This is a genomic window from Streptomyces sp. NPDC005648 (assembly GCF_040605395.1).
Taxonomy (GTDB): domain Bacteria; phylum Actinomycetota; class Actinomycetes; order Streptomycetales; family Streptomycetaceae; genus Streptomyces.
The window spans coordinates 1-57001 of sequence record NZ_JBEXCS010000038.1 but is presented as its reverse complement, the minus strand read 5'-3'; the positions used below and the strand labels follow the sequence as shown (position 1 = coordinate 57001).

Sequence of the window (57001 nt, the reverse complement as noted above, 5' to 3'; positions counted from 1 at the left end):
GCTGTGCCTGAAGCGCGGGAAGACTCCCGCGGCGACATCCAGCACGCCGACCAGGTAGCAGGCCCTGGCGACGAGGACAGGGACGACCTCGGGGCGCGGACCTCGCAGTACGCGCCGAGCGTTGCTTGCTCGGGACGGAACCCCGCCCGACATTTCCTCATCTGTCCTGACAGACATCGCATCCCGTTGTTCCGCGAGAGACCTGGACCCGGTGCCGATTCGGGCATCCGGCGACATTGCGCCCTCTAGGACGGTGTCTCGAGGAGGAAGGTTCCAGAGCCTCTTCAAAGCCGGTTCAAAGGCCGAGGAAAGTCCCGGACAAGCCCTCGCGAAAGCGCGGGGGAGCCGGGTGGAAACCGCAGGCAGGAAGCAGGATATGGGTCTTACGAGCAACAAAGTGCTGATGGTGGCAGTCGCGTTCGCCGTGCTGCTGTTCGTCGGCACGGTGTGGCTGTGGCCGCGTCTGGCGCGACGGAACTGGCGTGCCGTCAGTGGTCGCGTGGGTCTGCTGCTCGGCACCCAGCTGGCCCTGTTCGCGTCCGTGGGCCTCGCCGCCAACCAGGCCTTCGGGTTCTACGCCAGCTGGGCGGATCTCTTCGGCCAGGAGAAGGACCAGGGCGTGGTCGTGAACCACACGGCGCTCGGCGGCAGCGGGGGGCCGCTGGAGGTCATAGAGACGGCACGCGTGCGTGGCGCGGGCGGCGCCCCACCGCGGACCGGCGGTGAGGTCCAGAAGGTCGACATCGTCGGCCGTACGACCCACATCGCCACACCCGCGTACGTGTATCTGCCGCCGGAGTACTTCCAGCCGCAGTACCGCACGCGTACGTTCCCCGCCGCCGTCGTCCTGACCGGATATCCGGGCACCGCCCAGGCGCTCGTCGACAAGCTGCACTATCCGAGCACCGCGCAGACCCTCGCAAAGGACGGCCGTATGCAGCCGATGATCCTGGTGATGCTGCGGCCCACGGTGGCGCCGCCGCGGGACACGGAGTGCGTGGACATCCCGGGCGGCCCGCAGACGGAGACGTTTTTCGCCAAGGATCTGCCGAACGCCGTACTCGCGCACTACAGGGTGGGCAAAAGGCCGGGCAGCTGGGGCATCGTCGGTGACTCCACCGGCGGCTACTGCGCGCTGAAACTCGCGATGCACCATCCCGGTTCGTACGCGGCCGGCGTGGGCCTGTCGCCGTACTACAAGGCGCCTACCGACCCCACCACCGGCGATCTTTTCCACGGCGACCAGGCGCTGCGCGACCGGGCCGACCTCTGGTGGTGCCTCAGGCACCTGCCCGCGCCGAACACTTCGCTCCTCGTCACCAGCAGCCGTATCGGGGAAACCAACTACAAGGACACCCTGAAGTTCATCGAGCGTGTACAGGCCACCGGGCTGACCAGGATCTCGTCGATCATCCTCGACAGCGGCGGCCACAACTTCAACACCTGGCGCCGTGAGATTCCGGCGACGCTGCAGTGGCTCAGCGGACGGTTGAGCGATCGTTAATGATCTTGAGCTGAGTGAGGGAATTCGGCGGCCCGCATTTCCTGATGCGCTGTGAACGTTTCGTTATGGCTGTGTTTTTACGGGCCGGGGCGCCAACGGTCGCCTACGCGCGGTAAGTTTCTGGCCATGCCACGTGGACGTCACCGCCATTCCCCACCTCTGCACAGGCTGCTGCCGCCGTCGGCGATAGCCGGCGTCTCCCTCGTCTGCGCCTTCGGTCCCTGGGTCTTCTCCTCCCCGGCCGTGCTCCGTGTCGTCGCCGCTTTCGCCGCAGCGACGGCGGTCGTCGGCGCGGCCGTGATGCGCCGCTGGGACGCGCAGGCCGGCAAGCAGGTGGCCGACCTCACGCGCGCGCGTGCGAGCGACGAGTGGCGGCACGAGGAGCGGGTCGCCGAGCTGGAGACCGACCTCGAGGAGTCCCGCGAGCTGCGCGCCAAGCTGGAGCAGCGGCTGCGGGCCAAGCGCGCGGAACTGGCGGGTCTGCGCAACGAGCACGCGGCACTGCTGCGCCGGTACGCGACCGCGGAGACCGAGCGCGCGAGCGCCCTGGAAGGCCGCCGTCTGCTGGAGATAGAGGCCGGATCGCCCGATACGCGCGCGTTGGTGCCGGTTTCGGCGGACGCGCAGGAGCCCGAGGAGCCGCAGGAGTCGGCCGCCGGGGCCGGCACCGGGGCTGTGGCTGCCTCGGTGGAGGCCGCGCGGGCGGATGCCGAGGGCGCCGACGAGGACGAGAAGGTGGAGCTGCCCGGGATCTTCTCTCCCGAGGGCTCGAAGCTGTTCCTGCGGGCCAAGGCGGCGCTGAAGAAGTTCGACGGGGACGGTGACGGTCCCTCGGCGGACGACGGAGGCGACGACGGGGACGACGACGCGGATGTGGCGAGCGACGCGGGAGTCACGGACACCGATGACACGGACACCGCTGACACCGAGGTGACCGCCGACGCCGAGGGCGACGCGGACGGCACCGACCCCGAGGACGACGGCTCCCCCCAGGGCGACGGCCCCTCGAAGGGCGAATCCCCGAAGGGTGACGGCCCCTCCAAGGGCGAGTCGGTGCGGGTGAAGGCCGGTTCCGACGCCGTCGCGGCCGAGCCGGTCGCGACCGGTGCCGTCGCCACGGAGCCCGCCGCGGGAGCGGCCCAGGTCGGCACCCTCGCCGAGGCCGCCTCCGCCGACACGGAGGCCGCGACGCAGGAGGACGAGGCGGAGGGGCAGCCCGAGGCGGTCGACGGGCATGAGCGCGCGGCCGCCACGACCTCTGCCCACCTGCCGGTCCTGTCCGGGCAGTCCGCCCAGCCGGTCCGGCAGCCGTCCGGGCACTTCGTGGAGCCGACCGCGGTGGCCGTCGTACCGGCCGCGCCCGTGCGGCGCCCGGCGGTCGAGGGCGGGTTCGACTTCTTCGGCACGAAGAAGGACCCGTCGCCCGCCGACCTGGAGGCCGTGCAGAACGAGGACCTCGCCGACGTCGTCGGCCAGGAGGCCCTCGCCCTCCACAAGGCCGAGACCGAGGCGGAGTTCAAGCCCGCCGACGAGGAGTCCCGCGGCGTGGGCCAGGTGATCGACCTGACGGCCCACGACGAGACGGAACAGATCAACCTGCAGAGGCTGCGGAGCGCGGTTTCCTAGCGCGTTCCGCCGGCCGGTCTACGCCATCCACCGGTCCGGCAGTGCGTCGCGCCGTCCCGTCCGGGACCGTTCCGCCTGCGCCCGCAGCAGCTCCGCCGCCTCCTGAGCGTCCCTCAGGCGGGCCGTGACGGTCTTGTTGGCCCCCGTGTCCACGTGCACGTCCGCAACCCGCCACAGCCGCTCCCACGGCCCCTGAACCAGCCGTACGCTCTGCACCTTCGCGTGCGGCACGAGCGACAGGCGGCGCCGCAGCAGGCCGTGCCGGGCGGCGAACACCGTGTCGGTGACGGCGAGTCCGTATCCGCGCCACCACACCGGCACGCACCGTCCGGCCCGTCGGGGCGGACGCGCCAGGTCGGCGGCCGACGGCACCGTCACCCCGGGAAGCACGCGCGCGATGACGGCCTCCGCGACCTCGCGGGGAGCGACCGGTACGAGTACCGAGTTGGACGATCCGGCCACGTCCAGCTCCACCCGCACCCATCCGCGCCGCCGCCACAGCAGCGGCTCCACGATCCGCACGGTCTGCACCCGCCCGGGCGGCACGGTCTCGTGGGTACGGTCCAGCAGCCCGTGGTCGATGCGCAGCCCGTCCGGCGACTCGCCGACCGTCCAGTCGTACTCGCCGACGAACCGCCCCACACTGCTCGCTCCCGCCGCGCCCAGCAGGGGCACGCCGGTCGCCAGGACGGTCCACACGCTGTGGGTGGCGAACCACAGCACGGGCGGTACGACGAGGGCGGCGGCGAGGGCGCCCCAGGTGGCGCCCGTCAGCACGAGGGAGATCGCGAGGTGGAGTGGGGGCGTTCGGAGTAGTTCGCGCGCCGGTGCTTCGCCGACTTCGTGCGCCGTCTCGGGCGCGAACCCGGCGGCGCGCGCGAGTAGTTCCGCGCGCAGCGCACGCGCCTCCCGCTCCCCGAGGAAGGCCAGCTCGTCCTTCTTGTCGGTGCCTATGACATCGAGTTTGAGCTTGGCCACGCCCGCCACGCGCGCGAGGAGCGGCTGGGTGACGTCGACCGCCTGGAGGCGCTCCAGGCGGATGTGCGCGGTGCGGCGGAACAACAGGCCGGTACGTATGCGCAGTTCGGTGTCCGTCACCGCGAAGTGCGTGTACCACCAGCTGAGGAAGCCGTACAGGGCGGCGACCGGCACGAGCACGGCGAGCGCTATCAGGAGGGTGGTCGCCGTCAGCCGGGCCAGCTGGCGCTGCGCCTGATCCGGGTCGTGCACGGCCCACCCGATGAGCACCGCGACCGGCGCCCAGGCCCGCCTGAGGGGAGTGACGGGGTGCAGCCGCCGCTCGGTGACGGGGTCCTTCCCGAGCACGGCGTCCTCGACGCCCGGCGTGGTCACAGGCCCGCCGATCGGGCCTCGCCGAGCTCGGTGAGCCGGTCGCGCAGGCGTTCCGCCTCGGCCGGGTCGAGGCCCGGGATGGTCGCGTCGGTCGCGGCGGCGGCCGTGTGCAGCTGCACGCTGGCCAGCCCGAAGTACCGCTCGACGGGCCCCGAGGTCACCTCGACCAGCTGCATGCGCCCGTACGGCACCACGGTCTCCTCGCGCCACAGCACGCCCCGGCTGATCAGGAGGTCGTCGGCGCGCTCGGCGTACCGCCACGAGCGCCAGTTGCGGTCCAGCAGCACCCAGCCCCAAGCCATGAGCGCGAGCGGCAGCAGGGCGAACGCGGCCCACACCGGGCCGGCGAGCAGGCCGAGCAGCAGCCCCAGAGCCAGGGCGATCACCCCAAGCCACACCACCAGCAACAGGCGTCGCATCCGCAACAGTCCGGGCGGCAGTCCGCGCCACACCGGCTCCGTGGTCTCGTCCCCCGTCGTCCCCGCGTTCGGCGGGCTCCCCGTTTCCATACGGCCAGCGTACGTAGGACAGACTGTGTCCATGACTCCTACGACGGAGACCATGGTCGGTATCGGCGGCGCCGCGGAGAGCACCGACATGGTGCTCAACATCGGGCCGCAGCATCCGTCCACGCACGGCGTACTCAGGCTGCGCCTGGTCCTGGACGGTGAGCGCATCACGCGCGCGGAGCCGGTGATCGGCTATATGCACCGCGGCGCGGAGAAGCTCTTCGAGGCACGCGACTACCGCCAGATCATCATGCTCGCCAACCGCCACGACTGGCTGTCGGCGTTCTCGAACGAGCTGGGCGTCGTCCTCGCCGTGGAGCGCATGCTCGGCATGGAGGTGCCCCTGCGCGCGGTGTGGACGCGCACGCTGCTCGCGGAGCTGAACCGGGTGCTCAACCACCTGATGTTCCTGGGCTCCTATCCGCTGGAGCTCGGCGGGATCACGCCGGTCTTCTACGCGTTCCGGGAGCGCGAGGTCCTCCAGAACGTCATGGAGGAGGTCTCCGGCGGCCGTATGCACTACATGTTCAACCGCGTCGGCGGCCTCAAGGAGGACCTGCCGGCGGGCTGGACGGCACGCGCGCGTGCCGCGGTCGCCGCCGTGCGCTCGCGCATGGACCGGTTCGACGACCTGGTCCTCGGCAACGAGATCTTCCGTGGGCGCACGCGGGGCGTGGGGGCGCTCACGCCGGAGGCCGTGCACGCCTACGGCGTGAGCGGGCCCATCGCGCGCGCCTCGGGCGTCGACTTCGACCTGCGCCGCGACGAGCCGTACCTGGCCTACGGCGAGCTGCGGGACACCCTGAAGGTCGTCACCCGGCAGGAGGGCGACTGCCTCGCCCGCTTCGAGGTCCTCCTGGAGCAGACCCACAACGCCCTCGACCTCGCCGACGCCTGCCTCGACCGCCTCGCCGAGCTCCCGCCCGGGCCGATCAACCAGCGGCTCCCCAAGGTCCTGAAGGCACCCGAGGGCCACACCTACGCCTGGACCGAGAACCCCCTCGGCATCAACGGCTACTACCTGGTCAGCAAGGGCGAGAAGACCCCGTACCGGCTGAAGCTGCGCTCGGCCTCCTACAACAACATCCAGGCCCTGACGGAGCTGCTGCCGGGGACGCTGGTCGCGGACATGGTGGCGATCCTCGGGTCGCTGTTCTTCGTGGTGGGCGACATCGACAAGTAGGGAGGAGGGCGCGTTGCCAGGGGGCGCGCGCCCGGGTCTGTCCGGCGTGGTCGGGTCAGTCGATGAGCGCGTCCGCGATTCCGACCGGCTGCAGCAGCCAGCCGAAGTCGCCGAGGCCGCCTGGAGCGGTGAGTTCGGCGGCCTCGCCGGCGCTCGCTAGGGCGCGTACGTAGGCCGCGGGTTGTGAGGAGGCCAGTGAGAGCGGGGGGCGTGCGCCGCTGATGCCCAGGGCGCGCAGGGCGTCGCGCTGCCGCAACAGACGCGCGCGGGGGACACCCCGCGCCGCCGAACACGCCGCGCACACCCCATGATCGACTTCCGCCCACGCCCCGCACGTCCCCACCTCCGCGCCTCCACCCACCGTGCGCGGTCCTGCCCCAACGCCCTCGCGCGCCGCCTGTTCCCCGCCTCCGCTTGCCGTGCGCGCCGTCTGTTCCCCGCCTCCGTGGGCTCCTGGCGCAGCGCGTCGATCCACCAGGGGCGCCCCCGGCTCCTCGTCCCCGCGCGCCGCGTGTGCCTCCACCTCCGCGCCTTCGCGGCGCGCTGTGCGCGGCCCTGGATCAGCGCCGGCGCGCGCCGTGTGCGCCGCTGACTCGACGTCCTCGCAACCCTCGTGCGCCCCAGGACTGGCATCTCCGCGCGCCGTGCGCGGCCCTCGCTCCGCCCCTTCGTGTGACCCGCACGCCCCCGGATTGGGGCATTCGCGCGCCGCTTCCCCCCACGCCTCGCGCGCCGCCTCACCGCCCGTCGCTTCCCCCCGCGCCGCGAGTGCCGCCTCACCGTGTGCGGCGCATGCGTCCAGGGCGACGTGCGCTGTGATGTCGCATGATCCGTCCGGGACGGGGCTCGTCTCGTGACCCGCGCGGAAGCCGGTGAGCGTTCCGAACGGGGGGCGGGAGTCCAGGGTGTGGGCGTAGTCGACGGCGACGGCGAGGCCCCGGTCGAGCGACGAGACGGCGTCGGCCCATGCCTCGTCCCTGGGCAGCCCGATCTCGGCCCGCGATCCCTCGGCATGACTTCCACCGCCCAGCCCCTCGGGCCCGCCCCATGGCCACCACCGGGCGAGCCACTGCGCCTCCGCGCCCCCGATCTCCTCGCCGAGCCGCTCCGTGCCGTCCCGTCGCACGAGCACCCGGCGGGCCATGCCCCGCGAGTCCACCTCGGTGATGTCCAGGGGCACGTTGTCCAGCCACTCGTTGGCGAACAGCAGTCCGGTGATGCCGCGCGGCGGCTCCGGCAGCCACTGGATGCGGGCGTCGAGCCCGGCGGGTCGGTCGGCGCGTTCGACGGCGTACGCACGCACGCGTGCGGACACCTCGGCCGGGAGCGCGGCCAGGACGCCGGTGACCAGTTCCCCCCGCCCCGCCGCCATGTCCACGAAGTCGAGTCGGGCGGGGTGGGAAAGGGCTTCGTCGACCCGGCACAGGAGGCGGGCGACGGCGTCGGCGAACAGCGGGGAGGCGTGCACGGACGTACGGAAGTGGGCGGCCGGGCCCTCGGGGCTGCGGTAGAAGCCGTGCGGGCCGTACAGGGCGGCCTCCGTCGCCGCTCGCCAGCCCTGCCAGTCGTCGCCCGTCGTCTCTCCCGTCACCGGCCCAGGCTAAGCGCACGGGAGAACGCACTCTCCACCTTGCGGAGTACGCGCGCCCGGTCCGGATCGATCCTCCGGTTGACCCCTGCACGCATCTCGCTTCCCTACGCTGGGTTACGTGCAGCGCCTCTATGACTTCCTCCGCAGACACCCGACAGGGGTCGACACCTTCTGGGCCGTCTTCCTGTTCGGGATCTCGCTGCTGAGCGGAACCGCCAGTTCGGCGGTCCGGGGTACCGATTCACCGGCGCTGATCGTTCCGGTCGCGTTCCTGCTCTGCCTGGTGATCGCGCTGCGCCGGCGCATGCCGGAGAAGATGCTGGTGCTGGCGGCCGGACTGGGTGTGGCGCAGTTGGTGCTGAACGTCCAGACGATGGCCGCCGACTTCGCCATGCTGGTGATCGTCTACACGGTGGCCGCGACGGGCGCCCGATGGGCCTCCCGGCTCGCGCTGGCCATGGGGCTGTGCGCGGCGCCGCTGGCGCAGGCGCGCTGGCCCCTGGACGGCAGCGCGCTGGGCAACGCCGCGAAGGCGGTCTTCCTGACCGTGCCGTTCGCGCTGGCCTGGGTGCTCGGCGACTCGATCCGCACCCGGCGCGCGTACTTCGCGCAGCTGGAGGAGCGCGCCGCCCGCCTGGAGAAGGAGCGCGAGGCGCAGGCCAAGGTCGCGGTCGCCGCCGAACGCGCGCGGATCGCCCGCGAGTTGCACGACGTCGTGGCGCACAACGTGTCCGTGATGGTGGTGCAGGCCGACGGCGCCGCCTACGTCCTCGACACCGCTCCCGACCAGGCGAAGAAGGCCCTGGAGACCATCTCGTCCACCGGCCGTCAGGCCCTCGCCGAGATGCGCCGCCTGCTGGGCGTGCTGCGTACCGGCGAGCACAAGGAGGCCGGCGAGTACGTTCCGCAGCCCGACGTCGAGCAGATCGACGAGCTGGTCGAGCAGTGCCGTACCTCCGGTCTGCCCGTCGACTTCAAGGTCGAGGGCACCCCGCGCCCGCTGCCCAGCGGTGTCGAGCTGACGGCGTACCGCATCGTGCAGGAGGCGCTGACGAACACCCGCAAGCACGGTGGGCCCAACACGGGCGCGAGCGTGCGGCTGGTGTACTTCGACGACGGGCTCGGGCTGCTCGTCGAGGACGACGGCAAGGGCGCCCCGCACGAGCTGTACGAGGAGGGCGGCGCCGACGGCCAGGGGCACGGCCTGATCGGGATGCGCGAGCGGGTCGGTATGGTCGGCGGGACCCTGGACGCGGGCCCGCGCCCGGGCGGCGGATTCCGCATCAGCGCCCTGCTGCCGCTGAAACCCGCACACTGAACCGACGCATGTCCCCTGGTGACACCTGTAACGGTCCTTGTGACGAACCCGGCCGACGTAGAACCAACCTGCCGACCGGCCGACGTAGAACGAACGCCGACGCAAACGGAAGAGACGGAAGAGGCTCCGATGACGATCCGCGTGATGCTCGTCGACGACCAGGTGCTGCTGCGCACCGGGTTCCGGATGGTGCTCGCCGCGCAGCCGGACATGGACGTCGTGGCGGAGGCCGGGGACGGGGTGGAGGCCCTTCAGGTGCTGCGTGCGACCGAGGTCGACGTCGTCCTGATGGACGTTCGTATGCCGAAGCTGGACGGGGTGGAGACGACCCGCCGCATCTGCCAGGAGCCCAATCCGCCCAAGGTACTGATCCTGACCACCTTCGACCTCGACGAGTACGCCTTCTCGGGGCTGAAGGCGGGTGCGTCCGGTTTCATGCTCAAGGACGTGCCGCCGGGTGAACTCCTGCACGCCATCCGCGCCGTGCACAGTGGCGACGCGGTGGTCGCGCCGTCGACCACGCGCCGGCTCCTGGACCGGTTCGCGCCGATGCTGCCGAGCGCCGGGAAGGAGCCCCAGCACAAGGAGCTGGAGCGGCTCACCGACCGGGAGCGCGAAGTCATGGTGCTGGTCGCGCAGGGCCTGTCGAACGGCGAGATCGCGGCCCGGCTCGTGCTGTCCGAGGCGACCGTGAAGACCCACGTCGGCCGCATCCTCACCAAGCTCGGGCTGCGCGACCGGGTGCAGGTGGTGGTCCTGGCGTACGAGACCGGGCTGGTCCGCGCGGGTGGGCACGGGTGATCCACACGCGCGTGACCCCCGCGTAATCGCCGCCCACTAGGGTCTGCGCATGCTCCTGTGGATCAACGGCCCCTTCGGGGGCGGCAAGACACAGACCGCGTACGAGATACAGCGGCGTCTGCGGGGCAGCGTCGTCTGCGACCCCGAGCACGCCGGTTTCGGTCTGCGCCGGATGCTGCCGCCCGACCTGCGCGGGGACTTCCAGGACCTGACCTCGTGGCGGCAAGGAGTCGTCGAGGTCCTCGACCTCGCCCTCACCAAGCACGACGGGGTCGTGATCGTGCCCATGACGGTCACCAACTCGGGCTACTTCGAGGAGACCGTGGGCCGGCTGCGTGAACTCGGTCACGACGTACGCCACTTCACTCTCCTCGCCCAGCGCGAGACCGTCCTCAAGCGGCTGCGTGAGCGCGGCTTCGGACACCTCCTTCAGTACGTCGGCGGGAAGAACGCCGGCCTGGGACGCGAGACATGGGCCGTGCGGCAGCTCGACCACTGTCTGGAGCGGCTGGTGGAGCCCGAGTTCGCCGAGCACCTGTGGACCGACCACTCGACGGTCCCGAAGACGGCCGACCGCATCGCCGTGCTCGCCGGGCTGACACTGCGCCCCAACAACGAGGGTGCGCTGCGGACGCGGCTGCGGCAGGCGCGGGTGGGCATCCGGCACATCCGGTTCGACTGATCCGGCGGGCGCCCGCTCAGCGCAGGATGCCCTCCAGGAAGTCGCTGCCCAGCCGGGCCACGACGGATATGTCCAGCTGGTGCCGGACATACCGGCCGCGGCGGCGCGTGGTGATCAGGCCGGCCTTCTTCAGGACGCCCAGGTGCCGGGATATCTCCGGGGCGGTCATCCCGTGCGCCTGCGCCAGCTCGCCGGTGGTGTAGGCGCTGCGGGCCAGATCACGGCAGATCCGCATCCGGACCGGGTGGGACAGCGCGGTCATCCGCAGCGCGAGCTGCTCGACGGAAGGCGGCGCGGCGAGCTCCGGGGAGCCGACCGGATAGTGGACCACCGGCCGCCAGCCGGGCCGGTACAGGACGGCGAGATGGGGCCAGCCGAGACTGGTCGGCACGAGGAGGAGACCGCCGTCTCCCGTGGCCGTACGGCCGACGTTCAGCTTGTCGACCGTGATCTCGGCGGCGGCCTCGTCGAGGGTGACCGCCGGGGAGGCGGCGGCCAGCGCCTCGGCCAGGCCCTTGCGGCGCAGCAGGTCGGTCTTGTGGCGGGCGTCCGCCGTGAGCCGGTGGCGCAGCCGGGACCAGACCTCGGCGAAGAACGCCTCGTCGCAGTCCTGGAGGAACCGACGCAGCCAGGCCCGGATCTTCGGCGGATCGGTCAGCAGCAGCTCGGTGAACCGCACCTGGCGCGGTCCGCGTGCGGCGGCCAGCTCCAGGGCGCGCCGGCCCTGCCGGGCGTCGACGAGCCGGCCGGGCCCCACGCCGTACGACATCGCGCAGCTGAACTCCAGTGCCGCGTCGACGAACTGTTCGTCCGTCAGCTTGTCCAGCAGGTCCAGCTCCTCGGCGAGCGTGGCCCCGGGGAGGGCGGTGGCGCCCGGGATGCCCGCGTACGGCAGGAACAGGTCCGAGAACGTCGTCGTCCACAGGAAGTCCGCGTCGCACATCCGGTCGGCCAGATGCGGGTCCAGGCCGGCGGTCACCCCTGTGACCCAGCCCCGCAGGCCCGGGTGGTGCCCCGGCTCGGACAGCGCGTGCAGTGCCATGCCGAGTTCGGCCAGGGGCGAGGGCACGACGGCGACCCTCTCCGGCCGCAGCCCCGCGATGTCGATGCGCACGCTCATGACCTCATGGTGCACCCCGCCACTGACAACGCCGCCGGGCGGTTCGGCCGGGCTCGGTCTACTTGGCGGCCTCCTCCTTCAGCCGTACGACGAACTCCGCGACCGCCGCCTTGACGTCGTCGGCGGTCCACTCCAGGCCCGCGGCGCGGACGTACACCTCGGTCATGGCGAGTCCCGGGCCCCTGGCGTCCCAGGCATCCGCGAACAGGGAGGTGCCCGTCTCCTCGGCCGCCCGGATCGCCGCCTCGGCGACCACGTCGGGGTCGTACGGCAGCCAGACCTGGAACTCGTTGGTGTGCGGCACCTCCGGGTGGACGCGCATCCATGGCACCCCGGCCGCGGTGAAGCCCTCGCGCAGCGCGGCGGCGACCACGCGCGCGTGGTGTACGTATGCGGGCAGCCGGGGCAGTTCGCGCTCCAGGCCGGCGAGGGCCGAGAGGACGGTCGGGAACTGCTGGAAGATCTGGCCGCCGTACCGGTGCCGCCAGGTCCTCGCCTCGTCGATCAGTGTCTTCGGACCGGCCAGCGCGGCGCCGCCGTAGCCGTCGAGGGACTTGTAGAACGACACGTAGACGCTGTCCGCCAGGCCCGCGATCTCGTGCAGGGGGCGGTCGAAGTGGACGGTGGACTCCCACAGGCGCGCGCCGTCGAAGTGCACCACCGCGTCGCGCTCGCGCGCCGCCTCCACCACCTCGGTGAGCTCCTCCCAGGAGGGCAGCACGAAACCGGCGTCCCTGAGGGGCAGTTCGAGCATCAGCGCCCCGAAGGGCTCGTCGAAGTGGCGCACCTCGTCGGCGGTGGGCAGCCGGGGCTCGCTCGTCACCCGGACCGGGCGCAGGCCGCTGACCTGGCTGAAGGCGTGCCGTTCGTGCACCTCGGGGTGGGCGAGCGCGTGCAGGGCGACGGCCGGGTCGCCGGTTCGTCCCGCCCAGCAGCGCAGCGCCACCTGCTGGGCCATCGTGCCCGAGGGGAAGAACGCGGCGGCCTCCTTGCCGAGCAGCCCGGCAACCTTCCCCTCCAGGGCCTCGACGATGCCGTTGCCGTAGATGTCCGCGGGCTCGTCCAGGTCGTACAGGTCCTGCGCGTCCTCCAGCAGCGCCAGGCGCTCCCGGAGCGTGCCCAGGAACCCGGGGCGCGCGAGGGCGCGCTTCGCGCTCCGGTACGCGCTGATGCGCCGCACACGGCGGCGCTTGAGCCGTTCTTCCTCGGAGATCCCCTCGCCCGACCGGCCGACCTGGTCCGTCGCTTCGTCCCTCGTATCGCTCATGGGCCGGATCATGCCTGGCCGCCGACCGTGCGGGCACCCGGATTTCCGCGGGGCCCGCCCGTGTGCGGACGGTGTGCGAAAGCCCACAGCCTGTGGACGACCGATCGCCCCTCGGACCGATAGCGTTAACATGACGAGAAATCGTCCGGTACCCGGAGCGGACTGGAACGGGAAGGCCGCCGTCGCGTGAGTACAAGCCAACTGCCAGACCCCAAGGACCGTCCCGCGCGGCTCACCGTCGGTGTCGTCGGCGCCGGCCGCGTGGGCCCCGCACTCGCCGCGTCGCTCCAGCTCGCCGGGCACCGTCCGGTGGCCGTCTCCGGCGTCTCCGACGCCTCCCGCAGGCGCGCCGCCCAGCTGCTGCCCGATGTGCCGCTCGTCCCGCCCGCCGAGGTGCTGGAGCGCGCCGACCTGGTCCTGCTGACCGTGCCGGACGACACCCTGCCCGGGCTGGTGGAGGGCCTCGCGGAGACCGGGGCCGTCCGGCCCGGCCAGCTGCTCGTGCACACCTCCGGGCGCTATGGCGCGAAGGTCCTGGACCCCGCCCTGCGCGCGGGCGCGCTGCCGCTGGCGCTGCACCCCGCGATGACCTTCACGGGCACGCCCGTGGACGTCCAGCGCCTGGCCGGCTGCTCGTTCGGGGTCACCGCTCCCGTGGAGCTGCGCCTGGCCGCCGAGGCCCTCGTGATCGAGATGGGCGGCGAGCCGGAATGGGTCGCCGAGGAGATGCGCCCGCTGTACCACGCGGCGCTCGCGCTGGGCGCGAACCACCTGGTCACGCTGGTCGCGCAGTCCATGGAGCTGCTGCGCGCGGCCGGTGTCGAGGCGCCCGACCGGATGCTCGGCCCGCTGCTCGGAGCCGCCCTGGACAACGCCCTGCGCTCCGGGGACGCGGCCCTGACCGGCCCGGTCGCGCGCGGGGACGCGGGCACGGTCGCCGCGCACGTCGCCGAGCTGCGCCGGCACGCCCCGCAGACCGTCGCCGGCTATCTCGCGATGGCCCGCGCGACCGCCGACCGGGCGCTCGCGCACGGTCTGCTCAAGCCCGAACTCGCCGAGGACCTCCTGGGGGTGCTCGCCGACGGGCGCGAGGGCACCAGGGGCGCCGAGGGAGAGGCCCGATGACCACCGTCCTGTTGCACACCGCCGACGAACTCCACGCACGCGCGCGGGCCGGCCGACGTGCCGTGGTGATGACCATGGGCGCCCTGCACGAGGGCCACGCCACGCTGATCCGCAGCGCGCGGGAGACCGCGGGCCCGCAGGGCGAGGTCGTCGTCACGGTCTTCGTCAACCCCCTCCAGTTCGGCGAGGGCGAGGACCTCGACCGCTATCCGCGCACCCTGGACGCCGACGTCAAGCTCGCCGGACTCTCCGGCGCGGACATCGTGTTCGCGCCCTCCGTGGACGAGGTCTACCCGGGCGGAGAGCCCCAGGTCCGTATCAGCGCGGGCCCCATGGGGGAGCGCCTGGAGGGCGCCTCGCGCCCCGGTCACTTCGACGGCATGCTCACCGTCGTCGCCAAGCTGCTGCACCTCACCCGCCCCGACGTGGCCCTGTACGGCCAGAAGGACGCCCAGCAGCTCGCCCTGATCCGGCGCATGGTGCGCGATCTGAACTTCGGCATGGAGATCGTCGGCGTGCCCACCGTGCGCGAGGAGGACGGGCTGGCGCTCTCCAGCCGCAACCGCTACCTCTCGCCGGCACAGAGGCGGACGGCGCTCTCCCTCTCCGCCGCGCTGTTCGCCGGCCGCGACCGGCACGCGGCCCAGGAGGCGCTGCGCGCGCGGGCGCGCGAAGTGCCCGCCACGCACGCGCGTGCCGAAGCCCTCAGCGCCATAGGGGAGTCCCGCGCGGCCGCCGACGCGCACGCCGTCGCGAAGGCGATCCCGGGCGCCCCCTCCGCCGTCCGCGCCGCGGCCCGCCTGGTCCTCGACGACGCCACCCGGCTCTCGCCGCCGCTGGTCGTCGACTACCTGGCCCTCGTCGACCCGTCCGACTTCACGGAGATCGAGGACGACTTCACCGGCGAGGCCGTCCTCGCCGTCGCCGCCCGGGTCGGGACGACCCGGTTGATCGACAACATCCCACTCACTTTCGGAACCTTCGGAGCCGCCTCGTGAGCAGCACAGGCATACGACTGCACGCGCCAGCGCCCGGCTGGGCCATCGCCGCTGACGTGGTGGTCGTCGGCTCCGGAGTGGCCGGCCTCACCGCCGCGCTGCGCTGCGAGGCCGCCGGCCTGAAGACGGTCGTCGTCACCAAGGCACGCCTCGACGACGGCTCCACCCGCTGGGCGCAGGGCGGCATCGCCGCGGCCCTCGGCGAGGGCGACACCCCCGAACAGCACCTGGACGACACCCTGGTGGCCGGCGCCGGTCTGTGTGACGAGGAGGCGGTACGGATCCTCGTCACCGAGGGCCCGGACGCCGTACGGCGGCTCATCGCGACCGGCGCGCACTTCGACGAGTCCGAGGAGGGCGCGCTCGAGCTCACCCGCGAGGGCGGCCATCACCGCCGCCGTATCGCGCACGCGGGCGGCGACGCCACCGGCGCGGAGATCTCCCGGGCGCTCGTCGAGGCGGTACGCGCGCGTGGGCTGCGCACGATCGAGAACGCGCTCGTGCTGGACCTGCTGACGGACGCGGACGGCCGTACGGCGGGCGTGAGCCTGCATGTGATGGGCGAGGGCCAGCACGACGGCGTGGGCGCCGTGCACGCCCCCGCGGTGGTCCTCGCGACCGGCGGCATGGGCCAGGTGTTCTCCGCGACCACCAACCCGTCCGTGTCGACCGGCGACGGCGTCGCGCTCGCCCTGCGCGCGGGCGCCGAGGTGAGCGACCTGGAGTTCGTGCAGTTCCACCCGACCGTGCTGTTCCTCGGCCCGGACGCGGAAGGCCAGCAGCCGCTCGTCTCCGAGGCCGTGCGCGGTGAAGGCGCCCACCTGGTCGATGCCGACGGCGTGCGCTTCATGGTCGGGCAGCACGAGCTCGCCGAGCTCGCGCCCCGGGACATCGTCGCCAAGGGCATCATGCGGCGGATGCAGGAGCAGGACGCCGAGCACATGTTCCTCGACGCCCGGCACTTCGGCGCCGACATGTGGGAGCACCGCTTCCCGACGATCCTCGCCGCCTGCCGGGCGAACGGCATCGACCCGGTCACCGAGCCCATCCCGATAGCGCCGGCCGCCCACTACGCCTCCGGCGGCGTCCGCACCGACTCCCGCGGCCGTACGACCGTCCCGGGCCTGTACGCGTGCGGCGAGGTCGCCTGCACCGGCGTGCACGGCGCGAACCGGCTCGCCTCCAACTCGCTCCTCGAAGGCCTCGTCTACGCCGAGCGCATCGCCGCCGACATCACGGCGGCCCACGCGGAGAACGGCCTCCACGCGCGCGTGCCCGAACCGTTCGAGCGTCCCGAGACGCCGGCCCACCCGCTTCTCGCCCCCGAGGACCGCTTCGCGATCCAGCGGATCATGACCGACGGCGCGGGCGTCCTGCGCTCCGCGCACTCCCTGGAGAGGGCCGCCGACCAGCTCCAGCGGCTGCACACGGAGGCCCGCGACGCCCTCGCGGAGAACGGCAAGACGGCCGAACCCGGCGTCGACACCTGGGAGGCCACCAACCTCCTGTGCGTGGCCCGCGTCCTGGTCACCGCCGCCCGGCTGCGGGAGGAGACCCGGGGCTGCCACTGGCGCGAGGACCACGCCGAGCGCGACGACGCGACATGGCGCCGCCACATCGTCGTACGTCTCAATCCGGACCGCACACTCGCCGTACACACCACCGATACCCCAGACTTCCCCCCGACCCGGCAGACTCGGCAGCCCCAGCAGCGCCCTCAGGAGCAGTGACAGAAGTGAGTACCCCCGAACTCCCCCTCGTGTCGAACGGCGGCTGCGGCGACGGCTGTGCCTGCGGCGCCGACGGCGACGCGGAACACGCCGACCACCTGGAGTGCGGGCTCGACCCCGCCCTCGCCGAGCTTCTGGCCGACGCCGGACTCGACCCGATCGAGATCGAGGACATCGCCCATGTCGCCATCCAGGAGGACCTGGACGGCGGTGTGGACGTCACGACCGTCTCGACCATCCCCGAGGACGCCGTCGCCACCGCCGACTTCACCGCGCGCGAGGGGGGCGTCGTGGCCGGGCTCCGGGTCGCCGAGGCGGTGCTGTCCGTGGTCTGCGAGGACGAGTTCGAGGTCGAGCGGCACGTCGAGGACGGCGACCGGGTGGAGGCCGGACAGCGGCTGCTGTCGGTCACCACGCGCACGCGCGACCTGCTCACCGCCGAGCGCAGCGCGCTCAACCTGCTGTGCCGGCTGTCCGGCATCGCGACCGCCACGCGCGCGTGGGCGGACGCGCTGGACGGCACGAAGGCACGCGTGCGTGACACCCGCAAGACCACTCCGGGGCTGCGCTCCCTGGAGAAGTACGCGGTCCGCTGCGGCGGGGGCGTCAACCACCGGATGTCGCTGTCGGACGCGGCGCTCGTCAAGGACAACCACGTCGTCGCGGCGGGCGGGGTCGCGCAGGCCTTCAAGGCCGTGCGCGAGGCCTTCCCGGACGTGCCGATCGAGGTCGAGGTCGACACCCTGCACCAGCTGCGCGAGGTCGTGGACGCCGGAGCCGATCTGATCCTGCTGGACAACTTCACGCCCGGCGAGTGCGAGGAGGCCGTGGCCCTGGTGCACGGGCGGGCCGCCCTGGAGGCGTCGGGACGGCTCACCCTGGAGAACGCGAAGGCGTACGCGGACACCGGGGTGGACTATCTCGCCGTGGGCGCGCTGACCCACTCCTCGCCCATCCTGGACATCGGGCTCGACCTGCGAGCGGCGGAGTAGGTACGGGCCATGCTGCTGACGATCGACGTGGGCAACACCCACACCGTCCTGGGGCTCTTCGACGGCGAGGACATCGTCGAGCACTGGCGCATCTCCACCGACGCGCGCCGCACGGCGGACGAGCTGGCGGTCCTGCTGCAGGGCCTGATGGGCATGCACCCGCTGCTCGGTGACGAGCTGGGCGACGGCATCGACGGCATCGCCATCTGCGCGACCGTGCCGTCCGTGCTGCACGAGCTGCGCGAGGTGACACGGCGGTACTACGGGGACGTACCCGCCGTCCTCGTCGAGCCGGGCGTGAAGACCGGTGTGCCGATCCTGACCGACAACCCCAAGGAGGTCGGCGCGGACCGCATCATCAACGCGGTCGCCGCGGTCGAGCTCTACGGCGGCCCCGCGATCGTCGTGGACTTCGGTACGGCGACCACGTTCGACGCGGTCTCCCCGCGCGGGGAGTACGTCGGTGGTGTCATCGCCCCCGGTATCGAGATCTCCGTCGAGGCGCTCGGCGTCCGGGGCGCGCAGCTGCGGAAGATCGAGGTGGCCCGGCCGCGGAGCGTGATCGGCAAGAACACGGTCGAGGCGATGCAGGCCGGCATCATCTACGGCTTCGCCGGCCAGGTCGACGGAGTCGTCAGCCGCATGGCGCGTGAGCTGGCCGAGGACCCGGAGGACGTGACGGTGATCGCGACGGGCGGGCTGGCGCCGATGGTGCTGGGGGAGTCCTCGGTGATCGACGAGCACGAGCCCTGGCTGACACTGATCGGGCTGCGGCTGGTGTACGAGCGGAACGTGTCTCGGATGTGACGGTGGGCGGGGCGGCCCGGCTGCAGGGCTCCCACCGGGCCGAAAGGGCCGGCAGGGCCGAAGGCGCCGGCGTGGGACAACCGGGTGGCCCGGCTCGCCACACCCACCCTCCTGTGTCGAATTTGTCTGATTAGCGCGTATCGTCACGGCATGCCCACGCCTTACGGATCCCGCGGCGGCATGGCGTTCGGCGTGGAGGAGCTGCGTGTGCTCCGCCGCGCTCTCGCCCTCGCCCTCCACCCCAGCCCCGCCTCGGCCGAGGACGTCCAGGAGTGCCTCCGCCTCGCCGAGTCCCTCGACGAGGCGATGCGGGAGGGTGCCCGGCTGCGCGCCTTCCTGGTGGCCGACCTGGCTCGTTACCGCGCCGCCCTGCCCGGTACCGCCGTCGGCTATCTCGCACTGCTCGAGGAGGCGCTGGGGGCCGGCTACCGGCCGGACCCCGACGATCTCGCCGCGCTCCGGGCCCTGCGCGGCGGTCCGGTGGCCGCCGCACTCCTGGACCGCTGCCAGGTGCTCGCGGAGCAGGACGTACGCGCCCGTCTCGCGCGCGGCGCGACCCGCGCGGCCTCCCCGGCCGTCCCCGCTTCCCGTACCCGGCTCACGGCCCTCCCGGGGGGCCTCTCGGGCGCCCCGGGCCGCGTCGGCGGTGCCGTGAGCGCCGGCCCGTCCGGCGACGCCGACCAGGACCCCGCCCGCAAGCCCGAGAAGCAGCCTGCGGAGAAGCCGGCGCCGTCCAAGCCCGCGCCCGGCCCGGCCGCTCCGAAGCCGCACCGCCCGATCCCCACCCCCGGCGAGGTCTTCCCCCGCCGTAAGCCGGGCCCGCCACCTGCGGAGAACCCGCCCCGGCAGCTCGCGGCGGGCTGATAACGGTCCCGCCGCCGGACGGATCGGCGCCCGTGGCTACCCTGGTCGTATGGACTATGTCTCCGCGCTCGTGCCCCCGGTCGTCATGGCCGTGTTCTTCATCGGCCTGATCAGGGTGATCGTGAAGACCCAGGGCGGGGCCAACAAGGCCAAGGAGGACGCCGCGGTCGACGCCGCCATCGCGCGCGCGGAGGCCGCCCGGCAGGCTCCGGCGAAGAGCGACTGAGCGGCGCCGTTCCGGCTGCGCCGCACCGGCGTACGACTCGTGAGATCCCGAGTCGTACGCCCTTTTTGTTCCTGTTTGCCGGTGTAAGCGCACGTCCGGCACGCGAATGCCGAGATCTCCCACTATTGTGCTGAGCTGTGCCTCGCCCATTGGGAGAACTCGAAGACGCGGTCATGACGCGGGTGTGGAAGTGGAACCGCCCGGTGACCGTTCGAGAAGTCCTGGAAGACCTTCAGCAGGAACGGTCCATCGCCTACACCACGGTGATGACCGTTTTGGACAATCTCCATCAGAAGGGCTGGGTGCGCCGTGAGGCGGAAGGCCGGGCCTATCGATATGAGGCCGTCTCCACCCGCGCCGCCTACGCCGCCGCGCTGATGAACGACGCCTGGTCGCAGAGTGACAACCCCGCCGCCGCTCTCGTCGCGTTCTTCGGGATGATGAGCGAGGAACAGCGACAGGCGCTGCGGGACGCCGTACGCATCGTCCAAGGGCCGGAAACAGCCGAACCGCGGGATGGCGGGGAGGAGAACCCCGGTTCCACGCCCGGCGGTGGTGGGCGATAGCGTCCGCTCATGTCAGCAGAGAGCCCCGAAGGCCTCGAAGGTCCCGAAGTCAGCGCTAAAGCCATCACCGTCCGTCGGGCACGCACCGGCGATGTCACGGCCGTACGTCGTCTCCTTGACACCTACGTCCGCGGCCGCATCCTGCTCGACAAAGCGACGGTCACCCTTTACGAGGACATCCAGGAGTTCTGGGTCGCCGAACGGGACGACAACGCCGAGGTGGTCGGCTGCGGTGCCCTGCATGTGATGTGGGAAGACCTCGCGGAAGTGCGCACTCTCGCGGTGAAGCCCGGCCTGAAGGGCGCCGGTGTCGGCCACCAGTTGCTGGAGAAGTTGCTGCACACCGCGCGTTGGCTGGGCGTTCGTCGTGTTTTCTGCCTCACCTTCGAAGTGGAGTTCTTCGGGAAGCACGGCTTCGTCGAGATCGGTGAGACACCTGTCGACACCGATGTCTACGCGGAGCTGCTGCGTTCCTATGACGAAGGCGTGGCGGAGTTCCTCGGTCTCGAACGGGTGAAACCGAACACCTTGGGCAACAGCCGGATGCTTCTGCATCTGTGATCACCGAACAGCACGGCGTATTACCCGCTCGTCCCTGCCCAGGTTCCCTATGTCCGAAACGCGCATGTTTCCGGACCATGGGCCGGGCGCGGGTCTCACTCCGAGTCTCTCCGAAGGGTTTGTGTTTTTCCCGCAAAAGCGGTTTGCTTTCCGACGTACTGCAGTACTGCATATAACAGGGGACGGCGAAACGGCGGACGCCGCAGGCCCCCGGCCCTCAAGTTATCGATGAAAGGAAATCCGGTGGCACAGAAGGTTCAGGTCCTTCTTGTCGACGACCTCGACGGCGGCGAGGCGGACGAGACCGTCACGTTCGCGTTGGACGGCAAGACGTACGAGATCGATCTCACGACCGCCAATGCGGACAAGCTCCGTGGCCTTCTCGACCCTTACGTGAAGGGTGGTCGTCGTACCGGAGGCCGCGCTTCGGGCGGGCGCGGAAAGACCCGTGCCGCCGCCGGCGGCGGCAGCCAGGACACCGCGCAGATCCGCGCGTGGGCGAAGGAGAACGGTTACGAGGTCAATGACCGCGGCCGTGTTCCGGCGTCGATCCGCGAGGCCTACGAGAAGGCGAACGCCTGATCACCGGCCCTCGCGAGGGCCGAAGGCTCGGCGCACGCGCGCCGCAGCCGCAACCGGTGGCACTGCGTGGCCACCGTGTGCACGAGTCGTACGAGATCGGGGGCGCACCCGCCGCCCCCCAAGGCCGACAGCGTCGGCAGCGAGGCCTCGACCTCGCGCCCCGGCTCGGGGGGCCGCAGCCATACGGCGGCCCCCTGCAGGGTGCCCCCGAGGTCCGGGAGCGGCAGCGGTCGCGCGCCGGCCGGGCCCGGCGGCCGTAGGACCCGAGCCGCCTCCTGCGGGAGCAGCGGCGCGTCCATGACGCCGCCCTCGCCGATCGTGACCAGATCGAGCGCCAGCGCCCCCCACTCCAGCCAGTCCAGCAGCCCCGGCAGCTCCTCCGCGCTGCCCGCCGCCATCAGCAGCCGCATCCGCTCGCCCCGGAGGGCCACCGGAGCGCCCGGCGCGAGACGGCGCAGGGCCGCACGGCCCGCCTCGGCAGGGACGTCCAGGACGTCGAAACGTTCGCCCACCCGCAGCCGTACTCCCGGGTGGGGCCGGTGTGGGTCCTCGGGCACCGTCGGCCAGCCCAGTTCGTTCTCGTACCAGCGGCGCAGGTGATCGCCCGACCGGTCGTCCGGATCGAGCGGGCGGCGCGGGAGCGGGACCGTGGTGAGGTCCGTGGACGCGGGAGGGAGGGTTTTCGGGTGGTGGCTGCCGACCATGCCAAGCGCAACCGCGGGAAGACGCCGCGAGTTACGCTGGGTGTTTCGACGAATGCGCAGAGTGCCGGAAATGGGGGCGTGCGAGGGTGTGACGAGGCGCAAGGTTGTTCGCCCATAGCGGAGGGAACCGGTGCGCGCGGCATGGAGTGTCAGTCCCAGCGGGTAAGACATCCCTAGTGGGAGGGGGCGACACGCAGAACCGGGCGTCTCACGTTCGCCATCGGCGTACTGATGGTGAGGGTAACTGCCTGGCCTGCGGGAACATCGTCTCGCACCATCGGGTTGGAGCATATGTCGGCGTTCGGGGTCAGGAGGAAGTGTTGGTTCTCGGTCCGGTGTCGGCAGTTGGAATGAGCGGTCCCCGCTTGCGGGACTAAGCTGCGGAAGGACAGGGAGGGGAAGTTCCCCCCACTGCCTGACCGCTCTGAGGAGCGATTAACGATGTTCGAGAGGTTCACCGACCGCGCGCGGCGGGTTGTCGTCCTGGCTCAGGAAGAAGCCCGGATGCTCAACCACAACTACATCGGCACCGAGCACATCCTCCTGGGCCTGATCCACGAGGGTGAGGGTGTCGCCGCCAAGGCCCTTGAGAGCCTCGGGATTTCGCTCGAGGCGGTCCGCCAGCAGGTGGAGGAGATCATCGGCCAGGGCCAGCAGGCCCCGTCCGGGCACATCCCCTTCACCCCCCGTGCCAAGAAGGTCCTGGAGCTGTCGCTCCGCGAGGCCCTTCAGCTGGGTCACAACTACATCGGCACGGAGCACATCCTGCTCGGCCTGATCCGTGAGGGCGAGGGCGTCGCCGCCCAGGTCCTGGTCAAGCTGGGCGCCGATCTCAACCGGGTGCGGCAGCAGGTCATCCAGCTGCTCTCCGGCTACCAGGGCAAGGAGACCGCCACCGCCGGCGGGCCTGCCGAGGGCACCCCCTCGACGTCCCTGGTCCTCGACCAGTTCGGCCGGAACCTCACCCAGGCCGCTCGTGAGTCCAAGCTCGACCCGGTCATCGGGCGCGAGAAGGAGATCGAGCGGGTCATGCAGGTGCTGTCCCGCCGTACCAAGAACAACCCGGTCCTGATCGGTGAGCCCGGCGTCGGCAAGACCGCCGTCGTCGAGGGTCTCGCCCAGGCCATCGTCAAGGGCGAGGTGCCCGAGACCCTCAAGGACAAGCACCTCTACACCCTCGACCTCGGCGCGCTGGTCGCCGGCTCCCGCTACCGCGGTGACTTCGAGGAGCGCCTGAAGAAGGTGCTCAAGGAGATCCGCACCCGCGGCGACATCATCCTGTTCATCGACGAGCTGCACACGCTGGTCGGAGCGGGTGCCGCCGAGGGCGCCATCGACGCGGCTTCGATCCTGAAGCCGATGCTGGCCCGCGGTGAGCTCCAGACCATCGGTGCCACCACGCTGGACGAGTACCGCAAGCACCTGGAGAAGGACGCGGCCCTGGAGCGCCGCTTCCAGCCCATCCAGGTCGCCGAGCCCTCGCTCCCGCACACCATCGAGATCCTCAAGGGTCTGCGCGACCGGTACGAGGCCCACCACCGTGTCTCCATCACGGACGAGGCCCTCGTCCAGGCCGCGACCCTGGCCGACCGGTACATCTCGGACCGCTTCCTGCCGGACAAGGCGATCGACCTGATCGACGAGGCCGGTTCCCGGATGCGCATCCGCCGGATGACCGCTCCGCCGGACCTCCGCGAGTTCGACGAGAAGATCGCGGGCGTGCGCCGCGACAAGGAGTCCGCGATCGACTCGCAGGACTTCGAGAAGGCCGCCTCCCTCCGCGACAAGGAGAAGCAGCTCCTGGCCGCCAAGGCCAAGCGGGAGAAGGAGTGGAAGGCCGGCGACATGGACGTCGTCGCCGAGGTCGACGGCGAGCTGATCGCCGAGGTCCTCGCGACCGCCACCGGCATCCCGGTCTTCAAGCTGACCGAGGAGGAGTCCTCGCGTCTGCTGCGCATGGAGGACGAGCTCCACAAGCGGGTCATCGGCCAGAAGGACGCCGTCAAGGCGCTGTCGAAGGCGATCCGTCGTACGCGTGCGGGCCTCAAGGACCCGAAGCGTCCCGGTGGTTCGTTCATCTTCGCCGGCCCGTCCGGTGTCGGTAAGACCGAGCTGTCCAAGGCGCTCGCGGAGTTCCTCTTCGGTGACGAGGACGCGCTGATCTCCCTCGACATGTCGGAGTTCAGCGAGAAGCACACGGTCTCGCGTCTCTTCGGTTCGCCCCCCGGCTACGTGGGCTACGAAGAGGGCGGCCAGCTGACCGAGAAGGTGCGGCGCAAGCCGTTCTCCGTCGTCCTCTTCGACGAGGTGGAGAAGGCCCACCCAGACATCTTCAACTCGCTGCTGCAGATCCTGGAGGACGGTCGGCTGACCGACTCCCAGGGCCGGGTCGTGGACTTCAAGAACACGGTCATCATCATGACGACCAACCTCGGCACCCGGGACATCTCCAAGGGCTTCAACCTGGGCTTCGCGGCCTCGGGTGACACCAAGTCCAACTACGAGCGCATGAAGAACAAGGTCTCGGACGAGCTCAAGCAGCACTTCCGCCCCGAGTTCCTCAACCGCGTCGACGACGTGGTCGTCTTCCCGCAGCTCACCCAGGCGGACATCCTCGCGATCGTCGACCTCATGGTCGGCAAGGTCGACGAGCGCCTCAAGGACCGGGACATGGGCATCGAGCTCTCCCAGTCCGCGAAGGAGCTGCTGTCCAAGAAGGGTTACGACCCGGTGCTGGGCGCGCGTCCGCTGCGGCGCACGATCCAGCGCGAGATCGAGGACACGCTGTCGGAGAAGATCCTCTTCGGCGAGCTGCGTCCCGGTCACATCGTGGTCGTGGACACGGAGGGCGAGGGCGAGACCCAGACCTTCACCTTCCGCGGCGAGGAGAAGTCGGCACTGCCGGACGTTCCGCCGATCGAGCAGGCGGCCGGCGGAGCGGGTCCGAACCTGAGCAAGGAGGCGTAGCCCTGCGGGGTGAGCCGTGAGAGGGGCCGGTGCCTTCGGGCACCGGCCCCTTTCGTTCGGTCAGAAGGCGGCGAAGTGGGCGGGCTCCAGGGTGACCTCGGCGTGCGGGAAGAGGGCGGCGTAGGGGGCCGGATCCGACGGCGTGGATCGCTCCGCGTGCAGGGTGACCGTCCTCACCTGGGGGCAGCATCGGGACAGCGGTGTCAGATCCGTGTCCTCCCGAAAGCGTGAGACGTGCAGGTCCGCGATCGCGGGCAGGTGCGGGGCATCCACGAGCCGGGGGACGAGCCCCGCCTCGATCGTCAGACGGGCGAGGCGAGGAAGCCCGGCGACCTCGGACCAGTCCCGCGGGCCCAGAGGCGCGTCGATGTCTCCCCAGAGGCTGAGATTCTCCAGCGTCGACCAGTGGCTCAGGCCACGCAGTCCGGTGGCCGTGACGAACTCTCCCGCCAGGCTGAGCGAGGTCAGCGGCGCGTCCTGGGGCAGGGCGGCCAGCCCGCCACCGGAGAGGGGAGTCACCAGGGTGAGGGACTCCAGGGCGTCGAGACGGTTCAGGCCGGACAGTTCGCCCAGCCCGTGCAGGCTCAGATCACGCAGACCCGTCTCGGCCAGTGGCGAGAGATCGTGTACGTCGGCGCTGCGGGCCAGAAGCAGACTGCGCAGTGAGCCCAGGGCGGTCAGCGGACGCAGATCGTTCAGCAGCTCGTTCTCGTAGAGGGCCAGGCTCTTCACGCCCTCGGGCAGTGTGCTCAGCAGATCCGGGAGCGCGTGGTTGCCCGTGACGGCGATACACGCCCGGGGCCCCAGTAGCGGCAGGGCCCGTATGTGCTGGGCCGTGCTGAGGAAGACGTAGAGGTCGTGGCTCTCGACGTGGGCGAGCACGTCGTCCGCGTACACCTCCGCGTCGAAGCGCTCCCAGGCACGTATCAGGGTGAGGCGGACCCGGTGCGCCGGATGGTCCCGGAACCGCGCGAGTACCGGTACCGCGGCATCCGTACCGACCAGTGCGGCCGTCGCCGTCACCGCCTCGGCCTCGTCGTCCGACAGGCCCGCCGGGCCCGGCAGCAGCTCCAGGACCAGGGGACCGGCCGCCGCCAGCTGCTTGGCCTCCTCCGTCGTGGCCGGCGGCAGCAGCGTCGCCGTCAGTTCCTCGATCCGACGCCGTACGACCGGATCCAGTTCCGTCGCGTGCTCCAGGCACGCCATCGCCAGCAGGTGTCCCCGCTTGTCCGCCGACCCCGTCAGCAGCCCCAGCAGCTCGGCCCGCTCCCGCGGGCGTCCCTGCGCCACCGCCATACGGATCACGTCCGCCCACTGGTCGTCGCCCGCGTGCTCGGCCAGCAGCCCGAAGTCACCCGCCTCCACGGCCGCCCTGGCCCCCAGATAGTCCTGGAACGTCCGGTGCACGAAGTGGATCGTGTCCGGGGTGGGCGACAGCAGCAGCCCTGTCCGGACGAGGAAGTGCCGCAGTACCGCATGCGCGTCCCCGAGCACCCGCGCCGTCGGAATCGCCGGCAGCACCTCCCCGATGATGTTCTCCGCCCGGCTGCGGTCCATCTCCGTACGGCCGTTGCGGATCAGCCAGTACGCGAGCCGGTGCAGCAGCTGGAGCTGGGGCTCCTCGCTCAGCTCCGGCCCCGACACGTCCCGCTCCCGGTCGCGGCGGACCAGGAGCATCGAGAGGGCGGAGTCGTACAACTCCTTCCGCCCGTGCGGGAGATAGCCGCGCCGGTCGCGGTGCAGGGCGCAGATCAGGCCGCACATCAGGGGGTTGGTGGCGAGGCGGCCGAGGTCGGGCTTGGTGCGTACGGCGTCGAGCAGCTGGGCCTCGTAGGCGGGCAGCAGCAGGTCCTCGTCGGGGACTCCGGTGGCGGCCGCGCGGTGCCAGCGCCTGATGAAGGAAGCCACGTCCGACGGGCTCATGGAGGACAGTCCCAGCTCGGTGAATCCGTCCGCGGCGAGCCAGTCCTCGCGGACGGCCGAGGGACGGGAGGTGACGAGCCAGCGGTTGCCGGGGAACGTCTCCAGGAGGTCGCGCAACCAGGTGCGGGCGCGTGCCCGTTCGGGCTCGGGGACCTCGTCGAGGCCGTCGACCAGGACGAGTGCGCGGCCGGCGGACAGGACGCGGCTCTCCCAGCCCTCCGGCTGCGAGCCGGCCAGAGGGCAGCCGACGGCGGCCAGGAAGTGGGCGGGGGCCGGGAGGCCCTGGCCGTGGCGCGTCAGGGTGCGCAGCGGGAGGACGAAGGGGATACGGCCGGTGAGATAGGCCATGCGGTCGGTGGCGTCGGTCGCCGCGGAGACGGCGAGCCACTGGATCAGGGTGGTCTTGCCCGAGCCCGCGCCCCCGCGCAGGAGGACCCGGTCGTGGCCGGACAGGGCCTGGTCGGCGGGGGCGGAGACGGGCGCGGCGGAGGGCGGGGCGAAGGGCAGTTCCTCACCGCGCCCGATCACGTCCAGGCTGAGGTAGGCGGCGTCGAGGGGCCAGCGGTCCGGGGAGTTGGTGAGGTCGACGCCGTAGATGGTGAGCTTGCCGTGCTTCGTGGCGACGTACTTGAGATAGCCGCGCTCGAAGGCGGTGTCGCGGGAATCGGGGCGAGGGGCGCGGGCGAGCAACTCGTCCACCTTGGCGATGAGTTCGCCCTGCACCCGGGTCTGTTCCACCAGCGTGCGCGCCACGAAGGTGGAGCGGCGGGTGAAGAACTCCAGGATCTGGAGGCAGGCCCACTCGGTCGCCGAGTCGAGGAAGACGCCGGCGTCCGTGGAGAGGCCGTCGGGAGGCGGGGCCTGCCGGCGCAGTCGCCGGGCCAGTTCGGCGCTGCCCAGCTCCACGGCCTGGACGTCGTCCATGTCCAGGTCGCCGAGGGCGAGCAGCCGGCAGGCCAGGGCATCGGCCACGGCGGTCTGTTCGTCGGCAGGGAAGGGCGGTTCGCCCGGTGACTCGACCGCCTGGGCGACCAGGTGCTCGGCGAGCTTGCGCACCTCCTTCTCGCCCAGCGTCCGCTTCTCTCCCCGGAACGACACCAGGTCCTTCAGCCGTACGGGCCTCTCGACCAGCCCGGCACCCGGCTGGTCCGCCGCGAACAGCTTCTTCACCAGCGGGCCGACCAGGCTCGACGCCAGCTTGCTGCCCAGCACCGTGGGCTCCATCCGCCACCCCCGTGACTCGCGCCTACGGATGGAGCCTAGCCGGGGGCTATGACAACTGACCGTCGTAATCCGGGAGTTTGAACGTCCTGTCGGCGTGGCCGCCGGTGAGGTCGGTGGTGCTGTTGCCGATGTTGGCGATGATGTCGTAGCCCTTGTTCTCGATGTCGACGCGCTGGGCCGTCTTGTAGGCGGCGACGTCCTTGAAGAGGTCGAAGAGACCGCGGGCGTAGAGGCCGGAGACCTTGTAGCCGTCGTACTCGAGGTTGTACTCGGTGGGCAGGTGGATGATGCCCGGGCGGGCGGTGACGAAGAAGAGGGAGACTCCGTGCTCCTGGGCGTACTTGGCGACGTTCAGGACCGGCTTGTTGGCGGGCTGCGGGTAGCTGAAGCCGTAGTCGGTCTCCAGGGTGGTGTTGTCGATGTCGAAGACGATCGCCTGCTTCTCGCCCGGCCTGGCGGCGGCTGTGCGCTGCTCGAGGTAGGGGAGGGCCTGGTCCATCACCGTCCGGCAGTCCTGCTGCCAGGTCGCGTAGTCGACGTCCCCGGTGCTCGTCGCCGCGTTCGCGGGGGCGGCGAGGGCCAGCAGGGCGGAGGCCGAGACGGCGGTGACGGCTGTGCGGCGTGCCCAGGGGCGTCTGTCGGTCATGGGTTGGGGTCCTCTCGCGTCTGTATGTCGTTGTCGGGTGCATGCTGCTGGGCGAGGGTGGCGCGAGGGGAACCGTAGGGTTACTGGGCGGTAAGTCGCCAGAGATGTGCATCACATGGCGTTGGGGATTCCTCGGGGCAGTTCTGGATACAGCCGGTGACATGCCGCACAGGCGATTTGTCCGTTACTAGGGCTGATAGTTGATCGCCGCGGTGGGGTGAAAAGGGATTTTTGACCCGGAATTCCCTGTCAAGGCAGGGAAAGTTTTGGGTTGAATTACTAGTTTTCGTCGTAGATCTCGGGTTTTGGGGTCGGCCGGGGAGCGGGTTACCAAGGGGTGGTCCATCCGGCGGCCGTCTGCGCGCCGGGTGGTTTTTCTGTCCCCGAACCCCCGAGGTCCTGATGTTCGCGCGTGTCCCGTCCCGTTCTTCCCGTACGTCCTCGCTGCGCACCCGCGCGGCCGTCCTGGCCGTCGGTCTCGGTGCGTCGGTCGTGCTGGGGGCCGGCGTCGCGTCCGCCGCCGACACCTCCGCCACCGGCACCGTCAGTGTCGCCGCCGCCAAGAAGGCCGCCGCCTGGGTGCACCCGGTGAAGAAGTACAAGCTCTCCGCGCGCTTCGCCCAGGCGGGCAGCATGTGGACGTCCACCCACAGCGGTCAGGACTTCGCCGTGGCCAGCGGCACCGAGGTCGTCGCCGCGCACGGCGGCACCGTCGTCAAGGCCGGCGGCAACGGCGCCGGTGACGGGCCCGCGTACGGGAACGCGATCGTGATCAAGCACGGCAACGGGACCTACTCGCAGTACGCCCATCTCTCCCGGATCGATGTCAAGGTCGGCCAGGTCGTCAGGACCGGCCAGCACATCGCCCTGTCCGGGAACACCGGCAACTCCAGCGGCCCGCACCTGCACTTCGAGATCCGTAGGACCGCCAACTACGGCTCCGCGATAGACCCCGTCGCCTTCCTCCGTGCCAAGGGCCTGAGCCTCTAGGAGGCGGCGTCGATGACGCCGACGTCGTCCAAGGCGTCGGCGTCGTCAACGGGCGCTGACGCTACGGGGCCTCCACGCGCGCGTGCGTGCCCTCGTGGGCCTGGGTGACCAGTGCCGTCGCGACCTCCAGGACCGCAGCGCGCTTCTGCTCCTCGGTGCCCGGGAGGTCGTTCAGGGCGAACATGCCGGCGTGCATCGTGAAGACCGCGCTGACGCAGCGGACCTGGTCGACCAGGTCCGCGTCCGGGTCGATGAGGATGTCGCGCATGCCCATCATGCGGTTGCGGAAGAGCTCACCGATGCGGAGTTCCTTCACCGTCGCCTGGTTCTCCTGCATGAAGCGGAAGAGCGGAAGCGCCTCGGACAGCGCCTCGTTGTAGCGGCGGATGATCTCCTGCTTGGTCTCCAGGGTGTGCGGCTGCCGCCTGCCCCAGTCGATCAGTTCCTCGATCGGCTGGGAGAGGTCCTCGAAGATGCTGACGAGGATCTCTTCCTTGGTCTTGAAGTGGTAGTAGAGCGCGGCCTTGGTGACGTCCAGGCTCTCCGCGATCTCGCGCAGTGAGGTCTTCTCGTAGCCCTGCTCGGCGAAGAGTTCGAGCGCCACGTCCTGGATCCGCTGGCGAGTGTTACCGCGGCGCTGCCGCTTGGTGCCGTCCATCGTGCCGCCCATTCTCGCGCTCCTCACGCCCCCTGCGAACTGACCTGCCGACCGACTAGAAAACTTACTTGACGCCCGGCTAGTTACGGGTCTACCTTCACCAGTGTAGTCAACTAGCCGGGCGGCAAGTAAGTAGCCGGCCGGGGGGAAAGCAGAAGCAACCGCGGTACCCAGGGGAGTGGGCAACGATGGCGGACACAGGGACAGTCGAGACCAAGCCGGACAAACAGCCGAAGAGCGTACGGGTCGTACTGCTGGCGCTGATGATCACCATGATGCTCGCGATGCTCGACAACATGATCGTGGGCACCGCGATGCCGACGATCGTGGGCGAGCTCGGCGGACTCGAACACCTCTCGTGGGTGGTGACGGCGTACACGCTGGCCACCGCGGCCTCGACCCCGGTGTGGGGCAAGCTCGGTGACATGTACGGCCGCAAGGCCACCTTCATGACCTCGATCGTGATCTTCCTGATCGGCTCCGCGCTCAGCGGCATGGCCCAGAACATGAGCGAGCTGATCGGCTTCCGGGCCGTGCAGGGTCTCGGTGCCGGTGGTCTCATGGTCGGCGTCATGGCGATCATCGGCGACCTGATCCCGCCCCGGGAGCGCGGCAAGTACCAGGGCATGATGGCCGGCGTCATGGCACTCGCCATGATCGGCGGACCGCTGGTCGGCGGCACCATCACCGACAACTGGGGCTGGCGCTGGTCCTTCTACATCAACCTGCCGCTCGGCGTGGTCGCGCTCGGTCTGATCAGCGTGGTGCTGCATCTGCCGAAGAAGCGGTCCAAGGCCGGGATCGACTACCTGGGCGTCGTCCTGCTGACGGTCGGCATCACCTCGATCGTGCTGGTCACCACCTGGGGCGGCACGGAGTACGCCTGGACGTCCGCGCGGATCATGGAGCTCATCGGCATCGGTGTGGCCTCACTGATCGGGTTCGTCTTCTGGCAGACCAAGGCCGCCGAGCCGGTCGTGCCGCTGCACATCTTCCGCAGCCGCAACTTCACGCTGATGTCGATCATCGGCTTCATCACCGGCTTCGTGATGTTCGGGGCGACGCTCTTCCTGCCGCTGTACCAGCAGTCGGTCCAGGGCGCCTCCGCGACCAACTCCGGGCTGCTGCTCCTGCCGATGCTCGGCGCGATGCTGGTGACCTCGATGGTGGCCGGCCGGGTGACCACCAACACCGGCAGGTACAAGGTGTTCCCGGTCGTCGGCAGTGTGCTGATGATCATCGGGCTGTACCTGCTCTCCACGATGGACACCGGGACCTCGCGGTTCACGTCCGGTGTGTTCATGGCGGTCGTCGGCCTGGGCATGGGCTGCCTGATGCAGATCACCATGCTGGTCGCGCAGAACAGCGTCGAGATGAAGGACATGGGTGTCGCGTCCTCCTCGACGACCCTGTTCCGGACGCTGGGCTCGTCCTTCGGTGTCGCCATCATGGGCGCGCTGTTCAACAACCGGGTGCAGCACGTGATGGCCGAGCGGGCCGGGTCGCTGGGTTCGAAGATCACCGAGAAGTCGGCGCAGCTGGACGCGAAGAGCCTGGAGAAGCTGCCGGCCGTGGCGCGGGAGGCGTACCAGCACGCGGTGTCCGCGGGCACGCACTCCGCCTTCCTGCTGGGATCCATCGTGGCCGTGGTCGCACTCGTGGCTGCGGTGTTCGTGAAGGAGGTCGCGCTGCGGGGCGCCGGGCCGAAGCCGGAAGGGGCGACGGAGGAGACCGCGGTGCAGACGCCGGTCGTCGAGGCGGTCTGAGGAACAGTCGGGGCGGTCCGACGAACAGTCGAGGCGGTCCGACGAACATCTGAACACCAGTGAGCTGAAGGTCCCCGGTGGGTGTCCGCCCCGGGGGCCTTCGTCATGCGCGGCGAGCGGCGGTCGCGGCTGCCGAGGACGCCGGTGGGCGGGTTGGTTGTTCTACGGCATCATCGGGTAGCTGCCCGTGTTCGTCGGGGCGTGTTCCGGGAGCCACAGGACCGCGACCGCGCCCTCCGCCGGGACGTGGTCGGGGGCGCCGGCCGGGCGGACGTTGCGGAACGTCAGCCGGGCGCCCAGCACCCGCGCCTGACCGGCCGCGATCGTCAGGCCCAGGCCGTGGCCGTGGCCCGAGCGGTCGGAGCTGCCCGTGCGGAAGCGGCTCGGGCCGTCCGCGAGGAGGTCGGACGGGAAGCCGGGCCCGTGGTCGCGGACGCGGATGACACGGCCCTCGACGGTGACCTGGATCGGGGGCTTGCCGTGCCGGGCCGCGTTGGCGAGCAGGTTGAACAGGACACGCTCCAGACGGCGGGGGTCGGTCGTGACCATCGACTCGTGGACCACCCGCACCTCGGCGTTCGGGTCCTTCGCCGCCACCCGCCGGGCGACGAACTCGCCGAGCATCAGGTCCTGCAGCTCGGCCCGCTCGGAGGCCCCGTCCAGGCGGGCCACCTCCAGGACGTCCTCGACGAGGGTGCGCATGGCCTTCGCCCGGTCGAGCACCAGCTCGGTGGGACGGCCGGGAGGCAGCAGCTCGGCCGCCGTCAGCAGCCCGGTCACCGGCGTGCGCAGCTCGTGCGCGATGTCCGCGGTGACCCGGCGCTCGGCCTCCAACCGCTGCTGCAAGGCGTCCGCCATGGCGTCCACCGCGCTCGCGAGGTCGTCGGTCTCGTCCCGTACGACACCGCCGATGGCGTCCCGCACCCGCACGTCCGGCTCGCCCCTGGCGACCTGGTTGGCCGCGGCCGCCGCCTTGCGCAGCCGGCGCGAGAGCTGCCCGCCGATCAGCACGCCCAGCGCGCTGCCGCCGAGGACGACCGCGATGGAACCGATGACCAGCGCCTGGTCGAGATCCTTGAGGATGTCCACGCTGCGGTCGGTGAACCCGGAGTGCAGCGACAGCACATGCCCGTCCTTGACGGGTACGGCGGCCCAGATGTCCGGCACGCCGTTCGCGCGGTCGGTGATGTAGGTCGCGCGCCGGCCCTCCTCCATCTTCACCCGCAGCGCCGAGGGCAGCTCGGGGTCGTCCTTCTGGACGTTGGGGAAGTTGGGGCGGCCGGACAGCTCGTAGTTGCGCTGGGCGACCTGGATGCGTTCGTCGGCCAGGTCGCGCGCGTTGTCCAGCATCGACACCCGGGCCGCGTTGTGCACGACCAGGCTCAGCGCGATCGCCACCAGCGCGCCGACCAGCGCGATCGCGGCGCTGAGCTTCCAGCGCAGCCCCGTACGAATCCCCGCGCTCCGGCTCGGTCTCCCGAAGATCCCCCGCATGTCCCCGACGTCCCCGCTCAGGCCTTCAACTTGTAGCCGAAACCACGGACCGTCTCGATCCGGTCCTGGCCGATCTTCGTACGCAACCGCTGCACATGGACGTCCACCACCCGGGTGTCCCCGCCCCAGCCGTAGTCCCACACGCGCTCCAGCAGCTTGTCCCGCGACAGGACCGTGCCCGGCGCGGAGGAGAACTCCAGCAGCAGCCGCATCTCGGTCGGCGTCAGCGCCACCGGCAGACCGGCCCGGCGCACCTCCATGCCCTCGGTGTCGATCTCCAGTTCGCCGAAGGTCAGCACCCCTCCGGCGACCTCGGCCCCACCCTCGTCCGGCTTCTCGCCGCCGCTCGCGTGCCCGAACCGCCGTAGCACCGCACGGATCCGGGCCACCAGCACGGCGCCGTCGAACGGCTTGGTCACGTAGTCGTCGGCGCCCGCCTCCAGGCCCAGCACCACGTCGATCGAGTCGGCGCGCGCCGACAGCATGATCACCGGCACGGTCGACTCGTCGCGGATACGACGGCACAGGCTGACCCCGTCGAGGCCGGGCACCATGACGTCGAGCAGCGCGATGTCGGGGCGGTTCGCCCGGAACGCCTCCAGGCCCGACAGACCGTCGGGCATGGCGGTGACCGCGAAGCCGTCCCGCTCCAGGGCGAGCTGGGTGGCCTCGCGGATGACATCGTCGTCCTCGACGAACAGGACGTGGGTCTGGTCTGCCATCCCGTTGCTCTCAGTTCTCGTGGTGGTGCCGTCGTCCGTACATCGGCCGGAGCGGCCCGATCGGTTCACCTGTCTCGTAGGACGGGTTCTACATCACGGCATCGTCATGACGAGGGCGAGGGGCTGGCTCCGACGGCGTTGGAGTAGTCGTTGCGCGTGTGGTACCTCGCGGTGAAGTGGTCGGTGCTCCAGCTGTACGTCGTGACGATCTCGCCGGACGGACTCGACACCGGATCACCCTTCTCGTACACCTGCTTGGTCACCACGAGGTCGCCGCGGTCTATCTCCGCGTAGACCGGAGGCTCCTCGGCCTGGAACACATTCTCGTACCGGCCGCCCTCCTCGCGATACACGTACGAGCCCATCCCCACCGCGTCCCCGCAGGTCAGCACGTTCACCACGACGTCGTCGACCGAGCCGCCGGTCAGCTCGCCGTACGACACGTCGACCGGGTACTCGTCGGCCACGCACGGCTTCAGGTCGCGCTTGACCTCCGCCGAGACGGCGGGATCGTCCTTGACGAGCTTGACCGCGTCCACGTGGTCCGCGGTCTGTGCGGGGCCGGGTGTGGGCGTGGCCGCGACGCCCGCCACCGAGTCGGCGTGGGCCGGACCCTCGTCCCGTGCCCCGGTGCCGCCGGTGGCGCACCCCGAGACCAAAAGGGCGAGGGCGGCGAGCACGGCCACCGCCGTGAACGCCGCCTGCAGGTTCCCCCGGGCCGCCTCGGGCCCCGCGGGGATCAGACCGCGCAACGCTCCCGCTCCTCGTACTCCAGAGCCCGTGCGTCCAGGTCGCGGCTCTCCAGCTCCTCGCGGAGCCGGGCGAGCGCCCGGTGCAGCGTGCTCTTGACCGTGCCGGCCGACATGCCGAGGGCCGCGGCCGTCTCCTCCGTGGACATCTGCTCCCAGTGTCGCAGCACGACGACGCTGCGCTGCTTCGGCGCCAGAACTTTCATGATGTCCATAAGAAGCGCGCGGTCCGCGTGCTGCTCGGTGGAGTCGTCGACGCTGGCGTCCGGCAGCTGCTCGGTGGGGACTTCCTCCAGTTTGCGGGCCCGCCACCACTCGGTACGGGTGTTGATCATCACCCGGCGCAGATAGGCGTCCGCGAGCCGCTTGTCCGCGATGCCCTCCCAGCGGCCGTACGTCCGCACGAGGGCCGTCTGCAGGAGGTCCTGGGCGTCCGTCGGGTCCGGGACCAGCCGGCGGGCACTGCGCAACAGCGCGTCCTGCCGGGTGCGGACGTACTCCTCGAACTCGAGCACCTCGCCCTGCGCCATGTGAACCGCCTCCTGATCCCCGTTGCCGGCCGGCCCTTTCGCCGTCGGTTTCTTCTTCGTCGTCCCGGTCCGCCGGGCACGTCAATGAAGTTAGGGATCCGTTGTCACGGCGCTGTGCGAACCAGCCCTCGGCCGGCAATCGGCTGTCCGTCGGTTGTGTAACGGACGTAGGAACGGGGTAAAGGCGTGCGGCTGCATATGCCTCTATGGAGTGATTTGGGGGCCGTCGGGGCGGTGCGGAGAGGGTGTCAGCTCGACGGCAGTCGATACATTCCGCCGGGCAGCGGCTCCACCAGCCCGTCCGCCACGAGTCCGTCGAGCGCCCTCGCGCGCTGCACCGGCTCGTGCCACACCCGGTCCAGCGCCGACTGCGGGACGGGGGCGTGCGCCTCGCGGAGCACGGCGAGCAGCTTGCCGCGGACCTGGCGGTCCGTGCCGGCGTACGTCTGGCCGCGGCGCGGCGGGCCGTCGTGCTCGGGCTTGCCCGCCAGGCGCCAGGCGCACTGGGCGGCGATGGGGCAGCGGTGGCACGACTCGTTCTTGGCGGTGCACACCAGCGCGCCGAGCTCCATGGACCCGGCCGCCCACCGGGACGCCGTGTGCTCGTCCTCGGGCAGCAGGGCTCGGGCCAGCTTGCGTTCGGCGGCGGTGGTGGCGTTCGGCGGGTACTGGACGCCGGTGACGGCTCGGGCGAAGACCCGGCGGACGTTGGTGTCCAGGACCGCGTGGCGCTGGCCGTAGGCGAAGGAGGCGACCGCCGCGGCCGTGTACTCGCCGATGCCGGGCAGGGCGAGGAGCTGGGCGTGGTCGGTGGGTACGTCGCCGCCGTGCCGTTCCGTTATGGCGACCGCGGCGCCGTGCAGCCGGAGCGCGCGGCGCGGGTAGCCGAGCCGGCCCCAGGCGCGGACCGCCTCGCCGGGGGCCTCCTTCGCCAGGTCGGCGGGGCGGGGCCAGCGGGCGAGCCACTGCTCGTAGACGGGCAGGACGCGGCTGACGGGCGTCTGCTGGAGCATGAACTCGCTGACCATCACGCCCCAGGGGCCGGCTTCGGGGCGCCGCCAGGGAAGGTCGCGGGCGTGGTCGGCGAACCAGTCGATGACGGAGGAGTGGAGTGCCGGGAGGGGGGCCTGGTGGGGGACCGGGTGGTCAGCCAGGTGGGGGGCTTCGGTCTGGGGGGTGTTCGTGGGCGCAGTCATGGCCTTCCGATCCTGCCATGTGCCTCCGGCGGTTTGGCCGAGGTTGCGCTTTGGGCGCTTGGTGGGTCGCGCCTGTGGAGAGGCGAGGCCGGGACGCGTGCGCGGCGGGCCGTGCCGTACTGCCACGACCTGCTCCCTTGCGTACGCGGCCGCGGGTTGGCTCGTCAACTGGCCTGGTGCGGAATGATGATCCGGAAAAGTTGACGTCCGGGCGGCGGGTGGGGCAAGCGAACGCGCCGATCTCTCGTACAGTTTGCGCCGTGGGATCTCTGCGCAATCCTGTCGGGCCGCTTCCCTCCTCCATCTACTGGCGCCGGAGGGCTGTACTGCTGTCTGTCCTAGCCCTGTTGGCGTTGCTGATCGCGTGGATCGTGACGTCGGGCGGGGGCGGCGGCAAGAAGGACGACGGGGCCAACGGCAGGACGCCCGCGCCCACCATCACCGCGGGGCCGTCGAGTTCGGGTCCCGCCATCAGTCAAGCCCCGGGCGGGCGTGACGAGTCGAGCGGCGGGGGTGGTGACGGGGGCTCCGGTGCGTCGGATTCCGGGGGGAGTTCGGGGGCTGCCGGGGGCGGCGGTGGGACCGCCGGTTCCGGGACGGGCTCCGACGGGGGCAGTGGTGGGGGTTCGGGAAGCGGGGTCGGGCAGGGGGACACCCTGCCTGCCGGGACCACGTTGCCCAACTGTGCTGCCGGCGCTGTGAAGTTGGGTGTGCGGAGTCTGCACAACTCCTACGGGCCCACTGACACCGTCGCCCTGCTGGTGACCGCTACGAACTCCTCCGGCAGCGCCTGCAAGGTCGATCTCGGCCCCAAGAGTGCGGTTTTGACGATCTCCAAGTCGACCGACAGCGGGGAGGACTACTGGTCCTCGGCCGACTGTCCCAAGACCGCGGGCAGTTTGCTGTTCCGGGCGCCTGCCGGGAGCAGCATCACCTACACCGTGAAGTGGGACCGCAGGCCCAGCGCTCCCGAGTGTGCGACGCCGCCGGCCGGGGTGGCCGGGGCGGGGACCTATCTGGTGCAGCTGGCGGCCCCGGGATTCGGGACTTCGCAGACGTCGTTCGTGTTGCAGGACGACTAGCCACCGGACATCCGGTTCCTAGACGTAGCGTTCCAGGATTGAGCTTTCCGCCAGGCGGGAGAGGCCCTCTCGGACGCTTCTGGCCCGGGCCTCGCCCACGCCGTCCACCGTCTGGAGGTCGTCCACGCTCGCGGCGAGCAGCTTCTGCAGGCCGCCGAAGTGTTCCACCAGGCGGTCGATGATCGCGCCGGGGAGGCGCGGCACCTTGGCCAGCAGGCGGAATCCGCGCGGGGAGACCGCCGAGTCGAGGGCCTCCGGGGAGCCGGTGTAGCCGAGTGCGCGGGCCACCGTCGGGAGTTCCAGGAGTTCGGCGTGGGTGAGGGCGTCGAGCTCGTAGAGGGCCTCGTCGACCGTGCGGGAGCGTTTCGCTGTGGGCTCGGGGACGTAGTCGCGGACCACGAGTTCGCGTTCCGGTTCGACGCCTGCGATCAACTCGTCGAGCTGGAGGGCGAGGAGGCGGCCGTCGGTGCCCAGTTCGACCACGTATTCGGCGATTTCGGTGGCGATACGACGGACCATCTCCAGGCGCTGGGCCACGGCGGAGACGTCCCGGACCGTGACCAGGTCCTCGATCTCCAGGGCCGAGAGGGTGCCGGCGACCTCGTCCAGGCGGAGCTTGTAGCGCTCCAGGGTCGCGAGGGCCTGGTTGGCCCGGGAGAGGATCGCCGCCGAGTCCTCGAGGACGCGGCGCTGGCCGTCGACGTAGAGGGCGATCAGGCGCATCGACTGGGAGACGGAGACCACCGGGAAGCCGACCTGCTTGGAGATACGGTCCGCCGTGCGGTGGCGGGTGCCGGTCTCCTCGGTGGGGATCGTCGCGTCGGGGACGAACTGGACGCCCGCGCGGAGGATCTTCGACAGGTCGGACGAGATGACGATGCCGCCGTCCAGCTTGCACAGCTCGCGCAGACGCGTCGCCGTGAACTCGACGTCCAGGATGAAGCCGCCGGTACACATGGACTCGACGCTCTTGTCGAAGCCGAGCACGATGAGTCCGCCGGTGTTGCCGCGCAGGACGCGCTCGAGGCCGTCACGCAGGCCGGTACCGGGAGCCACGGCGCTCAGAGAGGCGCGCATCAGGCCATCGGTGCCGGAACTCCCGCCGGACTTTCCGGGAGCTGCTGCCCGGTCGTTGGCTGCCACTGCACTCCTCCGGTCGCAGGTTCTGGGCGCCCCCGCATCGCACATTGCGTTCGTACGGATGGGCGAGACCAGGGCAAAGTCTACCGGCGGTCCTCCTCGTCCCGTGGGGCCTCTCGGCGACGAGAGCGCGGAAGGACCCGCAGAGCGTCTCCTATGTCGGCGACTTCCAGGACCTTCATACCCGCAGGGATCTTGCCGGGATCCCCCGGCACGAGCGCGTGCGTGAAGCCCAGACGGTGTGCTTCGGCCAGCCGGCGCTGGACGCCCGTGACCCGTCTGACCTCGCCCGCGAGGCCGACCTCGCCGATCGCGACGAGGTTCTTGGGCAGGGGGGTGTCGCTGGCGGCGGAGGCGAGCGCGAGGGCGATGGCGAGGTCGGCGGCGGGCTCGGAGAGCTTCACCCCGCCCACCGTCGCGGAGTAGATGTCCCGCTTGCCGAGAGCACTGATCCGGCCACGCTGCTCCAGGACCGCGAGCATCATCGAGACGCGGGAGGTCTCCAGGCCGGAGGTCGTACGGCGGGGGGAGGGGATCTGTGAGTCGACGGTGAGCGCCTGGACTTCGGCGACCAGGGGGCGGCGGCCCTCCAGGGTGACGGTCAGACAGGTACCCGGGACCGGTTCGTCACGTCGTGTCAGGAAAAGTCCGCTCGGGTCGGCGAGGCCCGTGATGCCCTCGTCGTGCAGTTCGAAGCAGCCGACCTCGTCGGTGGCGCCGTAGCGGTTCTTGACGCCCCGGACGAGACGGAGGCGCGCGTGCCGGTCGCCCTCGAAGCTGAGGACCACGTCCACGAGGTGTTCGAGCAGACGGGGGCCGGCGATCGCCCCGTCCTTGGTGACATGGCCCACGAGGAGGGTGGACATGCCGCGCTCCTTGGAGGCGCGGATGAGCGCGCCGGCGACTTCGCGGACCTGGGCCATGCCACCGGGCGCGCCGTCGATCTCGGGGGAGGCGACGGTCTGGACGGAGTCGAGGATGAGGAGGGAGGGCTTGACGGCGTCCAAGTGGCCCAGCACCGCGGCGAGATCGGTCTCGGCGGCGAGATACAGATGGTCGTGGATGGCCTTGATGCGGTCGGCGCGCATCCTGACCTGGCTCGCCGACTCCTCACCCGTCACGTACAGCGTGCGGTGCTCGTCGCTCGCCGACTTGGCGGCCACGTCCAGCAGGAGCGTGGACTTGCCGACGCCGGGCTCGCCCGCGAGCAGCACCACCGCGCCGGGCACCAGACCGCCGCCGAGCACCCGGTCCAACTCGGGCACGCCGGTCGAGCGGGCGGTCGCCTGGCGGCCGTCGACCTGACCGATGGGCACCGCGGACGTGGTGACGCGGCCCGGCGTCGTCGTACGGACCGCGGGCGCGCCGTACTCCTCGATGGTCCCCCACGCCTGGCACTCGGGGCAGCGGCCGAGCCACTTGGCCGTCTGCCAGCCGCACTCCGTGCAGCGGTAGGACGGGCGGTCCTTGGTGGTCTTGGTGCGGGTGGCCATGTCGAGAACCGTAACCGGAGGCACTGACAATGCGGGCGTCGGCCGGGCGCCGGGACGGTGCGCGCCCGGTGCGAACCGGCCACTCCCACCTCGAACAAGCCACGGAACGAAAGGTTCCTGTCCCCTATTGAGGGATCGTTTCACCCGTACGGAGTAAATGTGCTCAAGGGGGAGGAAGCCCCTGCTCTCCGCCCCCTACCGTCCACGGATGATGAGCAGCAGTCCGGAGACCTCGACCCGCACCACCGGCGCACACCGGGCGCGCCGGGAGGCGCGTGACCGTGCCGCGGCGCGTACGTTGGCGCAGCGGCCGCCCGTGCGCTACGAGCCGTATCTGGACGGGCTGTTCACCTACTGCCTGTCCGTGCTGTGCGACCACGACACCGCGACCGAGGCGCTCGGCGACGTCCTCGCGCTCGCCGAGAAGCGCGGGGACCCGGAGACGTCCGGGGACCGCCGTGCCTGGCTGTACGCCCTGGCCCGCTGGGCCTGTCTGCGCAAGCTCGCCGAGGCCAAGCAGAAACGTCAGGGCACCCACGCGGCGGGCCGGCACGGCGCCGAGAAGCAGCCCTCCGCGCCGCCCGTATCCGAAGAGGTCCTGGAGCAGCGCCGCGGTGAACTCGCCCTGCTCGCCTGGCCGGAGGCCGCCGGCACCACCCCGGAGCAGCGCGAGGCGCTGGAGTTGGCCGTACGGCATCACCTCGCCGCCCACGAGGTCGCTGCCGTCCTCGGCATGGACCTCGCGAGCGCCCGTGAGCTGCTCGCCTCCGCCGCCTGCGAGGTGGAGCGCACGCGCGCGGCCCTCGCCGTCGTGGAGACCGGCAGCTGTCCGAGCGTCGCCCGGCTCGCGGGCGATCACCAGCTGGTGCTCAGCTCGGCCGTGCGCAAGGAACTCGTCCGGCACGTCGACGACTGCCCGGTCTGCCGCCGGGCCGCCGAGCGGGCCATCCCGGGGCGATGGCCCGGCGCGATGGTCACCCCGGCCGAACTGCCCGTCCTGGAGGCGCCCCGCGCCGCCCTGCACGTGGCGCTCGCGCATCACCCACGCGCGCGTGGGGCCGCCGTGCCCCGGTTCGACCGGCGCGGCTTCCCGATGGATCCCAAGGACCGCGCCGCCCGCCGCGACCGCCTGCGCGCGCGTGCCGTGACGACCACGGTCGTCGCCACCGTGGTGGCCGCCCCGGTGCTCGCCCTGTGGGCCGCCTACCGCGGCGCACCGGAGGCCGAGGGCGCGGACGGCCGTTCCGCCAGCGCCAGCGAGGCGCACGGGCCCGGCATCCTGGACGGCGAGGCGACCGGCGGTGGCTACGAGAACGCCGGCAATGCCAGCACCCGGCCCGACGGCCGCTTCCGCAAGGGCGCCAAACCCGACGTCTCCGTGGAGGTCATCAGCGTCGCCGGCGCGGGCCGCGCCGGCGCGGGCGACCTCGACGTCTCGGCGGGCAACAGCAGCGACACCACGCTGATCACCCTCACCACGACCGGCTCGGCCCCGGTGCGCTGGTCCGCGACCACCGGCCAGTCCTGGCTCTACCTCAGCAAGTCGTCGGGAACCCTCGCGCCGGGCGACACGTTCACGATCAAGGTGTACGTCGACCATCTGCGCGAGCCGTCCGGCCACTGGAGCGCCCAGGTGGCGATCGCACCGGCCGGCGCCGTCGTCTCCATCGAGGGCTACGGCATCGCGCCGGGCCCCTCCGATCCGACCGACCCCGGCTCCACGAGCCCCGCCGACCCGCCACCGTCCGACCCGGACCCGACTTCCCCGGCCCCTTCGGACCCGCCCCCGACCGACCCGCCCTCGTCCTCCGACCCGGACCCCACCCCCACCGACCCCTCACCGTCCGCCTCGACCACCCCGGCCCCACCGCCGGGCAACGGCTCCACCCCGAGCGCAACAGCGCCGTAGGCCCCGATGGACGCGAAGGGCGCGGCAGCCCTGGGGACGCGCAGGCCATGCCGAGAGCGGCGGCCGCGGCCCGCGCGGCACCGGCCGGCCGCTCCCCGCCGCCCGGTGGCCTCAGCCGGTCGGGTCCGCCGGATGGGGTGCCAGCAGCGGGAGTTGCGAGGCCAGGCGCTCCTCGCAGAGCTCGACGAGGCGGTCGTAGCCGGCCTTGCCCATCAGTTCGGTCAGCTCCGGTCGGTAGGACACGTACACGGGGTCGCCCGCGCCGTGCGCCGAGGTCGCCGACGTGCACCACCAGTGCAGGTCGTGGCCGCCCGGACCCCAGCCGCGACGGTCGTACTCGCCGATCGACACCTGGAGCACCCGGGTGTCGTCGGGCCGGTCGATCCAGTCGTACGTGCGCCGGACCGGCAGCTGCCAGCAGACGTCCGGCTTGGTCTCCAGCGGCTCGCGGCCCTCCTTCAGGGCGAGGATGTGCAGCGAGCAGCCCGCGCCGCCCGCGAACCCGGGCCGGTTCTGGAAGATGCAGGAGCCCTTGTACGGGCGGGTCTGGCGGTCGCCGTCCTCGTCCTCCGAGACCCAGCCGTGCGCCCTGCCCTCGTCATGGTGCTGCCAGATGTCCGGCGTGAGCCGCGCCACATGCTCGGCGACGCGCTTCTCGTCGTCCTCGTCGGAGAAGTGGGCACCCAGCGTGCAGCACCCGTCGTCCGCGCGGCCTGCCTGGATGCCCTGGCAGCCACTGCCGAAGATGCAGTTCCAGCGAGAGGTCAGCCATGTCAGATCGCAGCGGAAGACCTGCTCGTCGTCCGCGGGATCAGGGAACTCCACCCACGCGCGCGCGAAGTCGAGCCCCTTCTCGTCCGCTGCCCGGTCCTTCTTCGACAGCTTCCCCGACCCCGGTGGCTTCGCCCGCGAAGAATCCGTGGCGGACTTGTCGTTCTTCGCCCTTTTCGTCTTTGGCACGGGACCAGCCTACGGCTCCTCGGGCCCCAGGGAATACGGAGGACCGCCCAGGTGGCAGTAGCGTTCCGTACATGAGACTCGGTGTCCTCGACGTGGGATCGAACACGGTGCATCTGCTGGTGGTGGATGCGCACCCTGGCGCGCGCCCGCTGCCCGCGCACTCGCACAAGGCGGAGTTGCGCCTCGCCCAACTTCTCGACGAGAGCGGGGCGATCGGCCTCGACGGCGTCGACAAGCTGATCGGTGTGATCCACGAGTGTCTGCAGGCCGCCGAGGACAAGGGCGTCGAGGACCTGCTCCCCTTCGCCACTTCCGCCGTGCGCGAGGCCAGCAACGCCGATGATGTCCTCGCGCGCGTGCAGGCCGAGACCGGCGTCGAGCTCCAGGTCCTCACCGGTGCGGAGGAGGCCCGTCTCACCTTCCTCGCCGTCCGCCGCTGGTTCGGCTGGTCCGCGGGCAAGCTCCTCGTCCTGGACATCGGCGGCGGCTCCCTGGAGATCGCCTACGGCATCGACGAGGAACCGGACGCGGCGGTGTCGCTGCCGCTGGGCGCCGGCCGTCTCACCGCGGGCTGGCTCCCCGGCGACCCCCCGGCCCCCGTGTCCATAAGGTCCCTGCGCCGCCATGTGCGCGCCGAGATCGCCCGCACGGTGGGCGAGTTCAGCCGCTTCGGCGCACCGGACCATGTCGTGGCCACCTCCAAGACCTTCAAGCAGCTCGCCCGTATCGCGGGCGCGGCCCGCTCCACGGAGGGTCTCTACGTCCAGCGTGAACTGAAGCGCGAGTCCCTGGAGGCCTGGGTCCCCCGCCTGGCCGGAATGTCGACGGCCCAGCGCGCGGAACTCCCCGGAGTCTCCGAGGGCCGGGCGGGCCAGCTCCTCGCGGGTGCCCTGGTGGCGGAGGGCGCGATGGACCTGTTCGGCGTGGAGAGCCTGGAAGTCTGTCCATGGGCGCTCCGCGAAGGCGTGATCCTGCGTCGACTCGATCACATGGGTTCCGTGTAGCGCTCCGGAGCACGGGTCGCGTACAGCGCCCCGGAGCACGGGTTCCGTGTCATGCCCCGGAAGGGTGCCACGTGCCCTGAACAGGGGTGGCGGCTCCGAAAAGGGGCGTAGGGCTGTGGCGTCGGCGACCGCGTCGCGGGGGCGCGACAAGCCGCAAACCACCCGCACTCGCCCGTGTCGAACACCACAACGGCCAAGAGGCGCCCCGCAGCGCACCCACCGGACCCCTTAACCTGTCCGCATGGCGGAGCCAGTGTGCATCCCGGATGCGAAGGTCGCGCTGTCCACGGCCTCCGTGTACCCGGAGTCCACGGCGACGGCCTTCGAGATCGCCGCGCGCCTCGGGTACGACGGAGTCGAGGTCATGGTGTGGACCGACCCGGTCAGCCAGGACATGGAGGCGCTGCGCAGACTCAGTGACTACCACCAGATCCCGATCCTGGCGGTGCACGCCCCCTGTCTGCTGATCACCCAGCGGGTCTGGTCGACGGACCCCTGGGTCAAGCTCCAGCGCGCCCAGGCGGCCGCGGAGAAGCTGGGCGCGACCACGGTCGTCGTACACCCGCCGTTCCGCTGGCAGCGCCAGTACGCGCGTGACTTCGTGACCGGGATTTGGCGTATGGCGAACGAGACGGACGTGCGGTTCGCCGTCGAGAACATGTACCCCTGGCGCTACCGCGACCGCGAGATGCTCGCCTACGCCCCCGACTGGGACGTGACGAAAGAGGACTACCGGCACTTCACGATCGACCTCAGTCACAGCGCGACGGCACGCTCGGACGCGCTGCAGATGGTCGAACGCATGGGCGACCGCCTCGGTCATGTCCACCTCGCCGACGGCAAGGGCTCGGCCAAGGACGAGCACCTCGTCCCCGGCCGGGGCGCTCAGCCCTGCGCCGAGCTGCTGGAACGGCTCGCCCTGACCGGCTTCGACGGCCATGTCGTCATCGAGGTCAACACCCGGCGCGCGATGTCCAGCGCCGAACGTGAGGCCGACCTGGCGGAGGCGCTCGCCTTCACCCGGCTCCATCTCGCGTCGGCCGTGGAGGTGCCCCGGCGGTGACCGAGGCAACCTCCTCGCGCCGACGGGGCCGACGCACCCGTACGGAATCGGCCGACACCCGGGACCGCATCCTGAGCGTCGCCCGGGAGGAGTTCTCCGAACGCGGGTACGAGAAGACGTCCGTGCGGGGGATCGCGAAGGCGGCCGGCGTGGACCCGGCGCTGGTGCACCACTACTTCGGCACCAAGGAGCGGGTCTTCGAGGCCGCGATCGAGGTGGCCTTCGCGCCCGCGCTGAACGCGCCGGAGGCCATCGCCGACGGGCCGCTGGACGGCGTGGGAGAGCGCCTGACCCGGTTCATCCTCGGTGTCTGGGAGAGCCCGGCGACCCGTGCCCCCCTCCTCGCCATCCTCCGCTCCGCGGTCAACAACGAGACCGCCGCCGCGGTCTTCCGCCGTCTCGTGGCCTCCCAGCTGATGCGCCGCGTCGCCTCCCAGCTGGACGCACCGGACGCCGAACTGCGCGTCGAGCTGGCGGCGGCGCAGCTGGTGGGGTGCGCGATGCTGCGCTACGTGATCAAGGTGGAGCCGCTGGCCTCGGCGGACGTGGAGCAACTCATCGCACGGGTGGCACCGGTGGTGCAGGGGCATCTGACGGGGGCTGGGGGCGCTTGACGGGGGCCCTCATAGGGCCTGTTGGGCGACTGAGCGGCGTGACGGGCGCGAAGGGGTCTTGAAAGAGGTCTGACGGGGTCTGGCGGGGCTGTAGGCGTCCCGGGTCGCGTGCTGGACCTGGCGCGCGGGCGCGAGGCGTGCGCCGGGGCGCGGAATACGCCCGGCGCGCGGCCCAGGCCACGCGCGCCCGGCGCGCGCCCGACGCCCTGGCGCACGACCCAGGCCGGCACACTCCCGGCACGCGCCCCGCGCCCCGGCGCACAACCCCGGTGGCACACCTTCAGCACGCGCCGGGCGCCCCGGCACACGCCCGGCGCCCCGGCACACGCTCCGCACCCCAGCACACGCTTGCGCACTGGTGCCGATCGTGTGCCGGGGGCGGCTGCACTGAGATCTGTGTCCCGTATCGCGGACACCGCGTCCCGACACCTGGATGACGGGCGTAGTCTCGTTAGCAGCCCTATCTGTCTGAAGGAGCGAGCGACGATGCCCGAGCTGAGGTCCCGCACAGTCACCCACGGCCGCAACATGGCGGGCGCCCGCGCCCTTATGCGCGCCTCCGGTGTACCCGGTGCGGACATCGGCCGCAAGCCGATCATCGCCGTCGCGAACTCCTTCACCGAGTTCGTGCCGGGCCACACCCATCTGCAGCCGGTCGGCCGGATCGTCTCCGAGGCGATCCGCGAGGCGGGCGGCATCCCGCGCGAGTTCAACACGATCGCCGTCGACGACGGCATCGCGATGGGCCACGGCGGCATGCTGTACTCCCTCCCCTCCCGCGACCTGATCGCGGACAGCGTGGAGTACATGGTCGAGGCCCACTGCGCGGACGCCCTGATCTGCATCTCCAACTGCGACAAGATCACGCCGGGCATGCTGAACGCGGCCCTGCGCCTGAACATCCCGACCGTCTTCGTCTCCGGCGGCCCGATGGAGTCCGGCCGCGCGACCCTCGTCGACGGTACGGTCCGCACGCTCGACCTGGTCGACGCGATCTCCGACGCCGTGAACGACAAGATCTCGGACGAGGACATCCTCCGTATTGAGGAGAACGCCTGTCCGACCTGTGGCAGCTGCTCCGGCATGTTCACGGCCAACTCGATGAACTGCCTGACGGAGGCCATCGGTCTCTCCCTCCCCGGCAACGGCTCGGTCCTGGCCACCCACACGGCCCGCAAGCAGCTCTACGTCGCCGCCGCGCAGACCGTGATGGACATCACCCGCCGCTACTACGAGCAGGACGACGAGACGGTCCTGCCGCGCAACGTCGCGACCTTCGCCGCCTTCGAGAACGCGATGGCCCTGGACATCGCGATGGGCGGCTCGACCAACACGATCCTGCACCTGCTGGCCGCGGCCCAGGAAGCGGGCGTCCCGTTCGGCCTGGAGGAGATCAACGAGGTCTCGCGTCGGGTGCCGTGCCTCGCGAAGGTGGCGCCGAACGTCGCGAAGAACCGCACGTACTACATGGAGGACGTGCACCGCGCGGGCGGCATCCCGGCCCTGCTCGGTGAGCTCCACCGCGCCGGTCTGCTGAACGAGGACGTCCACTCGGTCCACAGCCCGTCCCTGTCGGACTGGCTGAAGACCTGGGACGTGCGCGGCGGCTCGCCGTCGCCGGAGGCGGTGGAACTGTGGCACGCGGCCCCCGGCTGCGTCCGCTCCGCCGAGGCCTTCTCCCAGTCCGAGCGCTGGGAGGCGCTGGACGAGGACGCGGCGGGCGGCTGCATCCGGTCCGCCGAGCACGCGTACTCCAAGGACGGCGGGCTGGCGGTCCTGAAGGGCAACCTGGCGGTGGACGGCTGCGTGGTGAAGACGGCCGGCGTCGACGAGTCCATCTGGACCTTCGAGGGTCCGGCGGTCGTCTGCGAGTCGCAGGAGGAGGCCGTCGAGAAGATCCTCAACAAGCAGGTGACGGACGGCGACGTCGTCGTCATCCGCTACGAGGGTCCCAAGGGCGGCCCCGGTATGCAGGAGATGCTCTACCCGACGTCCTTCCTCAAGGGCCGCGGCCTCGGCAAGACCTGCGCGCTGATCACCGACGGCCGCTTCTCGGGCGGCACGTCCGGCCTGTCCATCGGCCACGCCTCCCCGGAGGCGGCGTCCGGCGGCACGATCGCGCTCGTCGAGAACGGCGACCGGATCCGCATCGACATCCCCAACCGCTCGATCGAACTGCTCGTGGACGACGCGGAGCTGGCGCGACGCGAGGCCGCGCTGTGCGGGGTGTACGCCCCGAAGAACCGCGAGCGGAAGGTGTCGGCCGCGCTGCGGGCGTACGCGGCGATGGCCACCAGCGCCGACAAGGGCGCGGTGCGGGACGTCTCCAAGCTGGGCTGAGCGGCCTCCGCCTACCAGGCGGAGGGTTCGCGGGAGTCCACCGCGAAGACGGTGCCGTCGGGGGCGGAGGCGTAGAGGTGCGGGCCGACCAGCTGGGGCTGGGGGAGCGCGGCCTCGAACTCGTTCCCCTCCGTGCTGAGCCGTGGTGAGGTCTGGCCGAGGAGTCGTCCCTTGGTGGCGTCCACGGCGAGCAGGCGGCCGTCGGCGGCGGTGAGGTAGACGAACCGGCCGTCGCTGATCGGGGCCGAACCGCGGCTGACGGATGTCTCGAGCGACCACAACTGCTTGCCGGAGGCCAGGTCGACGAGCGTGAGGGTACCTCCGGTGCCCAGGGCGGAGACCAGGTCTCCGTCCACGGTGGCCTGCGCCGTCTGGAGTGGAACGGTCAGCCGCACACGTCGGGAGACCTTGGTCTGCGGGTTGTAGCGGGTGACCGCGTTCGCCGTACTGCCGGAAGGGTCGCCGGAAAGGAACACGACGCTGCCGCCCGTCACACCGACAGGAGTCAGACTGCCGTCGAGCCGAGCGTCCCACCGCACGTCGCCCGTGGTGCCGTCCACCGCGGTGACCCGCGTGCGCGTCCCGTCCTGGGACACGTTCACCGCGAAGGCCAAGGGACTGCCGGGGAGCGACAGGAAGTACGGCTGGCTCAGCCCGGCTATGCGCCGGCTCCACTGTGCCGCTCCCGACGCGCCGTCGACGCCGGTCACCTCGCCGCCGGCGCCTGTCAGCAGCAACATGCCGCCCGCGTAGCGGAAAGCGGGGTACCTCGACACGTCCAACGACCACTGGGTCTTGCCGGACGCCGGATCGAGCGCTTCCACGCGCTTCCCCGCCCGCGTCACCACCTGCACCAACCCGCCGGAGAAGACGGGCGACTTGACGGAGTCGCCGAGGTCCAGGGCGCGCCGCCACCGCACGGTCCCGTCGGCCGGATCGAGCGCGGACACGAGCCCGGGCTGAGCGCAGACCAGTTGCTGCATCCCGTAGACGCACTTCGGCAGTCCGCCTGCCTTGGGCGCGGGTCTGGTCGCCCAGGGGCCGGACCCGGACGACGAGGACGCATCGGCCGCCGCCTTGTGCGCCGTGTCCTTGACGCCGTCGAGCAACTGCGCCGAGGCGAGCCCGCCACCCGCGACGAGGACCGCGGCCAGACCCATGAGAGCCGCCCGTCTGCGGCGACGCCCTCGCGTCGGCTCCGACGGCTGCTCCTTCAGCTCCTGCGGCTTCTCCGGCTCCGTCACGGGTGGGGATTGATCCAGCGACCGCTGGGACGGAATGAACGCCTGGGTGTCGTAGGAGGCAGCCACCGACCGCAGTTCCCGCATCAACTGATCCGGTGTGGGCCGGTCCTCGGGTTCCTTGGCCAGGCAACGCAGCACCAGCGGCGCCAGATTCTCCGGTACGCCCGCCAAGTCGGGCTCGTCGTGCACCACCTGGTAGGCCACGATGTACGGGCTGTCGGAGTCGAACGGACCCCGCCCCGTCGCCGCGTGCACCATCACGGACCCGAGCGCGAAGACGTCGGCGGCGGGCCCGACCTCCCTCGGCCGCCGGAACTGCTCCGGCGCCATGAACGGCGGCGTACCGATCAACTTCCCGGTCTCGGTCCGCAGTTCACTGTCCTTTGGCCGAGAAATGCCGAAGTCGATGACCTTCGGCCCGTCGTCGGCGAGCAGCACATTGCTCGGCTTCAGATCCCGGTGCACCACACCGACCCGGTGGATGTCCCGCAGCGCCTCCGCCAGCCCCGCCATCAGCCGGCGCAACGGAGCGGCCTCCATCGGTCCGTTCCGCTTCACATGGTCGGAGAGGGTTTCTCCCGGGATGAACAGCGTCGCCATCCACGGCCGTTCGGCCTCGGGATCGGCGTCGACGACCGGCGCGGTGAAGGCACCGCTGACCTTGCGAGCCGCGGTCACCTCCTGCCGGAACCGCCCCCTGAACTCGGGGTCCTTGGCGAACTCGGCATGGACGACCTTCACCGCGACCTTCATGCCCGAGGTGCTGCGCGCGAGGTGCACGACACCCATGCCGCCCGCGCCGAGGCGTGACTCCAGGCGGTAGTGACCGGCGTAGTCGGGAAGTTCCGCTTCCGCGCCCGCTCCGGCGTTCTGCTGCGGCGCCATGGGACCACCCCCGTGCTGTTCGTCCGCGTGCGCGACGCACGGAGCCTAGTCGATGCCTCGGACGAGACAGAGGCGGCGTGCTAGCTTCCGCGTGCGAGTTACGTACATGTGTTTCATGGCGTGTTTTAGGGGAATCAAAGGGGCCCCATGGCAGTCATGGGGAGCAACGGGGGAGGTTTTTCATGTCTGTTGACCGCGTGGAAGAGGTCGGGGGCGACAGGGACGAGGCCGTCTCGACACTGGCCGCGACGACATCCACGACCTATCCGATCGCGCCGGGGGTCCGTCTCAACGTCCGCAGCGGCCCCGGCACCAGCTACCCCATCGTCCGGGTCCTGCCCGAGGGCTCCCGGGTCGCCATCCTCTGCCAGTCGCCCGGCACGAGCATCACCGGCCCGTACGGCACGAGCAACATCTGGGACTGCATCCAGAGCGACGAGTTCGTCGCGGACGCGTATGTGCTCACGGGCAGCGACGGCTACATCCGCCCGCGCTGCGGTTCCTGAACCCGCGAGGAGCCCGCCCCCACCCCGGCGCCATAATCGTCCCGTGAGCGACGAACCCGGCACCCAGGACAAGGCGGGCTCCACCGGCGGTCCCCGGCCCGAGCCCCTCCGTTTCTTCGGCACGACCTGGGTGGACCACGCCGACGGCTACGCCCTCCGCCGTGTCACGGCCGCCGTCGGCTCCCTCGCGGCCGCGGTCGTCTCCTGCCTGGTCCTCCGTTTCGCCTACGAGGGCCTCCAGATCGCCGACACCGGCGCCTTCGTGACCGTCCTGGTCGTGGCCATGTTCGCCATCTGCAGCGCCCTGGCCTTCCGCAACACCCTGGACTCCTTCACCCGCCGCCCCGACCCCGACCGCCAGGCCTCCCTCCGCGGCCTCCTGGCCATCGGCTTCGTCGGCTCCCTCCTCGCCTACTTCGTCCGCTCCCTCACCGAGGCCCCCGGCGAGAAACTCCACCGCGAGGAGTACGAGACGGCGCTCCAGGCGCACGAGAAGCGCACCACCCGCCGCACGGGCAACCCCTCCAAAAAACGCCGCCGCTCCTGACCGCGCCGAAGCCGCGCAGGCCAAAACTCCCCGCCCCCCGTATCCACCCAGGGCCACCATGGCGGTATGACCGCCACCTCTGATTCCTCCGCCGCCTCCGCCCCCTCCTCCGCTTCCCTCCCCTCCTCCCACACCACTCGCGCCCACTCCTTCAACGCCGCCGCCGCCCAGTACTCCGCCAACCGCCCGTCCTACCCGCCCGCCCTCTTCGAGGCGATCGAGGACCTCACCGGACGCTCCCTCGCCGGTGCGCGCGTCGCGGACGTCGGGGCGGGCACCGGAATCGCGACCGCGCTGCTCGCCGCCCGCGGGGCCGAGGTCGTCGGGGTGGAGCCCGGTGAGGGCATGGCGGCGGAGTTCCGGCGGGCCAACCCCGCCATCCCGGTCGTCCGGGGCAGTGGTGACGACCTTCCCCTGGCCACGGCCTCCGTCGACTTCCTCACCTACGCCCAGGCATGGCACTGGACCGACACCGCCCGCGCCGTCCCGGAAGCCCTGCGCGTGCTGCGGCCGGGCGGCGCCCTCGCCCTGTGGTGGAACACCGCCGCCCTCGACGTGCCGTGGATCGCCGCCCAACAGAGCCGTATCGCCGAGCACTTCAAGGTCTACGGCCCCCATCCGCGCGTGGATGCCAACGGCAGCGGCGCCCGATCCGCTCTCGCCGACCCGACCGGCCGGCTGGCTTTCGCCCAACGGGTCGTCCGCTGGAGCCGCCGCGTCCCGGCCGACACCCACCTCGCCAACATCGGCAGCCACTCGCTGTTCCTGGTCGCGGACGCGGCGGACGCCACGGCCTTTCTCACCGAGGAGCGCAGGCTTCTGGGGGAGGCCTTCCCGGACGGCCTGGTCGAGGAGACCTACGACGTCGAACTCCTCGTCGCCACCGCCACTCCCACCCCCTGATCCTCACCACTCCCCACCCCGCCCGCGCCGCTTGACACGACCTGCCGAGAGGAGGAATGTTCATCATGTGATGAATAAAGAAGGTCCCACCATCCCGCCCCAGGGCGGCCCCACCGCCGTCCGCGCCCAAGGTCTCACCGTCGTACGAGGCCCCCGCACCGTCCTGCGCGGTCTCGACTTCACCGTGCCGCGGGGACAGATCACCGGCCTCCTCGGACCCTCCGGCTGCGGCAAATCAACCCTGATGCGCGCAATCGTCGGCACCCAGGCCAAGGTCACCGGCACCCTGGAGGTCCTCGGCCACCCCGCCGGCCACCCCACCCTCCGCACCCGCATCGGCTACGTCACCCAGGCCCCCTCCGTCTACGACGACCTGACCGTCCGCCAGAACCTGGACTACTTCGCCGCGATCCTCGCCCCGGAACGCTCCACCGCCGAGCGCCGCCACGAAGTCGACCGCGTCCTCACCGACGTGGACCTGACCACCCACGCCGACTCCCTCGCCGGCAACCTCTCCGGCGGCCAGCGAAGCCGCGTCTCCCTCGCCGTGGCCCTCCTGGGCACCCCCGAACTCCTCGTCCTCGACGAGCCCACGGTCGGCCTGGACCCCGTCCTGCGCCGCGACCTGTGGAACCTCTTCCACTCCCTCGCCGCCACCCGCGGCGCGACCCTCCTCGTCTCCTCCCACGTCATGGACGAGGCCGAACGCTGCCACCGCCTGCTGCTCATGCGCGCGGGCGAGATCCTCGCCGACGACACCCCCGACGCCCTGCGCACCCGCACCGGCGCCGACACGGTCGAGGCGGCCTTCCTCCACCTGGTCGACGAGGCGACCGCCGCCGCCCGCGAGAAGGAGACCACCCGATGAGCACCACGACCACCTCTCCCACGACGGCCGCGCCCACCCCGCCCCGAGCCCTGAACATCTCCCGCACCACCGCCACCGCGGCCCGCGTGCTGCGCCAGCTCCGCCACGACCCGCGCACCATCGCGCTGATGCTCCTGGTCCCCTGCGTGATGCTGGTCCTGCTGCGCTACGTCTTCGACGGCAGCCCGCATGTCTTCGACAACATCGGTGCCTCCCTTCTCGGCATCTTCCCCCTCATCACGATGTTCCTGGTCACCTCCATCGCCACCCTGCGCGAACGCACCTCGGGCACCCTCGAACGCCTCCTCGCCATGCCCCTCGGCAAGGGCGACCTGATCGCCGGCTACGCCCTCGCCTTCGGCACCATCGCGATCATCCAGTCCTGCCTCGCCACAGGTCTCGCGGTCTGGCTCCTGGGTCTGGACGTCACCGGCAGCCCCTGGCTGCTGCTGCTTGTGGCCCTGCTCGACGCCCTGCTCGGCACCGCCCTCGGCCTCTTCGTCTCGGCCTTCGCCGCCTCCGAGTTCCAGGCCGTCCAGTTCATGCCCGCCGTGATCTTCCCCCAGCTCCTCCTCTGCGGACTGTTCACCGCCCGCTCGAACATGCACCCCGTCCTGGAGGCCATCTCCGACGTCCTGCCCATGTCCTATGCCGTCGACGGCATGAACGAGGTCCTCAAGCACACCGACATGACCACCAACTTCGTCCGGGACGTCCTCATCGTCGCCGGATGCGCACTGCTCGTCCTCGGCCTGGGCGCGGCGACCCTCCGCAGGCGCACCGCCTGACCGCGGTCCGCCCACCGGACAACCGCGCCCGCCACCCCCCGCCGGTGCGAGGATGAACCCGGACGACGCAACCCCCGGAGGCACCCGCGCCATGACCCAGAAAGTCGCAGTCCTCGGCACCGGCAAGATCGGCGAAGCCCTGCTCAGCGGAATGATCCGCGGCGGCTGGGCCCTCGCCGACCTCCTGGTCACCGCCCGCCGACCGGAGCGAGCCGAAGAACTCCGCACCCGCTACGGAGTCATCCCGGTCACCAACCCGGAAGCGGCCAAGACCGCCGACACCCTGATCCTCACGGTCAAGCCGCAGGACATGGGCACCCTCCTCGACGAGCTCGCCCCGCACGTCCCCGCCGACCGTCTGATCATCAGCGGTGCCGCCGGCATCCCCACCTCCTTCTTCGAGGAGCGCCTCGCCGCCGGCACCCCGGTCGTCCGTGTCATGACGAACACCCCCGCCCTCGTCGACGAGGCCATGTCCGTCATCTCCGCCGGCACCCACGCCACCGCCGACCACCTCGCCCACGCCGAGGAGATCTTCGGCTCCGTCGGCAAGACCCTCCGCGTCCCCGAGTCCCAGCAGGACGCCTGCACGGCACTGTCCGGCTCGGGCCCGGCGTACTTCTTCTATCTCGTCGAGGCCATGACCGACGCCGGCATCCTGCTCGGGCTGCCCCGCGACAAGGCGCACGACCTGATCGTCCAGTCAGCGATCGGCGCCGCGACCATGCTCCGCGACAGTGGCGAACACCCGGTCAAGCTCCGCGAGAACGTCACCTCCCCCGCCGGCACCACCATCAACGCCATCCGCGAACTCGAGAACCACGGCGTCCGAGCCGCCCTCATCGCCGCCCTCGAAGCCGCCCGCGACCGCAGCCGCGCACTCGCCTCCGGCAAGAAGGACTGACCCCCACCGTCACACCGGGGCCAGGAGAAGGGACGCGGCGGCTCATACGCCCGCCGCGTCCACCACCTCCTCGGATCGCATCGCACCGCGCCACCGGCCCGCGCGCCTACCGGGCGGTGTTCAGCACCACGGCCGTATCCGTGCCCGCTCCCGTCTCGGTGCCCGCTCCCACAGCCGCGCCCGTATCCGAGGCGGCCGGCAGCAGCCCGATCGCGCGATAAGCGGCATCCACGGTCGGCCGGGCGATCGTCCGTGCCTTCTCCGCACCATCCCGCAGCACCCCCTCCACCTGGCCAGGATCGGCGCACAGGTCCCTGTGCCTCTCCTGCACGGGCCTGAGGACCTCGACCACGGCCTCCGCGGTGTCCTTCTTCAAGGCGCCGTACGACTCATATACACCGCTCAGGGCCTCCGGGTTCCCACCCGTGCACGCGGCCAGGATCTCCAGCAGGTTCGCGAGCCCGGGTCGCTCCTCCCGGTCGTACACGACCTCCCGCCCGCTGTCGGTCACGGCCCGCATGACCTTCTTCCGCACCACGTCCGGCTCGTCCAGCAGATAGACGACCCCGAGCCCCGACTCGTCGGACTTCCCCATCTTCCGCGTCGGCTCCTGGAGGTTCATCACCCGCGCGGCGACCTGCGGCAGCGTCGCGCGCGGCACGGTGAACGTGTGCCCGTACCGCTGGTTGAAGCGCACCGCCAGATCCCGCGCCAGCTCCACATGCTGCGCCTGGTCCTCGCCGACCGGCACGTCGTCCGTCCCGTACGCGAGGATGTCCGCGGCCATCAGCACCGGATACGTCAGCAGCGACACCCGCACGCTTCGGCCCCGGGCGGCCTCCTTCGCGGCCTTCTCCTTGTACTGGATCATCCGCCGCATCTCGCCGTCGGTCGCCACGCACTCCAGCAGATACGACAGCCTCGCGTGCTCGTCCACATGACTTTGGACGAAGAGCGTGCACAGCTCGGGGTCCAGGCCCGACGCCAGCAACAGCGTCGCCGCCTGCCTGCTCAGCCTGCGCACCCGCGCCGGATCGTGGTCCATCGTCAGCGCATGCAGGTCCACCACGCAGAACAGCGCGTCCGCCTGATGCTGGTCGGCCGCGGCCCACCGCCGCATGGCCCCCAGGTAGTTGCCCAACGTCAGGTGTCCGGTCGGCTGGATCCCGCTGAAGACCCGAGTCATCTCCGCTCCTTCTCCGGTTCGGGCCGCCGTCCCGGCCGGCCGACCCTCGGAAGCTCCGGAGGGAGAAACAAGAACGGCCGCCGAGGCGGCGGCCGTAGGGTGCATACGTGAGTACGGCCGCCGTCAGGCGGCCCACCACAGCTGGGTGCACGTACGCGTTGTCATGGCAGCCAGGGTACGCCTCCGGGGTGCTCCGAGGCAGCGAGTTGACACGCCCCGGGGCGGTCCGTAAGGTTCTTCGAGTTGTCCGACGTGAGAGCCGACTCCGGTCGGTCCCCGGACAGCCATTCCGTAGGTACCAACCTCTACTCGGCTGCTGTCGATCAGACCGCCGTCGTTTTATTGGTGTGCGTATTTGCGAAATGGGGAATCCGCGTTCGAAAGGACGCAGGCCGCCGATTAGCGCGGGGGCCGGGAATCCGCTAAAGTCTCACTCGTCGGAACGGCCCAACGGCCGGGAAGGCAACTCCCGCTGACTGGGAATCAGGCCCGAAAGGATCTGATAGAGTCGGAAACGCAAGACCGAAGGGAAGCGCCCGGAGGAAAGCCCGAGAGGGTGAGTACAAAGGAAGCGACCGTTCCTTGAGAACT

General features: G+C 71.2%; 50 protein-coding genes and 2 pseudogenes (1 of these 52 cut by a window edge). 31 read left to right on the top strand and 21 right to left on the bottom strand.

What is annotated here, in order from left to right:
* Positions 1 to 153 carry the 5' end (the start) of a phosphatidylglycerol lysyltransferase domain-containing protein gene (locus tag ABZT17_RS22385; RefSeq protein WP_356351287.1) on the bottom strand. It extends 1659 nt beyond the left edge of the window, so the window shows 153 of its 1812 coding nt (coding positions 1-153); it begins with the start codon at positions 151 to 153; its stop codon lies off the left edge, out of view.
* 223 nt (positions 154 to 376) lie between these two features.
* On the opposite strand from ABZT17_RS22385, the gene ABZT17_RS22380 reads away from it, so the two are divergent.
* Both ABZT17_RS22380 and ABZT17_RS22375 read left to right on the top strand, forming a co-directional pair.
* Entirely contained in the window at positions 377 to 1504 is a 1128-nt protein-coding gene (locus ABZT17_RS22380; RefSeq protein ID WP_356351286.1) for an alpha/beta hydrolase-fold protein, read from the top strand.
* Positions 1505 to 1630: 126 nt separating this feature from the next.
* Positions 1631 to 3130 (top strand): hypothetical protein, encoded by a 1500-nt coding sequence (locus ABZT17_RS22375; protein ID WP_356351285.1) that lies wholly within the window; start codon positions 1631 to 1633, stop codon positions 3128 to 3130.
* Between the two features lie 18 nt (positions 3131 to 3148).
* Here the strand turns inward: ABZT17_RS22375 and ABZT17_RS22370 are convergent, their stop codons facing one another.
* Positions 3149 to 4483, bottom strand: a complete 1335-nt coding sequence (locus ABZT17_RS22370) for a PH domain-containing protein (protein WP_356351284.1) — start codon at positions 4481 to 4483, stop codon at positions 3149 to 3151.
* A complete protein-coding gene (locus ABZT17_RS22365) occupies positions 4480 to 4992 on the bottom strand; it encodes a PH domain-containing protein (RefSeq protein WP_356351283.1) in 513 nt (170 codons plus the stop codon). Before ABZT17_RS22365 ends, ABZT17_RS22370 begins: the two co-directional genes overlap by 4 nt.
* 31 nt (positions 4993 to 5023) lie before the next feature.
* On the opposite strand from ABZT17_RS22365, the gene ABZT17_RS22360 reads away from it, so the two are divergent.
* Entirely contained in the window at positions 5024 to 6175 is a 1152-nt protein-coding gene (locus tag ABZT17_RS22360; RefSeq protein ID WP_356351281.1) for an NADH-quinone oxidoreductase subunit D, read from the top strand.
* A 55-nt stretch (positions 6176 to 6230) separates the two neighbouring features.
* Here ABZT17_RS22360 and ABZT17_RS22355 read toward each other — a convergent pair.
* A pseudogene (locus ABZT17_RS22355) lies at positions 6231 to 6449 on the bottom strand (hypothetical protein); the annotation flags it as partial.
* A gap of 507 nt (positions 6450 to 6956) precedes the next feature.
* Positions 6957 to 7766, bottom strand: a pseudogene (locus tag ABZT17_RS22350) (SAM-dependent methyltransferase); the annotation flags it as partial.
* 118 nt (positions 7767 to 7884) lie between these two features.
* On the opposite strand from ABZT17_RS22350, the gene ABZT17_RS22345 reads away from it, so the two are divergent.
* From ABZT17_RS22345 to ABZT17_RS22335, 3 genes are all read left to right on the top strand, one after another.
* Positions 7885 to 9084, top strand: coding sequence for a sensor histidine kinase (locus ABZT17_RS22345; RefSeq protein ID WP_356351279.1), 1200 nt, complete (start codon positions 7885 to 7887; stop codon positions 9082 to 9084).
* A gap of 129 nt (positions 9085 to 9213) precedes the next feature.
* Positions 9214 to 9885: a response regulator transcription factor gene (locus ABZT17_RS22340; protein ID WP_356351278.1), complete on the top strand. Its 672-nt coding sequence runs from the start codon at positions 9214 to 9216 to the stop codon at positions 9883 to 9885.
* 49 nt (positions 9886 to 9934) lie between these two features.
* Entirely contained in the window at positions 9935 to 10567 is a 633-nt protein-coding gene (locus ABZT17_RS22335) for an AAA family ATPase (protein ID WP_356351276.1), read from the top strand.
* Positions 10568 to 10583: 16 nt separating this feature from the next.
* On the opposite strand, the gene ABZT17_RS22330 is transcribed toward ABZT17_RS22335, so the two are convergent.
* On the bottom strand, positions 10584 to 11687 hold the full coding sequence (locus ABZT17_RS22330; RefSeq protein WP_356351275.1) for a DUF5937 family protein: 1104 nt from the start codon (positions 11685 to 11687) through the stop codon (positions 10584 to 10586).
* Between the two features lie 58 nt (positions 11688 to 11745).
* Positions 11746 to 12954: a beta-eliminating lyase-related protein gene (locus ABZT17_RS22325; protein WP_356351274.1), complete on the bottom strand. Its 1209-nt coding sequence runs from the start codon at positions 12952 to 12954 to the stop codon at positions 11746 to 11748.
* Positions 12955 to 13140: 186 nt separating this feature from the next.
* Between ABZT17_RS22325 and ABZT17_RS22320 the strand changes: the two genes are divergently transcribed.
* The 10 genes from ABZT17_RS22320 (at position 13141) to ABZT17_RS22275 (ending at position 21405) form a co-directional block, all read left to right on the top strand.
* Positions 13141 to 14079 (top strand): DUF2520 domain-containing protein, encoded by a 939-nt coding sequence (locus tag ABZT17_RS22320; protein WP_356351272.1) that lies wholly within the window; start codon positions 13141 to 13143, stop codon positions 14077 to 14079.
* Positions 14076 to 15077 carry a pantoate--beta-alanine ligase gene (panC, locus tag ABZT17_RS22315; RefSeq protein WP_356351270.1) on the top strand — a complete coding sequence of 334 codons (1002 nt, stop codon included), beginning with the start codon at positions 14076 to 14078 and terminating at the stop codon, positions 15075 to 15077. Before ABZT17_RS22320 ends, panC begins: the two co-directional genes overlap by 4 nt.
* The gene (locus ABZT17_RS22310) at positions 15074 to 16807 is read left to right on the top strand and encodes an L-aspartate oxidase (RefSeq protein WP_356351269.1); all 1734 of its coding nucleotides are present in this window, start codon (positions 15074 to 15076) and stop codon (positions 16805 to 16807) included. The genes panC and ABZT17_RS22310 overlap by 4 nt, the downstream gene beginning before the upstream one ends.
* 5 nt (positions 16808 to 16812) lie before the next feature.
* A complete protein-coding gene (gene nadC, locus ABZT17_RS22305; protein ID WP_356351319.1) occupies positions 16813 to 17799 on the top strand; it encodes a carboxylating nicotinate-nucleotide diphosphorylase in 987 nt (328 codons plus the stop codon).
* Positions 17800 to 17808: 9 nt separating this feature from the next.
* Positions 17809 to 18606: a type III pantothenate kinase gene (locus ABZT17_RS22300; RefSeq protein ID WP_356351268.1), complete on the top strand. Its 798-nt coding sequence runs from the start codon at positions 17809 to 17811 to the stop codon at positions 18604 to 18606.
* Positions 18607 to 18786: 180 nt separating this feature from the next.
* Entirely contained in the window at positions 18787 to 19470 is a 684-nt protein-coding gene (locus ABZT17_RS22295) for a hypothetical protein (protein WP_356351318.1), read from the top strand.
* A 49-nt stretch (positions 19471 to 19519) separates the two neighbouring features.
* Entirely contained in the window at positions 19520 to 19696 is a 177-nt protein-coding gene (locus tag ABZT17_RS22290; RefSeq protein ID WP_356351266.1) for a hypothetical protein, read from the top strand.
* Between the two features lie 137 nt (positions 19697 to 19833).
* Positions 19834 to 20262, top strand: a complete 429-nt coding sequence (locus tag ABZT17_RS22285; protein WP_356351264.1) for a BlaI/MecI/CopY family transcriptional regulator — start codon at positions 19834 to 19836, stop codon at positions 20260 to 20262.
* Between the two features lie 9 nt (positions 20263 to 20271).
* Positions 20272 to 20823, top strand: coding sequence for an amino-acid N-acetyltransferase (locus ABZT17_RS22280; RefSeq protein ID WP_356351263.1), 552 nt, complete (start codon positions 20272 to 20274; stop codon positions 20821 to 20823).
* Between the two features lie 243 nt (positions 20824 to 21066).
* Positions 21067 to 21405: an Lsr2 family protein gene (locus tag ABZT17_RS22275; RefSeq protein ID WP_356351262.1), complete on the top strand. Its 339-nt coding sequence runs from the start codon at positions 21067 to 21069 to the stop codon at positions 21403 to 21405.
* Here the strand turns inward: ABZT17_RS22275 and ABZT17_RS22270 are convergent.
* The gene (locus tag ABZT17_RS22270) at positions 21384 to 22109 is read right to left on the bottom strand and encodes an SCO3374 family protein (RefSeq protein WP_356351261.1); all 726 of its coding nucleotides are present in this window, start codon (positions 22107 to 22109) and stop codon (positions 21384 to 21386) included. The genes ABZT17_RS22275 and ABZT17_RS22270 overlap by 22 nt on opposite strands.
* Positions 22110 to 22550: 441 nt before the next feature.
* On the opposite strand from ABZT17_RS22270, the gene ABZT17_RS22265 reads away from it, so the two are divergent.
* Positions 22551 to 25076, top strand: a complete 2526-nt coding sequence (locus tag ABZT17_RS22265) for an ATP-dependent Clp protease ATP-binding subunit (protein ID WP_356351260.1) — start codon at positions 22551 to 22553, stop codon at positions 25074 to 25076.
* Between the two features lie 60 nt (positions 25077 to 25136).
* Here ABZT17_RS22265 and ABZT17_RS22260 read toward each other — a convergent pair whose 3' ends face one another.
* Together ABZT17_RS22260 and ABZT17_RS22255 are read right to left on the bottom strand one after the other, a co-directional pair.
* Complete coding sequence (locus ABZT17_RS22260) at positions 25137 to 28223, bottom strand: NACHT domain-containing protein (RefSeq protein WP_356351259.1); 3087 nt, start codon at positions 28221 to 28223, stop codon at positions 25137 to 25139.
* A gap of 46 nt (positions 28224 to 28269) precedes the next feature.
* Positions 28270 to 28869 carry an HAD family acid phosphatase gene (locus ABZT17_RS22255; protein WP_356351258.1) on the bottom strand — a complete coding sequence of 200 codons (600 nt, stop codon included), beginning with the start codon at positions 28867 to 28869 and terminating at the stop codon, positions 28270 to 28272.
* 402 nt (positions 28870 to 29271) lie between these two features.
* On the opposite strand from ABZT17_RS22255, the gene ABZT17_RS22250 reads away from it, so the two are divergent.
* Positions 29272 to 29859 (top strand): M23 family metallopeptidase, encoded by a 588-nt coding sequence (locus tag ABZT17_RS22250; RefSeq protein ID WP_356351257.1) that lies wholly within the window; start codon positions 29272 to 29274, stop codon positions 29857 to 29859.
* Between the two features lie 61 nt (positions 29860 to 29920).
* Here the strand turns inward: ABZT17_RS22250 and ABZT17_RS22245 are convergent, their stop codons facing one another.
* Positions 29921 to 30529, bottom strand: coding sequence for a helix-turn-helix domain-containing protein (locus ABZT17_RS22245; protein ID WP_356351255.1), 609 nt, complete (start codon positions 30527 to 30529; stop codon positions 29921 to 29923).
* Between the two features lie 176 nt (positions 30530 to 30705).
* Between ABZT17_RS22245 and ABZT17_RS22240 the strand changes: the two genes are divergently transcribed.
* Positions 30706 to 32283 (top strand): MDR family MFS transporter, encoded by a 1578-nt coding sequence (locus ABZT17_RS22240; RefSeq protein WP_356351253.1) that lies wholly within the window; start codon positions 30706 to 30708, stop codon positions 32281 to 32283.
* Positions 32284 to 32445: 162 nt separating this feature from the next.
* Here ABZT17_RS22240 and cseC read toward each other — a convergent pair whose 3' ends face one another.
* From cseC to ABZT17_RS22215, 5 genes are all read right to left on the bottom strand, one after another.
* Complete coding sequence (cseC, locus tag ABZT17_RS22235; protein ID WP_356351251.1) at positions 32446 to 33777, bottom strand: two-component system sensor histidine kinase CseC; 1332 nt, start codon at positions 33775 to 33777, stop codon at positions 32446 to 32448.
* Positions 33778 to 33794: 17 nt separating this feature from the next.
* A complete protein-coding gene (gene cseB, locus ABZT17_RS22230) occupies positions 33795 to 34499 on the bottom strand; it encodes a two-component system response regulator CseB (RefSeq protein ID WP_356351250.1) in 705 nt (234 codons plus the stop codon).
* A 104-nt stretch (positions 34500 to 34603) separates the two neighbouring features.
* Positions 34604 to 35251 (bottom strand): hypothetical protein, encoded by a 648-nt coding sequence (locus tag ABZT17_RS22225; protein ID WP_356351249.1) that lies wholly within the window; start codon positions 35249 to 35251, stop codon positions 34604 to 34606.
* Entirely contained in the window at positions 35239 to 35778 is a 540-nt protein-coding gene (locus tag ABZT17_RS22220) for a SigE family RNA polymerase sigma factor (protein WP_356351247.1), read from the bottom strand. The genes ABZT17_RS22225 and ABZT17_RS22220 overlap by 13 nt, the downstream gene beginning before the upstream one ends.
* A 248-nt stretch (positions 35779 to 36026) precedes the next feature.
* The gene (locus tag ABZT17_RS22215) at positions 36027 to 36974 is read right to left on the bottom strand and encodes an A/G-specific adenine glycosylase (RefSeq protein ID WP_356351246.1); all 948 of its coding nucleotides are present in this window, start codon (positions 36972 to 36974) and stop codon (positions 36027 to 36029) included.
* A gap of 260 nt (positions 36975 to 37234) precedes the next feature.
* On the opposite strand from ABZT17_RS22215, the gene ABZT17_RS22210 reads away from it, so the two are divergent.
* The gene (locus ABZT17_RS22210; protein ID WP_356351245.1) at positions 37235 to 38056 is read left to right on the top strand and encodes a hypothetical protein; all 822 of its coding nucleotides are present in this window, start codon (positions 37235 to 37237) and stop codon (positions 38054 to 38056) included.
* Between the two features lie 18 nt (positions 38057 to 38074).
* Here ABZT17_RS22210 and disA read toward each other — a convergent pair whose 3' ends face one another.
* Together disA and radA are read right to left on the bottom strand one after the other, a co-directional pair.
* The gene (gene disA, locus ABZT17_RS22205; protein ID WP_356351243.1) at positions 38075 to 39199 is read right to left on the bottom strand and encodes a DNA integrity scanning diadenylate cyclase DisA; all 1125 of its coding nucleotides are present in this window, start codon (positions 39197 to 39199) and stop codon (positions 38075 to 38077) included.
* An 80-nt stretch (positions 39200 to 39279) separates the two neighbouring features.
* The gene (gene radA / locus ABZT17_RS22200; protein ID WP_356351242.1) at positions 39280 to 40689 is read right to left on the bottom strand and encodes a DNA repair protein RadA; all 1410 of its coding nucleotides are present in this window, start codon (positions 40687 to 40689) and stop codon (positions 39280 to 39282) included.
* A 208-nt stretch (positions 40690 to 40897) separates the two neighbouring features.
* On the opposite strand from radA, the gene ABZT17_RS22195 reads away from it, so the two are divergent.
* Positions 40898 to 42598 (top strand): hypothetical protein, encoded by a 1701-nt coding sequence (locus tag ABZT17_RS22195; protein ID WP_356351241.1) that lies wholly within the window; start codon positions 40898 to 40900, stop codon positions 42596 to 42598.
* A 111-nt stretch (positions 42599 to 42709) separates the two neighbouring features.
* On the opposite strand, the gene ABZT17_RS22190 is transcribed toward ABZT17_RS22195, so the two are convergent.
* Entirely contained in the window at positions 42710 to 43558 is an 849-nt protein-coding gene (locus ABZT17_RS22190) for a hypothetical protein (RefSeq protein WP_356351240.1), read from the bottom strand.
* Between the two features lie 71 nt (positions 43559 to 43629).
* Here ABZT17_RS22190 and ABZT17_RS22185 point away from each other — a divergent pair, with 71 nt between their 5' ends.
* The 4 genes from ABZT17_RS22185 (at position 43630) to ilvD (ending at position 48579) form a co-directional block, all read left to right on the top strand.
* The gene (locus ABZT17_RS22185; protein ID WP_356351239.1) at positions 43630 to 44562 is read left to right on the top strand and encodes a Ppx/GppA phosphatase family protein; all 933 of its coding nucleotides are present in this window, start codon (positions 43630 to 43632) and stop codon (positions 44560 to 44562) included.
* Positions 44563 to 44803: 241 nt separating this feature from the next.
* Entirely contained in the window at positions 44804 to 45625 is an 822-nt protein-coding gene (locus tag ABZT17_RS22180; protein WP_356351237.1) for a sugar phosphate isomerase/epimerase, read from the top strand.
* A complete protein-coding gene (locus tag ABZT17_RS22175) occupies positions 45622 to 46239 on the top strand; it encodes a TetR family transcriptional regulator (RefSeq protein WP_356351235.1) in 618 nt (205 codons plus the stop codon). Before ABZT17_RS22180 ends, ABZT17_RS22175 begins: the two co-directional genes overlap by 4 nt.
* A gap of 486 nt (positions 46240 to 46725) precedes the next feature.
* Positions 46726 to 48579, top strand: coding sequence for a dihydroxy-acid dehydratase (gene ilvD / locus ABZT17_RS22170; protein WP_356351233.1), 1854 nt, complete (start codon positions 46726 to 46728; stop codon positions 48577 to 48579).
* Positions 48580 to 48590: 11 nt separating this feature from the next.
* Here ilvD and ABZT17_RS22165 read toward each other — a convergent pair whose 3' ends face one another.
* Positions 48591 to 50708 (bottom strand): serine/threonine-protein kinase, encoded by a 2118-nt coding sequence (locus tag ABZT17_RS22165; RefSeq protein ID WP_356351232.1) that lies wholly within the window; start codon positions 50706 to 50708, stop codon positions 48591 to 48593.
* Between the two features lie 182 nt (positions 50709 to 50890).
* Between ABZT17_RS22165 and ABZT17_RS22160 the strand changes: the two genes are divergently transcribed.
* The 6 genes from ABZT17_RS22160 to proC all read left to right on the top strand — a co-directional run bounded on the left by ABZT17_RS22160 (position 50891) and on the right by proC (position 55224).
* Positions 50891 to 51214: an SH3 domain-containing protein gene (locus tag ABZT17_RS22160; RefSeq protein WP_356351231.1), complete on the top strand. Its 324-nt coding sequence runs from the start codon at positions 50891 to 50893 to the stop codon at positions 51212 to 51214.
* 43 nt (positions 51215 to 51257) lie between these two features.
* The gene (locus ABZT17_RS22155; protein ID WP_356351230.1) at positions 51258 to 51761 is read left to right on the top strand and encodes an EamA/RhaT family transporter; all 504 of its coding nucleotides are present in this window, start codon (positions 51258 to 51260) and stop codon (positions 51759 to 51761) included.
* A 66-nt stretch (positions 51762 to 51827) separates the two neighbouring features.
* On the top strand, positions 51828 to 52664 hold the full coding sequence (locus tag ABZT17_RS22150; protein WP_356351229.1) for a methyltransferase domain-containing protein: 837 nt from the start codon (positions 51828 to 51830) through the stop codon (positions 52662 to 52664).
* Positions 52665 to 52734: 70 nt separating this feature from the next.
* Positions 52735 to 53532 carry an ABC transporter ATP-binding protein gene (locus ABZT17_RS22145; RefSeq protein WP_356351228.1) on the top strand — a complete coding sequence of 266 codons (798 nt, stop codon included), beginning with the start codon at positions 52735 to 52737 and terminating at the stop codon, positions 53530 to 53532.
* A complete protein-coding gene (locus tag ABZT17_RS22140; protein WP_356351226.1) occupies positions 53529 to 54320 on the top strand; it encodes an ABC transporter permease in 792 nt (263 codons plus the stop codon). The genes ABZT17_RS22145 and ABZT17_RS22140 overlap by 4 nt, the downstream gene beginning before the upstream one ends.
* A gap of 91 nt (positions 54321 to 54411) precedes the next feature.
* Complete coding sequence (gene proC, locus ABZT17_RS22135; RefSeq protein WP_356351224.1) at positions 54412 to 55224, top strand: pyrroline-5-carboxylate reductase; 813 nt, start codon at positions 54412 to 54414, stop codon at positions 55222 to 55224.
* A gap of 106 nt (positions 55225 to 55330) precedes the next feature.
* Here the strand turns inward: proC and trpS are convergent, their stop codons facing one another.
* The gene (trpS, locus tag ABZT17_RS22130; protein ID WP_356351223.1) at positions 55331 to 56410 is read right to left on the bottom strand and encodes a tryptophan--tRNA ligase; all 1080 of its coding nucleotides are present in this window, start codon (positions 56408 to 56410) and stop codon (positions 55331 to 55333) included.
* Between the last annotated feature and the right edge of the window lie 591 nt (positions 56411 to 57001).

Coding starts and splice junctions, on each gene's coding strand:
- proC (WP_356351224.1), top strand. CDS start 54,412: ATGACCCAGAAAGTCGCAGTCCTCGGCACCGGCAAGATCGGCGAAGCC.
- ABZT17_RS22250 (WP_356351257.1), top strand. CDS start 29,272: ATGTTCGCGCGTGTCCCGTCCCGTTCTTCCCGTACGTCCTCGCTGCGC.
- ABZT17_RS22365 (WP_356351283.1), bottom strand. CDS start 4,992: ATGGAAACGGGGAGCCCGCCGAACGCGGGGACGACGGGGGACGAGACC.
- ABZT17_RS22360 (WP_356351281.1), top strand. CDS start 5,024: ATGACTCCTACGACGGAGACCATGGTCGGTATCGGCGGCGCCGCGGAG.
- ABZT17_RS22185 (WP_356351239.1), top strand. CDS start 43,630: ATGAGACTCGGTGTCCTCGACGTGGGATCGAACACGGTGCATCTGCTG.
- ABZT17_RS22330 (WP_356351275.1), bottom strand. CDS start 11,687: ATGAGCGTGCGCATCGACATCGCGGGGCTGCGGCCGGAGAGGGTCGCC.
- ABZT17_RS22270 (WP_356351261.1), bottom strand. CDS start 22,109: ATGGTCGGCAGCCACCACCCGAAAACCCTCCCTCCCGCGTCCACGGAC.
- ABZT17_RS22215 (WP_356351246.1), bottom strand. CDS start 36,974: ATGACTGCGCCCACGAACACCCCCCAGACCGAAGCCCCCCACCTGGCT.
- ABZT17_RS22220 (WP_356351247.1), bottom strand. CDS start 35,778: ATGGCGCAGGGCGAGGTGCTCGAGTTCGAGGAGTACGTCCGCACCCGG.
- ABZT17_RS22140 (WP_356351226.1), top strand. CDS start 53,529: ATGAGCACCACGACCACCTCTCCCACGACGGCCGCGCCCACCCCGCCC.
- ABZT17_RS22300 (WP_356351268.1), top strand. CDS start 17,809: ATGCTGCTGACGATCGACGTGGGCAACACCCACACCGTCCTGGGGCTC.
- ABZT17_RS22280 (WP_356351263.1), top strand. CDS start 20,272: ATGTCAGCAGAGAGCCCCGAAGGCCTCGAAGGTCCCGAAGTCAGCGCT.
- ABZT17_RS22295 (WP_356351318.1), top strand. CDS start 18,787: ATGGCGTTCGGCGTGGAGGAGCTGCGTGTGCTCCGCCGCGCTCTCGCC.
- ABZT17_RS22195 (WP_356351241.1), top strand. CDS start 40,898: ATGATGAGCAGCAGTCCGGAGACCTCGACCCGCACCACCGGCGCACAC.
- ABZT17_RS22335 (WP_356351276.1), top strand. CDS start 9,935: ATGCTCCTGTGGATCAACGGCCCCTTCGGGGGCGGCAAGACACAGACC.
- ABZT17_RS22165 (WP_356351232.1), bottom strand. CDS start 50,708: ATGGCGCCGCAGCAGAACGCCGGAGCGGGCGCGGAAGCGGAACTTCCC.
- radA (WP_356351242.1), bottom strand. CDS start 40,689: ATGGCCACCCGCACCAAGACCACCAAGGACCGCCCGTCCTACCGCTGC.
- ABZT17_RS22340 (WP_356351278.1), top strand. CDS start 9,214: ATGACGATCCGCGTGATGCTCGTCGACGACCAGGTGCTGCTGCGCACC.
- ABZT17_RS22145 (WP_356351228.1), top strand. CDS start 52,735: ATGAATAAAGAAGGTCCCACCATCCCGCCCCAGGGCGGCCCCACCGCC.
- ABZT17_RS22260 (WP_356351259.1), bottom strand. CDS start 28,223: ATGGAGCCCACGGTGCTGGGCAGCAAGCTGGCGTCGAGCCTGGTCGGC.
- ABZT17_RS22375 (WP_356351285.1), top strand. CDS start 1,631: ATGCCACGTGGACGTCACCGCCATTCCCCACCTCTGCACAGGCTGCTG.
- ABZT17_RS22160 (WP_356351231.1), top strand. CDS start 50,891: ATGTCTGTTGACCGCGTGGAAGAGGTCGGGGGCGACAGGGACGAGGCC.
- ABZT17_RS22325 (WP_356351274.1), bottom strand. CDS start 12,954: ATGAGCGATACGAGGGACGAAGCGACGGACCAGGTCGGCCGGTCGGGC.
- cseB (WP_356351250.1), bottom strand. CDS start 34,499: ATGGCAGACCAGACCCACGTCCTGTTCGTCGAGGACGACGATGTCATC.
- trpS (WP_356351223.1), bottom strand. CDS start 56,410: ATGACTCGGGTCTTCAGCGGGATCCAGCCGACCGGACACCTGACGTTG.
- ABZT17_RS22290 (WP_356351266.1), top strand. CDS start 19,520: ATGGACTATGTCTCCGCGCTCGTGCCCCCGGTCGTCATGGCCGTGTTC.
- ABZT17_RS22245 (WP_356351255.1), bottom strand. CDS start 30,529: ATGGGCGGCACGATGGACGGCACCAAGCGGCAGCGCCGCGGTAACACT.
- ABZT17_RS22265 (WP_356351260.1), top strand. CDS start 22,551: ATGTTCGAGAGGTTCACCGACCGCGCGCGGCGGGTTGTCGTCCTGGCT.
- ilvD (WP_356351233.1), top strand. CDS start 46,726: ATGCCCGAGCTGAGGTCCCGCACAGTCACCCACGGCCGCAACATGGCG.
- ABZT17_RS22180 (WP_356351237.1), top strand. CDS start 44,804: ATGGCGGAGCCAGTGTGCATCCCGGATGCGAAGGTCGCGCTGTCCACG.
- ABZT17_RS22380 (WP_356351286.1), top strand. CDS start 377: ATGGGTCTTACGAGCAACAAAGTGCTGATGGTGGCAGTCGCGTTCGCC.
- panC (WP_356351270.1), top strand. CDS start 14,076: ATGACCACCGTCCTGTTGCACACCGCCGACGAACTCCACGCACGCGCG.
- ABZT17_RS22240 (WP_356351253.1), top strand. CDS start 30,706: ATGGCGGACACAGGGACAGTCGAGACCAAGCCGGACAAACAGCCGAAG.
- ABZT17_RS22255 (WP_356351258.1), bottom strand. CDS start 28,869: ATGACCGACAGACGCCCCTGGGCACGCCGCACAGCCGTCACCGCCGTC.
- cseC (WP_356351251.1), bottom strand. CDS start 33,777: ATGCGGGGGATCTTCGGGAGACCGAGCCGGAGCGCGGGGATTCGTACG.
- ABZT17_RS22150 (WP_356351229.1), top strand. CDS start 51,828: ATGACCGCCACCTCTGATTCCTCCGCCGCCTCCGCCCCCTCCTCCGCT.